Origin of the sequence: Halomonas sp. ML-15, assembly GCF_014779595.1 — a bacterium.
Lineage (GTDB): Bacteria > Pseudomonadota > Gammaproteobacteria > Pseudomonadales > Halomonadaceae > Franzmannia.
The window spans coordinates 1-48,464 of sequence record NZ_JACXZT010000005.1; the positions used below are offsets into that span (position 1 = coordinate 1).

General features: G+C 63.0%; 40 protein-coding genes. 26 read left to right on the top strand and 14 right to left on the bottom strand.

The window, feature by feature from the left end:
* Positions 1-201: 201 nt before the first annotated feature.
* Positions 202-1,599 (bottom strand): choline-sulfatase, encoded by a 1,398-nt coding sequence (betC, locus tag IEI94_RS05340; RefSeq protein WP_318153364.1) that lies wholly within the window; start codon positions 1,597-1,599, stop codon positions 202-204.
* A gap of 239 nt (positions 1,600-1,838) precedes the next feature.
* On the opposite strand from betC, the gene IEI94_RS05345 reads away from it, so the two are divergent.
* Positions 1,839-2,738 (top strand): LysR family transcriptional regulator, encoded by a 900-nt coding sequence (locus tag IEI94_RS05345; RefSeq protein WP_191166297.1) that lies wholly within the window; start codon positions 1,839-1,841, stop codon positions 2,736-2,738.
* Positions 2,739-2,776: 38 nt separating this feature from the next.
* Here the strand turns inward: IEI94_RS05345 and IEI94_RS05350 are convergent, their stop codons facing one another.
* The 4 genes from IEI94_RS05350 to glcD are packed head-to-tail and all read right to left on the bottom strand — an operon-like array spanning position 2,777 to position 7,043.
* Positions 2,777-3,178 (bottom strand): GlcG/HbpS family heme-binding protein, encoded by a 402-nt coding sequence (locus IEI94_RS05350; protein WP_191166298.1) that lies wholly within the window; start codon positions 3,176-3,178, stop codon positions 2,777-2,779.
* 49 nt (positions 3,179-3,227) lie between these two features.
* Positions 3,228-4,460, bottom strand: a complete 1,233-nt coding sequence (glcF, locus tag IEI94_RS05355) for a glycolate oxidase subunit GlcF (protein WP_191166299.1) — start codon at positions 4,458-4,460, stop codon at positions 3,228-3,230.
* A complete protein-coding gene (glcE, locus tag IEI94_RS05360; RefSeq protein ID WP_191166300.1) occupies positions 4,461-5,534 on the bottom strand; it encodes a glycolate oxidase subunit GlcE in 1,074 nt (357 codons plus the stop codon).
* A gap of 9 nt (positions 5,535-5,543) precedes the next feature.
* The gene (gene glcD / locus IEI94_RS05365; RefSeq protein WP_191166301.1) at positions 5,544-7,043 is read right to left on the bottom strand and encodes a glycolate oxidase subunit GlcD; all 1,500 of its coding nucleotides are present in this window, start codon (positions 7,041-7,043) and stop codon (positions 5,544-5,546) included.
* Positions 7,044-7,220: 177 nt separating this feature from the next.
* On the opposite strand from glcD, the gene glcC reads away from it, so the two are divergent.
* Positions 7,221-8,000, top strand: coding sequence for a transcriptional regulator GlcC (glcC, locus tag IEI94_RS05370; RefSeq protein WP_191166302.1), 780 nt, complete (start codon positions 7,221-7,223; stop codon positions 7,998-8,000).
* A gap of 4 nt (positions 8,001-8,004) precedes the next feature.
* Here the strand turns inward: glcC and IEI94_RS05375 are convergent, their stop codons facing one another.
* Positions 8,005-8,688: a GntR family transcriptional regulator gene (locus IEI94_RS05375; protein ID WP_191166303.1), complete on the bottom strand. Its 684-nt coding sequence runs from the start codon at positions 8,686-8,688 to the stop codon at positions 8,005-8,007.
* 503 nt (positions 8,689-9,191) lie between these two features.
* Here IEI94_RS05375 and IEI94_RS05380 point away from each other — a divergent pair.
* The 7 genes from IEI94_RS05380 (at position 9,192) to IEI94_RS05410 (ending at position 18,503) form a co-directional block, all read left to right on the top strand.
* Positions 9,192-10,172 carry a TRAP transporter substrate-binding protein gene (locus IEI94_RS05380; protein ID WP_191166304.1) on the top strand — a complete coding sequence of 327 codons (981 nt, stop codon included), beginning with the start codon at positions 9,192-9,194 and terminating at the stop codon, positions 10,170-10,172.
* An 88-nt stretch (positions 10,173-10,260) separates the two neighbouring features.
* The gene (locus tag IEI94_RS05385; protein ID WP_191166305.1) at positions 10,261-10,848 is read left to right on the top strand and encodes a TRAP transporter small permease; all 588 of its coding nucleotides are present in this window, start codon (positions 10,261-10,263) and stop codon (positions 10,846-10,848) included.
* Positions 10,845-12,128: a TRAP transporter large permease gene (locus tag IEI94_RS05390; RefSeq protein WP_191166306.1), complete on the top strand. Its 1,284-nt coding sequence runs from the start codon at positions 10,845-10,847 to the stop codon at positions 12,126-12,128. Before IEI94_RS05385 ends, IEI94_RS05390 begins: the two co-directional genes overlap by 4 nt.
* A 66-nt stretch (positions 12,129-12,194) precedes the next feature.
* Positions 12,195-12,980, top strand: a complete 786-nt coding sequence (locus tag IEI94_RS05395) for an enoyl-CoA hydratase/isomerase family protein (RefSeq protein ID WP_191166307.1) — start codon at positions 12,195-12,197, stop codon at positions 12,978-12,980.
* Positions 12,981-12,999: 19 nt separating this feature from the next.
* Complete coding sequence (locus IEI94_RS05400) at positions 13,000-14,190, top strand: CaiB/BaiF CoA transferase family protein (protein ID WP_191166308.1); 1,191 nt, start codon at positions 13,000-13,002, stop codon at positions 14,188-14,190.
* A gap of 65 nt (positions 14,191-14,255) precedes the next feature.
* The gene (locus tag IEI94_RS05405; protein WP_191166309.1) at positions 14,256-15,464 is read left to right on the top strand and encodes a pyridoxal-phosphate-dependent aminotransferase family protein; all 1,209 of its coding nucleotides are present in this window, start codon (positions 14,256-14,258) and stop codon (positions 15,462-15,464) included.
* Positions 15,465-15,491: 27 nt separating this feature from the next.
* Positions 15,492-18,503 carry an FAD-binding and (Fe-S)-binding domain-containing protein gene (locus tag IEI94_RS05410; protein WP_191166310.1) on the top strand — a complete coding sequence of 1,004 codons (3,012 nt, stop codon included), beginning with the start codon at positions 15,492-15,494 and terminating at the stop codon, positions 18,501-18,503.
* A gap of 4 nt (positions 18,504-18,507) precedes the next feature.
* Here the strand turns inward: IEI94_RS05410 and IEI94_RS05415 are convergent, their stop codons facing one another.
* Together IEI94_RS05415 and IEI94_RS05420 are read right to left on the bottom strand one after the other, a co-directional pair.
* Positions 18,508-19,806: an L-fuconate dehydratase gene (locus tag IEI94_RS05415; RefSeq protein WP_191166311.1), complete on the bottom strand. Its 1,299-nt coding sequence runs from the start codon at positions 19,804-19,806 to the stop codon at positions 18,508-18,510.
* A 117-nt stretch (positions 19,807-19,923) separates the two neighbouring features.
* Complete coding sequence (locus IEI94_RS05420) at positions 19,924-21,621, bottom strand: L-lactate permease (protein ID WP_191166312.1); 1,698 nt, start codon at positions 21,619-21,621, stop codon at positions 19,924-19,926.
* Between the two features lie 411 nt (positions 21,622-22,032).
* Here IEI94_RS05420 and IEI94_RS05425 point away from each other — a divergent pair, with 411 nt between their 5' ends.
* The 17 genes from IEI94_RS05425 to uxuA all read left to right on the top strand — a co-directional run bounded on the left by IEI94_RS05425 (position 22,033) and on the right by uxuA (position 40,124).
* Complete coding sequence (locus IEI94_RS05425) at positions 22,033-22,740, top strand: glutathione S-transferase N-terminal domain-containing protein (RefSeq protein ID WP_191166313.1); 708 nt, start codon at positions 22,033-22,035, stop codon at positions 22,738-22,740.
* A gap of 206 nt (positions 22,741-22,946) precedes the next feature.
* On the top strand, positions 22,947-23,684 hold the full coding sequence (locus IEI94_RS05430; protein WP_191166314.1) for a GntR family transcriptional regulator: 738 nt from the start codon (positions 22,947-22,949) through the stop codon (positions 23,682-23,684).
* A gap of 81 nt (positions 23,685-23,765) precedes the next feature.
* Positions 23,766-24,725: a C4-dicarboxylate TRAP transporter substrate-binding protein gene (locus tag IEI94_RS05435; RefSeq protein ID WP_191166315.1), complete on the top strand. Its 960-nt coding sequence runs from the start codon at positions 23,766-23,768 to the stop codon at positions 24,723-24,725.
* A 118-nt stretch (positions 24,726-24,843) separates the two neighbouring features.
* A complete protein-coding gene (locus IEI94_RS05440) occupies positions 24,844-25,335 on the top strand; it encodes a TRAP transporter small permease (RefSeq protein ID WP_191166316.1) in 492 nt (163 codons plus the stop codon).
* On the top strand, positions 25,332-26,621 hold the full coding sequence (locus tag IEI94_RS05445; RefSeq protein WP_191166317.1) for a TRAP transporter large permease: 1,290 nt from the start codon (positions 25,332-25,334) through the stop codon (positions 26,619-26,621). The genes IEI94_RS05440 and IEI94_RS05445 overlap by 4 nt, the downstream gene beginning before the upstream one ends.
* A 33-nt stretch (positions 26,622-26,654) precedes the next feature.
* Positions 26,655-28,076 carry a glucuronate isomerase gene (gene uxaC, locus IEI94_RS05450; protein ID WP_191166318.1) on the top strand — a complete coding sequence of 474 codons (1,422 nt, stop codon included), beginning with the start codon at positions 26,655-26,657 and terminating at the stop codon, positions 28,074-28,076.
* Positions 28,077-28,103: 27 nt separating this feature from the next.
* Positions 28,104-29,315, top strand: coding sequence for a D-mannonate dehydratase ManD (gene manD, locus IEI94_RS05455; RefSeq protein ID WP_191166319.1), 1,212 nt, complete (start codon positions 28,104-28,106; stop codon positions 29,313-29,315).
* Between the two features lie 10 nt (positions 29,316-29,325).
* Entirely contained in the window at positions 29,326-30,348 is a 1,023-nt protein-coding gene (locus tag IEI94_RS05460; RefSeq protein ID WP_191166320.1) for a Zn-dependent oxidoreductase, read from the top strand.
* Positions 30,349-30,419: 71 nt separating this feature from the next.
* Positions 30,420-31,388, top strand: coding sequence for a TRAP transporter substrate-binding protein (locus IEI94_RS05465; protein ID WP_191166321.1), 969 nt, complete (start codon positions 30,420-30,422; stop codon positions 31,386-31,388).
* Between the two features lie 46 nt (positions 31,389-31,434).
* Positions 31,435-32,022, top strand: coding sequence for a TRAP transporter small permease (locus tag IEI94_RS05470; RefSeq protein ID WP_191166322.1), 588 nt, complete (start codon positions 31,435-31,437; stop codon positions 32,020-32,022).
* A complete protein-coding gene (locus tag IEI94_RS05475; RefSeq protein ID WP_191166323.1) occupies positions 32,023-33,303 on the top strand; it encodes a TRAP transporter large permease in 1,281 nt (426 codons plus the stop codon).
* Positions 33,304-33,322: 19 nt separating this feature from the next.
* Positions 33,323-34,792 (top strand): mannitol dehydrogenase family protein, encoded by a 1,470-nt coding sequence (locus IEI94_RS05480; RefSeq protein WP_412030899.1) that lies wholly within the window; start codon positions 33,323-33,325, stop codon positions 34,790-34,792.
* Positions 34,793-34,872: 80 nt separating this feature from the next.
* A complete protein-coding gene (locus tag IEI94_RS05485; RefSeq protein WP_191166325.1) occupies positions 34,873-35,874 on the top strand; it encodes a C4-dicarboxylate TRAP transporter substrate-binding protein in 1,002 nt (333 codons plus the stop codon).
* 26 nt (positions 35,875-35,900) lie between these two features.
* Positions 35,901-36,413 (top strand): TRAP transporter small permease, encoded by a 513-nt coding sequence (locus IEI94_RS05490; protein WP_191166326.1) that lies wholly within the window; start codon positions 35,901-35,903, stop codon positions 36,411-36,413.
* A 36-nt stretch (positions 36,414-36,449) separates the two neighbouring features.
* Positions 36,450-37,730: a TRAP transporter large permease gene (locus IEI94_RS05495; protein WP_191166327.1), complete on the top strand. Its 1,281-nt coding sequence runs from the start codon at positions 36,450-36,452 to the stop codon at positions 37,728-37,730.
* 81 nt (positions 37,731-37,811) lie between these two features.
* Positions 37,812-38,828: a 3-dehydro-L-gulonate 2-dehydrogenase gene (yiaK, locus tag IEI94_RS05500; protein ID WP_191166328.1), complete on the top strand. Its 1,017-nt coding sequence runs from the start codon at positions 37,812-37,814 to the stop codon at positions 38,826-38,828.
* A gap of 117 nt (positions 38,829-38,945) precedes the next feature.
* The gene (gene uxuA, locus IEI94_RS05505; RefSeq protein WP_191166329.1) at positions 38,946-40,124 is read left to right on the top strand and encodes a mannonate dehydratase; all 1,179 of its coding nucleotides are present in this window, start codon (positions 38,946-38,948) and stop codon (positions 40,122-40,124) included.
* 288 nt (positions 40,125-40,412) lie between these two features.
* Here the strand turns inward: uxuA and IEI94_RS05510 are convergent, their stop codons facing one another.
* The 6 genes from IEI94_RS05510 to IEI94_RS05535 are packed head-to-tail and all read right to left on the bottom strand — an operon-like array spanning position 40,413 to position 48,366.
* Positions 40,413-41,387, bottom strand: coding sequence for a tetratricopeptide repeat protein (locus tag IEI94_RS05510; protein WP_191166330.1), 975 nt, complete (start codon positions 41,385-41,387; stop codon positions 40,413-40,415).
* A gap of 2 nt (positions 41,388-41,389) precedes the next feature.
* Entirely contained in the window at positions 41,390-42,364 is a 975-nt protein-coding gene (locus tag IEI94_RS05515) for a tetratricopeptide repeat protein (RefSeq protein ID WP_191166334.1), read from the bottom strand.
* A 2-nt stretch (positions 42,365-42,366) separates the two neighbouring features.
* Positions 42,367-43,341 (bottom strand): tetratricopeptide repeat protein, encoded by a 975-nt coding sequence (locus IEI94_RS05520; protein WP_191166331.1) that lies wholly within the window; start codon positions 43,339-43,341, stop codon positions 42,367-42,369.
* A 2-nt stretch (positions 43,342-43,343) separates the two neighbouring features.
* Positions 43,344-44,339, bottom strand: coding sequence for a tetratricopeptide repeat protein (locus IEI94_RS05525; protein ID WP_224749952.1), 996 nt, complete (start codon positions 44,337-44,339; stop codon positions 43,344-43,346).
* Positions 44,336-47,539 carry a hypothetical protein gene (locus tag IEI94_RS05530; protein ID WP_191166332.1) on the bottom strand — a complete coding sequence of 1,068 codons (3,204 nt, stop codon included), beginning with the start codon at positions 47,537-47,539 and terminating at the stop codon, positions 44,336-44,338. Before IEI94_RS05530 ends, IEI94_RS05525 begins: the two co-directional genes overlap by 4 nt.
* Complete coding sequence (locus tag IEI94_RS05535; protein WP_191166333.1) at positions 47,536-48,366, bottom strand: DUF4123 domain-containing protein; 831 nt, start codon at positions 48,364-48,366, stop codon at positions 47,536-47,538. The genes IEI94_RS05530 and IEI94_RS05535 overlap by 4 nt, the downstream gene beginning before the upstream one ends.
* Positions 48,367-48,464: the final 98 nt, after the last annotated feature.

The following is a 48,464-nucleotide window of genomic DNA, read 5'->3' on the forward strand; positions in this document are numbered from 1 at the left end:
ATCAGCGACCAGCTATGGTCGGATAGCTCGTAGCGTCCTGCCATACCTCACCTATGCTGCTGCGGCATAGGAAAAATTAGCAGAATCTACTTTTCGTACAAAGCCTAGGTTTATGGATGGTGAGGGGTTTTGCTCGTGAGTGACAGGGGGTGGCCGTTAAGAGTTATTAGCCCGCCGCGATAAGGGCGGGCTTGGGCAGCATCAGTGGCTGACCACCGGGAAGCGCGCGCGGCGCTCCAGGTCGTCGAGGTCGATGGTATTGCGCATATACTGCTGGCTGGCGTCGATATAAGGCTGGTGATCCCAGGGCGTGACCCTGCCCTGTTTGAGTGCCCGTGACACCAGCTTGCGCCGCCGCTGGCTGGCGATCACCTCATCATGCAGTCGCGCGTAGTCCCAGCGGCTAGCGATCTCGTTGCGAAACTCCCGGCAGCGATCGAGGTGATCAGGCGCCTCGGCCAGATTGGTCAACTCCAGCGGGTCGGCCTCGAGATCGAACAGCTGATCGGGGTCGGGAGCGCTGTGCACGAACTTGTAGCGGCCACGGCGGATCATCAGCAGCGGCGCGATGGCGCCTTCGCCGAGGTACTCGCCGATCGCTTCGTCATGGCCGCCCTGGCCGGTGAGGTGCGGCAGCAGGCTGCGGCCATCCAGGGGTACCGCATAGTCCGGGGCCTCACCGCCATTGGCCAGCTCGGCGAAGGTTGGCAGCAGGTCCATGGTCGAGACCGAATGGCTGACCCGGCCCGGCGCAAAGCGGCTGGGCGCATGAACGAGCATCGGCACCCGCGCCGAATCCTCGAACCAGCTCATCTTGTACCACAGGCCGCGCTCGCCGAGCATGTCGCCGTGGTCGCCGGAGAACACGATGATGGTGTCATCAGCGAGTCCGGTCTCCTCCAGCGCCTTGAGCACCGCGCCGATCTGATCGTCGACGTAGCTCAGCGCGCCGTAATAGGCGTGACGGGCATTGCGGATCTGGGCATTGCTGACGCCGTCCTCTTCAAGCTGATAGACGTGGCGCAAACGCTGCGAGTGCGGATCCATCAGCTCCCGTGAGTAGGGCACGCGGGGCATGTCGATGGCGTCATGCTCGTAGCGGTCCCAATACTCCTGGGCGATGGTGTAGGGGTCGTGGGGGTGGGTCAGCGAGACCGTCAGGCAGAATGGGCGCGTCTCGCCGTTGCGGGCATAGTCATAGAGGAAGCGCTGAGCACGAAAGGCGACTTCATCATCGAAATCGATCTGGTTGGAGCGCACGCAGGGCCCGGCCTGGGTGACCGAGGACATGTTGTGATAGTAGCTGGGGCGCGCGTGGAAGTTCTCCCAGTCGACGAACCAGCCAAAATCGGCAGGATAGATATCGGTGGTCAGGCGCTCCTCGAAGCCGTGCAGCTGGTCGGGGCCGCAGAAGTGCATCTTGCCGCTGAGTGCGGTGAAGTAGCCGGCATCGCGCAAGTAGTGCGCATAGGTGGGGATATCCGCGGCGAACTCGGCGGCATTATCGTAGCCGCCGATGCGGGACGGCAGCTGGCCGGCCATCAGCGTGAAACGCGACGGCGCGCACAGCGGGCTGTTGCAGTAGGCGGAGTCGAACACCACCCCCTCCGGCAGCGAGTCGCGACAGATGCGGTGTCTTGACCAGCGGATGGCCGTAGAACGGCAGCTTGCTGGCGGTCATCTGGTCAGCCATCAGGAACAGAATGTGCGGCTGCTTGGCCGGCATGGAGAATACCTCGCGGCGTCGGTGGCGGGTGGTGGGGCATGCCGCTAGTCTCATGGCTTATGCGAGATGCTGTAAACTCGCTAAAAATTAATCCTGCTCATTAGGTGGGCTAATGTCGTTGATTGGTAGGAGGGTATCGCCTCATGGTCTGCGAGTGTTCGAGGCGGCGGCGCGGCATCTGAGTTTCACGGCGGCCGCCGGTGAACTACATTCGACTCAGTCGGCGGTGAGCCAGCAGGTGCGATCGCTCGAGGAACAGCTGGGCATACCGCTGTTCGAGCGCATCTATCGAGGGGTGAGGCTTACCGAGGCTGGCCAGGCGCTGTTCGTCAGCGTGCAGGAGGGGTTTGCCACCATCGAGCGGACCCTCGACCGTCTGCAGCGCCAGCATCGCCATCCACAGGTCAATATCCTCACCGACTTCTCGTTTGCCGCCTACTGGCTATTGCCGCGGCTGCCTAAGTTTCGTCGGCGTCACCCGGATATCGATGTGCGCATCATGACCCACCAGGGCGGCCGCGACTGGCACGACCAGGAGGTCGACGTGGCGCTGCTGTTCTGCGATGCGCGCACGCTAAGCGGTGTGCCGCGACTGTTCGGCGAGGCAGTGCTGCCGGTTTGTAGCCCGGCCTTTCTCGACCAGTACGGCCCGATCGACTCGCTGGCCAAGCTCGTCGAGCTGCCGCTGATGGCGTTGTTGAGTGAGCCGGGCCAGCACTGGCTCGACTGGTCGACGTATTTCCGGGAGCTGGCAGGGGTGGCCTATGTGCAGTCGGCGGAGCTGACCTTCAACAACTATACGCTGCTGATCCAGGCCGTGATCGCCGGTCAGGGGATTGGTCTGGGGTGGCGCGGGCTGATCGATGACCAGTTGGCAAGCGGGGTATTGGTGGGGCTCGAAGGCATGTCGCTGACCACCGGCGGTGGCTATGGCCTGATCGACGGCCGTGCAGGCGCCGCTGGCAGCGCCAAACAGATCGTGCGCGACTGGCTACTCGAGGAAGCACGTTGAGGGAGGGCACCCGCCGCGGTGGCGGGCGCCGCTGACACTCAGCCGATGGCGGCAACACCGGCCTTGGCGACCTGGACATCCTGGTCGGGTTTGACCCCGGAGATGCCGACAGTGCCAACCATCTGGCCGTCGACCAGCACCGGCACGCCACCGCCGAGCAGGGCTTTCATGGGGGCCGACAGGAAGGCGGTGCGGCCGTTATTGATCATGTCTTCGAACAGCTGAGTTTCGCGCGCCCCATAGGCCGAGGTGCGGGCCTTCTCGATGGCGGCTTCGATGCTGAACAGCGGAGCACCGTCGAGGCGACGCAGGCCGAGCGGATGGCCGCCGTCGTCGGCCACGGCGATGGTCACCGCCCAACCGTTGGCGTCGGCTTCCTTTTGGGCGGCATCGAGAATGGCGTTGACGTCTGTCAGGGTGAGTACGGATTTGGTTTTCATATTGGGCTCCTTGGTGAGCGGTTGATGCGGATATTGGTATTGCCGGTGATTATCTTAAGGCCTCATCGACGATCTCGATCCAGTGGCGAACCGGGGTGCGTCCGGCACCGGCGAGGTGGGTCTGGCAGCCGATGTTGGCGGTGACGATGGTTTCTGGCTGGCCGGCCTCCAGGGCGTCGAGCTTGTTGTCGCGCAGCTCGGTGGCAAGCTCAGGCTGGGTGATCGAGTAGGTGCCCGCCGAGCCGCAGCAGAGGTGTGCGTCGGCCACCGGGGTCAGCGCGAAGCCGAGCCGGCCGAGAACGCTTTCTACCGCGCCGCCGAGCTTCTGGGCGTGCTGCAGGGTGCAGGGGCAGTGAAAGGCCAGCTTGCGCGTCTCGCTGGTCGCCAGGTCGTCGAGCTGTTCGTCGCGCAGCACCTCGACCAGGTCCTTGGCCAGGGCGCTGACCCGCGCCGCTTTATCGGCATAGGCGGGATCGTCGGCGAGCATCTCGCCGTACTCCTTGACGAAGGCGCCGCAGCCGCTGGCGGTCTGGACGATGGCTTCGCAGCCGGCATCGATATGCGGCCACCAGGCATCGATATTGGCGCGCATGCGCGCGCGGCCGTCGTCCTGGGCGTTGAGGTGGAAGTCGATGGCGCCGCAGCAGCCGGCCTCGCTGACCGGCGTCAGGCCGATGCCGAGGCGGTCCAGTACCCGCGCGGTGGCGGCGTTGGTGTTGGGCGACAGCCCCGGCTGCACGCAGCCTTCGAGGATCAGCATCTGGCGGCTATGCGGGCGGTGGTCCGGGCGCCGGCCGGCATCCACCGGCGCCGGTGGCATCTTGCTCCGCAGCGCGCCGGGCACCAGCGGCTTGAAGGTCTGGCCCAGCTTGAGCAGTGCCTGGAAGCGCTTGGGCTCGACCAGCGCCTTGCGCAGCCCGTAGCGTAGCGCGCGGTCCGACGCCTTGCGCGGCACACGACGTTCGATCTCGGCGCGGCCGATATCCAGCAGCTTGTGATACTCGACGCCTGACGGGCAGGTGGTCCCACAGTTGCGGCAGGTCAGGCAGCGGTCGAGGTGCAGGCGGGTCTCGGCGGTCACCTGATCGTCATCGTCACGGCTCTCGAGCAGTTCCTTGATCAGGTAGATGCGCCCGCGTGGCCCGTCGCGCTCGTCGCCGAGCAGCTGATAGGTAGGGCAGGTGGCATTGCAGAAGCCGCAGTGCACGCAGCTGCGCAGCACCCGGTCGGCTTCCTTGATATGCGGTTTTTCGAGGTCTTCAGGGGTAAAGTGCGTCTGCATTCAGACCTCCGCGTAGAGTCGGCCGGGATTGAAGATGCCGTTGGGATCGAGCTCGGCCTTGAGCTGGCGGTGGTACTTGGCCACCACCGGCGCCAGCGGCGTGAACGGCTCGGCAATCCCCGGGGTGTAGCAGGTGGCGTGGCCGCCGGCCCGGGCGCAGGCCTCGCGTATGGTGCCGGCATCGGCGTCACTCTTCAGCCAGCGCTGGGCGCCGGCCCAGTCGTAGAGCACTTCGCCGTCCAGCGACAGTGGCGGAACCTTGTTGGGCAGCGACAGCCGCCAAAGTGGGCGCTGGTCGGCGCAGAAGAAGGCCAGGCGCTGTTCGCGCAGTTCCTCCCAGTAGCCGGCATCGAGGGAGTCGCCGCCTAGGCGCTCGCGGGTTGCCGCCACTGAGCTCTGGCCGCCTTCGAGACGCAGATAGAGGGCGCCGTCATGATAGCTGGCCGCAGATAGGGGCATCGGCTGGCGGCCCCACTCGGCGAGCTTGGTCAGCGCCGCGTCGAGCGGCAGCTCGAGGCGCAGGCTGTGGCTGGTGGCGGGCTTGGGCAGCACCTTCAAGGAGACCTCGGTGAGAAGCCCGAGGGTTCCCTGGGCGCCGACCATCAGCCGCGACAGATCGTAGCCGGCGACGTTCTTCATTACCTCGCCGCCGAAGCGCAGCTGCTTGCCTTCATGGGTGATCACACGGGTGCCGAGCACCAGGTCGCGCACGCTGCCGGCCCAGGGGCGGCGTGGTCCTGACAGCCCGCAGGCGATCATGCCGCCGACCGTGGCGCTGGCGCCGAAGTGGGGTGGCTCGCAGGGCAGGCGCTGGCCCTCGGCGTCGAGGGCCGCTTCCAGATCGGCCAGCGGGGTGCCGGCGCGCACCGAGACGATCAGTTCGACGGGATCGTAGTGGCTGATGCCGCGGTGCTCGCGGGTCGCCAGCTCGCTACCATCTACGGCACGGCCGTAGAACGCCTTGGTGTTACCGCCGACGATGCGCAGCGGCGTCTTGTCGCGGTCGGCCTGGCGCACCTGGTCGCACAGCGCCTCGCTGATGTCGTGGTTTGTCAGGGGGACGGTATCCGCCATGGTGGCTCCTCAGAAACGCGGCAGCTCAGGGTGCGGCAATTCGTTGTTATGCACGTGCATGGCGCCGAACTCGGCACAGCGCGCAAGCGTGGGTATGTTCTTGCCCGGGTTGAGCAGACGGGTCGGGTCGAAGGCCGCCTTGAGCGCATGGAAGACGGTGATCTCGTCGGGCTGGAACTGGGCGCACATCTGGTTGATCTTCTCGCGCCCGACGCCGTGCTCGCCGGTGATCGAGCCGCCGGCTGCGACGCACAGCTCGAGGATCTTGCCGCCGACGTCTTCGGCCAGCTCGAGTTCGCCGGGCTGGTTGGCATCGAACAGGATCAGCGGGTGCATATTGCCGTCGCCGGCGTGGAAGACGTTGGCCACGCGCAGGCCTGACTCCTCCGATAGCGCGGCGATGCCCTTGAGCACACGCGGCAGCTCGCGGCGGGGGATGGTGCCGTCCATGCAGTAGTAGTCCGGCGACATGCGGCCCACCGCGGGGAAGGCGTTCTTGCGCCCGGCCCAGAACTTGACACGCTCCGCGTCGTCGCGGGCGAGGCTGATTTCGGTGGCGCCGGCCTGACGCAGGACTTCCTTGACCGTCTCGCAGTCATCGTCGACGTCGGCTTCCACGCCGTCGAGCTCGCACAGCAGAATGGCTTCGGCCTCCACCGGGTAGCCGGCCTTGACGAAGTCCTCGGCGGCCTGGATGGCGAGCTTATCCATCATCTCCAGCCCGCCCGGTATGATGCCAGCGGCGATAATGTCGCCCACTGCCTGGCCGGCTTTCTCGACGTCGTCGAAGCTGGCCATCAGTACCTTGGCACTCTCCGGCTTGGGCAGCAGCTTGACGGTCACCTCGGTGACCACGCCGAGCATGCCCTCGGAACCGGTGAACAGCGCCAGCAGGTCGAAGCCCGGGGCGTCGAAGGCCTCGCTGCCCAGCGTCATGCGCTCGCCCTCGATGGTCATCACCTCGATCTTGAGCACGTTGTGAACGGTGAGCCCGTACTTCAGACAGTGCACACCGCCGGCGTTCTCGGCGACGTTGCCGCCGATCGAGCAGGCGATCTGCGACGAGGGGTCCGGCGCGTAGTAGAGGCCGTAGGGTGCGGCGGCCTCGGAGATCGCCAGATTGCGCACGCCGGGCTGGAGTCGGGCAATCCGGGCGTCGGGGTCGATCTCGAGGATCTGCTTGAAGCGCGACATTACCAGCAGCACCCCTTGTTCAAGCGGTAGAGCGCCGCCGGAGAGCCCGGTGCCGGCGCCGCGGGTGACCACCGGCACGCCCATGGCGTGGCAGGTCTTGAGCAGCGATTCGACCTGGTCGAGGCTATGGGGCAGAGCGACGAGCATCGGCAGCACGCGATAGGCGGAGAGGCCGTCACACTCGAAGGGGCGCAGATCCTCTTCGCGGTGCAGCAGTGTCATGCCAGGTACCGCCTCGGCGAGGCGTGCCAGCACCTGGCCCTTGTCGTTGTGCGGCAGCTCGCCATCCAGCGCCGCGTCGTAAAGAATATTCATGGTGACTCCCCAGCTTGCGCGTCAGGCGTCCAATCTGTGCCTTTAGCGCACTGCTTGTCCAGCCTGTGGTGTAGTGGTCTGACCAGACATTGGTCTATGTTGTGGAAATGTTTTCCAATCTACATCCTGGCAGCCTATCAGGCCAGTTCGCCCATCATTCGATGCGAGGAGCCCGTAATGTCTTTGACGCCTGACCACCGCCTGGCCGGCATGCGTACCCCCGACGGGGTCGCGGCGACCCTTGAGCAGCTGATTCTTGACGGCGTGTTTCGCCCTGGCCAACTGCTGCCCTCCGAGAGGCGATTGTGCGACAAGCTGGGGGTGTCGCGCTCTTCACTGCGGGAGGGGCTGCGGGTGCTGCGCAGCAAGGGCGTCATCGACACGCGCCACGGACGAGGCTCGAGCGTGGCCGAGCTGGTGCCGCCGCGAGACGACAGCCCGCTGATGCACCTGTTCAAGAGCCAGCCGCGTACGCTGTTCGATCTACTCGAAGTGCGCGCGCTGCTGGAGGGGGAGTCGGCATTTCTTGCCGCTAGCCGTGGTACACCCGCCGACTGGGTATTGATCACCCGCCGCTATCAGGAAATGGCCGACTATGTGGCAGGTACCACGGTCATCGACGTCGAGCGTCTGGCGCGCCTCGACCATGCCTTCCACCTGGCAATTTGCCAGGCCTCGCACAATCCGGTGTTGGTGCACACCCTGCAGAGCCTTACCGATTTGTTGCTGAGCTCGGTGTTTGCCTCGGTCAAGAACCTCTATCACCGAGCCGAGCCCCGCGAGATGATCAACCGCCAGCATGCACGGCTGCATGAGGCGGTGGTGCAGGGCAAGCCGGCACTGGCCAAGCGGGTGGCGCTTGAGCACCTGACCAGCATCGGTGAGCGGTTGCGCGAGATCGAGGTCGAGACGCAGCGCCTGGAGCGCTCGGCGATGCGCCTCGAGGGGTGGGAGTAGCGGCTCAGCCGTTGGCGGCGTTGATCAGCTCGTCGTCTTCGATGACGCCGGCCAGGGTTACCACTTCAAGCTTGTGGCACAGATGGTCGCGCAGAATCTGCCCCAGGCGCTTTCCATCACGGGCTTTCAGCGCCACGATCATCATCTCGTGATCGTTGACCGCCTGACGCCAGAAGGCTTCGGTCATCTTCTTGGAGTAGCGTACCCGCTTCACCCGGTAGCTGAGATTGTTGTACATCTCCTCCAGCACCTCGTTGTTGGCTGCCGCCAGGATGCTTTCGTGTATCTGCCGGTTGACCTCGAAATAGGGCTGCATCTCGCGCTTGCGATAGTGCTCGAGCATCTGCTCATGCAGCTGGCAGATGGCGATAATGCCTTCATCGCTGATCTGCTGACAGGCCAATTCGCCGGACAACCCCTCCAGCGCCCCCATCAGATCATAGGTGTCCTTGACCATCTTCACGGTCAGCTGCATGACCCGTGCGCCGCGGTTGGGCAGCAGCTCGACCAATCCTTCCGATGCCAGCACCTTGAGCGCTTCACGTAGTGGCGTACGCGAAACGCCGAAGGTCTCGCACAGCTGCTTCTCTGAAATGCGCTCGCCGGGTGTCAACTCACCGTGCTCGATCAACTCACGGGTGCGATCGGCGACTTCTCGATAAAGGTTGCGATGTTGAATCTTGCTCATGCTTGAGCTCCTTGTTCGCGGCCAGCCCGCTGGACGTCCTTGCCAGGATGTCGATACCGCGCTCACCGGTTTTTTATGGTGGCGCCGTTGACGGCATAGTGCAAAAGGTATTATGAATTCAAAATTCCGACAAGGGCACAGGCCGGGCCTGGAGCGCCGCGCCGGAACGCGCTAACCACCATGATAATGACTAGCACGAGGTGCTGCACCATTGCCGGGAGGGTTTGTCAGTGCCGCGTTCACCTCGTCCGGGTTTGGGCGTGGCAGATGCTCGTAGGCGCCTATACGGCTGCATGCGGGCACCTAGGTCCAATGGAGGCTTGACACCCCCAGCAAGCGCCAACTAGCTTGAATGTCGAGCTTTGAATAAAGAATTCAATTTTCAGAGCCGACGGGGTTTTCGGATAAACAACCGCCATAGCAACACCTGCATAACCACAAAAAGCGCACAACGCATCAACCCAGGCATCGTGCCAACAACAGAACAAATGAGGTAACACGCCATGCTACTCCCACGTATTGCTGTCGCCACGCTCGCCATCGCGGTGGCGTCGGTATCGCTGCAGGCCCAGGCCCGCGAGATCACTTTGGGTCATGTCGGCGGTCCGGACTCGCTGTTCACCGATTCTGCCAACTACTTCGCTGAGCTGGTCAACGAGCGGCTTCCCGAGCCTTACGAAGTCGTGCCATTCGGCTCGAGCCAGCTGGGTACCGACTCAGAGCTGCTGCAACGCATGCGCCTGGGTACCGTCGACCTGGCACTGCCGTCGACCATCATGTCGTCGGTGGCCGACGAGTTTGGCCTGTTCGAGTTGCCCTACCTGATCCAGGATCGCGAGCACATGCAGCGGGTCGAGGAGGAAGTCTTCTGGCCGCACCTGGCCCCACTCGCTGAACAGAATGGCTATCGCATCCTGGCGGTCTGGGAGAACGGTTTCCGCCATATCACCAACAATCGCCGCGCCATCAACACCCCCGAAGACCTGCGCGGCGTAAAGCTGCGCGTGCCCCAGGGCGTGTGGCGGGTACGCATGTTCGAGGAGTACGGCGCCGAGCCCTCCCCGATGTCGCTCTCCGAGGTGTTCATGGCGCTGCAGACCGGCGTCATGGACGGCCAGGAGAACCCGCTGGCCCAGATCGCCGGTCAGCGCTTCCAGGAAGTCCAGGACTACCTCTCACTCACCGGGCACGTCTATACCCCGGCGTATCTGACCGCAGGACGGCGTTTCGACAACCTGCCAGAAGAGATTCAGGAGATCATCATCGAGGCGGCCCAGGAGACCCAAGCCTATGTCTATGAGCACGCCGCCCAGCTCGACCAGGACCTGATCGCGGTCATTGAAGAAGCGGGTACAGAAGTGAACGAGGTCGATACCTCGGTGTTTATCGAGGCTTCCGCGCCGATCTATGAAGCATTCGCCGCCGAGGTACCAGGCTCCCAGGAATTGATCGATCAAGTGCTGGCGCTCGGTAACGACTCCTGACCCTAGGCTGTCTCGTGCGTTAGACCTCTCCCCCGCACCGCTAGAGGGTGCGGGGGCTCCTGTCCCCTACCTCAATGAGTCGAGAATCATGGGTACTGTGAACCAACTCTCTCGCATCATGGAGCGTTTACTCGAGATCATCACGGTAGTGCTGATGGTGTCGCTGACGCTGGTGGTGCTCTATGCGGTGGTGACCCGCTACGCCTGGCGAACGCCCTCCTGGTATGACGAGGTCGCCGCCATCATGCTGGTGTGGCTGACCTACTACGCCGGGGCCCTGGCGGCGCTCAAGCGCGGCCATATCGGCGTCGACGGCGTTCTGGCTGCCATGCCTGTGCATATCCGCATGCCCATCGCCTATGTCTCCGAGGCGCTGTTCATCGGCTTCTTCCTGATCCTTGGCTGGGCCGGCCTGGTGGTCCTGGATGTCATGCAGGGCATGGCGCTGATCACCCTGCGCTGGGTCCCGCTCACCTTCACCCAGTCGGTGATTCCCATCGGCGCCGGGCTCTTTATCATCGCCCAGCTGCTGAGTATGCCCGCTCATCTGGCCAAGGTGCGCTCCGGCCTGACCCAGGAGGAGGAGGAGATCCGCCACGCCATTGCCGAGGCCGAGCGTGACAACGCGCGAGCCGGCTTCACCGCGGAATCACTGACCAAGAGGGATCAGCCATGACTCTGCCGTTTATGATAATTGGCTTGATGGGGCTGATTCTGATGGGGCTGCCCATCGCCGTGGCGCTGGCAATAGTGGCGACGGTGGCCATCGTGGCCTATCAGGGCCTCGAGATGCTGCCCAATATCGGGCTGACCATGTTCGAGGGAGCCAGTAGCTTCCCGCTGTTGGCGATTCCGATGTTCGTGCTGGCCGGCGCCATCATGAATACTGGCGGTATCTCCAAGCGCCTGATCGCCTTCGCGTCAGCGCTGTTCGGCTTTATCCGCGGCGGGCTGGCGATGATCAATGTCGGCGTCTCGCTGTTCTTTGCCGAGATTTCCGGGTCGGCGGTGGCCGATGTGGCAGCCACCGGCTCGGTGCTGATCCCGGCGATGAAGAAACGCGGCTATCCGAGTTCGTTTGCTGCCGCGGTGACCTCGTCGTCAGCATCGCTGGCGATCATTATCCCGCCGTCGATCCCGATGATCCTCTACGGGGTGATGTCCGGGGCCTCCATCGTCCAGCTGTTCGTGGCCGGTATCGTACCGGGCCTGCTAGGGGCCGGCGGTCTGGCGGGGCTGTGCTACTACTATGCGCGCAAGTACGACTGGCCGGTGGAAGAGGTGTTCCAGTGGAAGCGGGTCAAGCAGACCGCCAAGGATGCCAGCTGGGCGCTGACCCTGCCGATCATCATCCTCGGCTCGATCTTCGGTGGTTTCGTGACGGCCACCGAGGGCGCGGGGCTGGCGGTGGCGGCGGCGATCTTCATCAGCGCCGTGATCTATCGTGAGCTGGATATGCGCACCCTCTACAAGGCGATCATCGACGGCGGCCAGCAGACCGCGGTGGTGATGCTGCTGGTGGCAGCGTCGGCGCTGATCGGGGTGTTCCTGACCGAGATGCGCATGCCGCAGCAGCTGGCTCAGGCAGTGCTCGGGCTGACGGATAACAAGTACGCCATCCTGATGATGCTGAACGTCTTCTTCCTGCTGATTGGGCTCTTCCTGCACTCGGCGGCGGCAATCATCCTGGTGGTTCCCATCGTCATGCCGCTGGTCGGCGCGGCCGGGATCGATCCGGTGCACTTCGGCCTGGTGGTATGTCTCAACCTGGCCATCGGCCAGCAGACCCCGCCGGTGGCGAGCGTGCTGATCACCGCCTGCTCCATCGCCAAGTGTGATGTCTGGTCGGTGACCCGCGCCAACCTGGGCTTTATCGCCGTCCTGCTGACGGTGCTGTTGATGGTCACCTATATCCCGGCGATCCCCATGGCACTGGTCGAGTTCTTCTATCGCTAAGCCCGTATCGCTACGTCAAGGCTCTCCTCCCGGCCGCGGTGCGCCGGGAGGAGCATGGAGAGGCATATGAACGAAGAGAGTCTGCTGTTTGAGGTGCGTGATGGGGTGGCCTGGCTGGGCTTCAATCGCCCACAAAGCCGCAACGCCATGACCTGGGAGATGTACGATGCCCTGGAGGCCTGCTGCGATCAACTGGCCAAGGATGAGCATATACACGCCGTGGTACTGCACGGTGTGGGTGGGGAGGCCTTCGTGGCCGGCACCGATATCACCCAGTTCAGCCACTTCTCCAAGCCCGAGGACGCCATCGGCTACGAGCGGCGCATCGATCGCGTGGTCGGCAAGCTGGAGACCCTGAACAAGCCGACCATCGCACTTATCGAAGGCGCCTGCGTGGGCGGCGGTGCGGCATTGGCCATGGTCTGTGACTTCCGCTACTGCACGCCGAGTCTCAAGTTCGGGGTGCCCATCGCCAAGACCCTGGGCAACTGCCTGTCGATCACCAACGTGTCGCGGCTGATCGACATGGTCGGTATCGCCCGGACCAAGGAGGCGTTGATGCTCGGCAAGCTGTTCAGCGCCGATGAGGCCCGCCAGGCAGGCCTGGTCAATGCGGTGGTCGCGCCCGACGCGATCTACGCCGAAGTCGCCGAGGTGGCCGCCCAGTTCACCCGCCGCTCACCGCTTACCGTGCAGGCCAGCAAAGCGCTGATCGGGCGCGTACAGGAGCAGCGCCGCGCCGCCCGAGATGCCGGCGATGACTGGGTCATCACCTGCTATATGAGCGGCGACTTCAAGGCGGCGGTCAACAAGTTCGTCAACAAGACGCCGTTCGAGTGGACGGGCCACTAATAACAAGCGAGGTGGCGCCATGCTTCCCCTGGACAACCTGAAAATATTGGATATCTCCCAGATCATGGCTGGCCCCTACTGCACCATGGTGCTGGCCGATATGGGCGCCGAGGTGATCAAGGTCGAAAAGACCAACGGCGGCGACGACAGCCGCCAGATGGGGCCCTACGTCAACGACGAATCGACCTGTTTCTCGCAGATCAACCGCAACAAGAAGAGTATCTCCTTGAACCTCAAGGATGAGCGTGCCCGGCAGATCTTCTATCGCCTGGCCGAGGACGCCGATGTGATCGTCGAGAACTACCGCACCGGGGTCACCAAATCGCTCAAGATCGACTACGACACCATCAAGGCCATCAACCCGGGCATCGTCTACTGCTCGATCTCCGGCTACGGCCAGACAGGCCCCTATAGCCACCGCGGCGGCTTCGACCTGGTCGCGCAGGGCATGAGTGGCCTGATGTCGATGACCGGTGAGCCCGGGCGCCGGCCGCTGAAGACCGGCATCGCGGTCTATGACATCGGTGCCGGGATCACCGCGGTCTACTCGATCCTCGCCGCGCATATCCACAAGATGACTACCGGAGAAGGGCAGCACATCGATATTGCCATTACCGAGTGCGGTCTGCCGTGGTTCGCCTGGGAAGCGGCGGCCTATTTCGCCGAGGGCAGGGTGCCGGAGCCTACCGGCTGGCGCCACCGAGTGTCGGCACCCTATCAGGCGATCAAGGCGCGCGACGGCTATCTGATGCTGGGCTGTGCCAATCAGCGTACCTGGGAGCGCCTGTGCGGCGATGTTCTGGGGCGCGACGACCTGATGGCCGATCCACGCTTTCTTACCAATCATGACCGCGGCCAGCACGTCGAGGAGCTCGAGGCGCTGCTCGAGGAGATCATGGTCGATCAGGACACCGACTACTGGCTGGTGCTATGTGACAAGGCCGGGGTGCCGGCGGGACCGATCAACGACTTCGGCCAGGCGATGCAGGACGAGCACTATCTGGCGCGTGGCATGGTCGAGGAGATGGAGCACCCGGTAATCGGCAAGATGAAGACCATCGGCTTTCCCAGCAAGTTTTCGCTTACGCCGTCGCAGATCCGTTCACCGGCGCCGCTGTTTGGACAGCATACCGACGAGGTGCTGACCACGACGCTGGGACTCTCCCGGCAAGAGATCGACACGCTGCGCGCCGAGGGGTGCGTCAAATAGCGTTTTTTTGATGCCATTAATTGAATTCATTATCAAAAGTGCAACCTGTTTGTGGAGACACCACCATGCTCAAGCTCGACTTCCATCCCTCCGGCCGCCACTTCCTGCAGATTCCTGGCCCGTCGCCGGTGCCGGACCGCATTCTGCGCGCCATGAGCCTGCCCACCATCGACCATCGCGGTCCCGAATTCGGTGCCCTGGGCCTTGAGCTGCTGGCCAAGATCCAGGCAATTTTCAAGACCCAGCATCCGGTCATCATCTATCCGGCCTCAGGCACCGGCGCCTGGGAGGCGGCCTTGGCCAATACCATGTCGCCGGGAGATCGGGTTTTGATGTTCGAGACCGGCCACTTCGCGACCCTGTGGCAGAAAATGGCGCTGCGCCTGAACCTCGAGCCGGAGTTCATCGGCTTGCCGGGCTACGAGGGTTGGCGGCACGGTGTCCAGGCCGAGATGATCGAGGCGCGCTTGAAGGAGGATACCAGCCACGACATCAAGGCGGTGTGTGTAGTGCACAACGAGACCTCCACTGGGGTCACCAGCAACATCGCCGCGGTACGCCGCGCTATCGATGCTGCCGGTCATCCGGCGCTGCTGATCGTGGATACCATCTCTGGCCTGGCCAGCGCTGACTTCCGCCACGACGAGTGGGGGGTGGACGTTACCGTCTCCGGTTCCCAGAAAGGCCTGATGCTGCCGCCGGGCATCAGCTTCAATGCGCTCTCCCCCAAGGCCATCGAGGTCAGCAAGACGGCACAGCTACCCAAGAGCTTCTGGGCCTGGGACGAGATTCTCGAGGCCAACCAGAACGGCTACTGGCCCTACACCCCGAGCACCAACCTTCTCTACGGCCTCAACGAGGCGCTGGACATGCTGCTCGACGAGGGCCTGGAAAACGTCCTGGCCCGCCACCAGCGCTGGGCGGCAGGCGTGCGTACCGCCGTCGAGGCCTGGGGGCTGGAGGTCCAGTGCCTGGATCCCGAGGTCTATTCGCCGGTGCTGACCGGGGTGGTGGTGCCGGAAGAGATCGACGCCGATGAGGTGCGCAAGATCATCTATGAGCGTTTCGATCTCTCGCTGGGCACGGGGCTCGGCAAGGCCAAGGGCAAGATGTTCCGCATCGGCCACCTGGGCGACTGCAACGACCTGACGCTGATCGCCACCCTGGGCGGCTGCGAGGCGGGTATGAAACTGGCCGGTATCTCGCTCAAGGGTAGCGGGGTGGCCGCGGCACTCGACTACTTCGCCGCCAACCCGCTGAACCGCGCTGCTTGATCCAGGCGAACGACTGAGGAGGGTGGCATGACGTCCCTGAGCGACAAGACTCAATCCCGCGATGCCAAGGTCAAGCCGGTGACCGAGCTGGCGGCCCGGCTCTCCCGCGAGCTGCAAGGCGAGGTGCTGTTCGACCAGGCCTCGCGGGGGCGCTACTCGACAGATGCGTCGATCTATCAGGTGACCCCGGTGGGGGTAGTGATCCCCCGCCACCAGGCGGACCTGGGGCTGGCGCTGGATATCGCCCGCGACGCCAAGGTGCCGGTGCTGGCCCGCGGGGCGGGTACCAGCCAGTGCGGCCAGACGGTGGGCGAGGCGCTGGTGATCGATACCACGCGCTATCTGAAAGAGGTGATCGAGTTCGATGCCGAGGCGCGCACGGTGGTGGTCGAGCCCGGCATCGTGCTCGACCACTTGAACGCCTGGCTGAAGCCTCATGGGCTCTGGTATCCGGTAGACGTCTCGACCAGCGCTCAGTGCACCATCGGCGGCATGACCGGCAACAACTCCTGCGGCTCGCGCTCGATCCGCTACGGCAACATGGTGCACAACGTGCTGGGCGTCGAGGCGCGCTTGGCTGATGGCAGCGAGGTGGCGTTGGGCTTCGTCGACCGCCTCGCCGACGGCTCGCCGGAGCAGCGCCTCGCCGAGCGGGTCAAGGCGATTGCCGAGCGGGTCGGGCCGGAGATTCGTGAGCACTTCCCCAAGGTGTTGCGCCGGGTCGGCGGCTACAACCTCGACCTCTTCGACTGCCAGAACCCCAAACCCTACGACCCCGACGGGCGGGTCAATCTGGCGCATCTGCTGGTCGGCTCGGAGGGCACTCTGGGGGTCAGTCGGCGGATTACCCTGCGCCTGTCGCCGCTGCCCCAGCACAAGGTGCTGGGGGTGGTGAACTTCCCCACCTTCTACCAGGCGATGGACTTCGCCCAGCATATCGTCAAGCTCGACCCCACCGCAGTGGAGCTGGTCGATCGCACCATGATCGATCTGTCGCTGGAGAACCCGGCCTTCCGTCCGGTGATCGAGAAAGCCCTGATCGGCCAGCCCGAGGCGATCCTGCTGGTGGAGTTCGCCGGCCTGGACGAAGCCGCCCAGCGTCAGGCGCTGGCCGGGCTCAACCAACTGATGGGCGATCTGGGGCTGCCGGACAGCGTGGTCGATATGCCCGAGGCCGCCGAGCAGAAGGCGCTGTGGAACGTGCGCAAAGCGGGGCTCAATATCATGATGAGCATGAAGGGCGACGGCAAGCCGGTCTCCTTTATCGAGGACTGCGCGGTGCCGCTGGAGTACCTCGCCGAGTACACCGACAAGCTCACCCAGGTGTTTCATCGCTACGGCACCGAGGGCACCTGGTACGCCCACGCCAGCGTCGGCGCCCTGCACGTGCGGCCGATCCTCGATATGCGCCGCGACGGCGCCGAAAAGATGCGCGAGATCGCCGAGCAGGCATCGGCCCTGGTGCGCGAGTACAAGGGGGCCTACTCCGGCGAGCACGGCGATGGCCTGTGCCGCGGCGAGTGGGTGGCCTGGCAGTTCGGGCCCACCGTCAACGACGCCTTTCGCGAGATCAAGCAGCTGTTCGACCCCGAGAACCTGTTCAATCCGGGCAAGATCGTCGATACGCCGAAGATGGACGATGCCCGCTACTTCCGCTTTGCCAAGGAGTACCAGGCGATACCGCTGACACCGGTATTCGACTGGTCGGCCTGGAACGTCAAGCGCGACCCGCTGAGCGGCGAGCAGACACCGCCGGGCACGGGGGGAGACGCCACCCACGGCCTGGCAATGGCGGTGGAGATGTGCAACAACAACGGCCACTGCCGCAAGTTCGACGCCGGCACCATGTGCCCCAGCTACCGCATTACCGAGGATGAGCAGCACCTGACTCGGGGGCGTGCCAATACCCTGCGGCTGGTGCTGTCGGGCCAGCTTGGTGAAGAAGGGCTGGCCAGCGACGAGGTCAAGGAGACGCTCGACCTGTGCGTGTCGTGCAAGGGCTGCAAGCGCGACTGTCCCACCGGCGTCGACATGGCCAAGTTCAAGATCGAGGCGCGTAGCGCCCGAGCGCGGGCCAAGGGGCTGAGCTGGCGCGACCGCATGGTCGGCGAGATGCCGCGCTACGCGCCCTGGGCGAGCCGCTTCGCCGGCCTGCTCAACGGCGTCGAGCGGGTGCCGTTCCTGGCTCGGCGCGTCAAGCAGGCGCTCAAGCTGGCGCCGCAGCGCGCGCTGCCGGTCTTCGACGGCAACTTCCTGGCCGCAGCTGAGGCGCCCAGCGGTATCGCCGCGGGGGCCCGCGAGGTGCTGCTGTTCGTCGACACCTTCAATAACTATATGGAAGGGGCCAACGCCAAGGCCGCCAAGCGGGTGCTGGAGGCGGCGGGCTATCGAGTGCATCTCAACGTCAAGCAGGGCCAGCGGCCGCTGTGCTGCGGGCGCACCTATCTATCGTCGGGCCAGTTCGACAAGGCCAAGGCGGAGGCGCGGCGCACCCTCGATCAGCTGATGCCGTTCGTCAGGCGCGGGGTGTCCATCGTCGGTCTCGAGCCGTCGTGCCTGCTGACCATGCGCGACGAGTTTCTGCAGTATGGTTTTGGCGATGAGGCCCAAGCGCTCTCCGAGGCGGCTTACCTATTCGAGGAGTTCCTGGTCGAGGCCAGGGCCGCCGACCAGTTGCCCCTGGCGCTCAAGGCGCTGCCCCACAAGCGCGCCATGCTTCACGGCCACTGCCACCAGAAGGCCTTCGACGCCCTGCGCCCGGTGGAGCAGGTGCTGGGCTGGATTCCCGAGCTCGAGGTCGAGACCATCACCTCCTCCTGCTGCGGCATGGCGGGCAGCTTCGGCTATGAGGCGGAGCACTACGATGCCTCGCTGAAGATGGCCGAATTGTCGCTGCTGCCGGCCATCCGGGAGGCGGACAGCGACGCCGTGGTGGTCGCCGACGGCACCAGCTGCCGCCATCAGATCAAGGATGGCAGCGGTCGCGAGGCGGTGCATGTGGCGCGCCTGCTGGAGCAGGCGCTAGTGGACGTCGGCTGAGGGGTCAGTGCGTCTGCCAGGCGGGGCCGTCCGGATAGACGTGATCCGCCAGTGACTCGGGCTTGAGGGTAATGCTGTAGCCCGGTGCGGTGGGCACCTGGTAGTGGCCGTTGCGGATCACGACCGGGTGCTCGAAGTGCTCGTGCAGGTGGTCGACGTACTCGAGGATGCGCCCCTCCAGCGAACCGGAGACGGCGATATAGTCGAACAGCGACACATGCTGAACGTATTCGCACAGTCCGACCCCGCCGGCGTGGGGGCATACCGGCACGCCAAACTTGGCGGCCATCAGCAGCACCACGATGACCTCGTTGAGGCCGCCGAGACGCGCTGCATCGAGCTGGCAGTAGTCGATGGCATCGGCCTGCAGCAGCTGCTTGAACATCACCCGATTGTGGCAGTGCTCGCCGGTGGCCACACCGATCGAGCCCAGCCGGTGGCGAATCTCGGCATGGCCGAGGATATCGTCGGGGCTGGTCGGCTCCTCGATCCATAGCGGGTCGAATTCGGCCAGCTGGCGCATATTGGCGATGGCTTCATCGACATCCCACATCTGGTTGGCGTCCATCATCAGCGCGCGCTCCCAGCCGATCTCCTCGCGCAGAATCTGCGCGCGGCGGCGATCCTCTTCGAGATTGCCGCCGACTTTCTGCTTGAAGTGGGTCCAGCCTTCGGCCAGCGCCTCCTGCGCCAGGCGTCGCACCTTATCGTCCGAATAGCCGAGCCAGCCCGCCGAGGTGGTGTAGCCGGGGTAGCCGTGCTCATGCATCTCGGCTTCGCGGGCCTCGCGCCCGGCAGTCTGGCGCTTGAGCAGGCCCAGCGCCTCCTGCGGCGTCATGACATCGCTGACGAAGCGGAAATCGAGGCAGCTGACCAGCTGTTCCGGCGACATATCCACCAGCAGCTTCCACACCGGCTTGCCTTCCGATTTCGCCCACAGGTCCCAGATGGCATTGACGATGGCGGCGGTGGCCAGGTGAATGACGCCCTTCTCGGGGCCGGTCCAGCGCAACTGGCTATCGCCGCTGGTGATCCGGCGCCAGAAGGTGCCCATGTCTGCGGTGATCGCCTCCAGCGTCTCTCCCTCGACCAGGTAGGCGAGGGACTCCACCGCCTTGACGCAGAGTTCGTTGCCGCGGCCAATGGTGAAGGTCAGGCCGTGGCCCTCGAGGCCGGTATCGGTATGCAGGATGACATAGGTGGCAGAGTAGTCGGGGGCGGCGTTCATGGCATCGGAGCCGTCCAGCGAGCGCGAGGTGGGAAAGCGAATATCCTGAACCGTCAGGTGGGTGATCGTCGTCATGAATCTCTCCTAAGGTGTCATACTGTAATACTAGTCTGCCAGTTGCCTAGGCCGCAAACGACAGCGCCCCACCAGAAGGTGGGGCGCAGGTCGTACTACTACCTCAACGAGGCGGGGTTAATTGCCCATCAGCGGATCCGTGACACCGATCACATAGAAGGCGATCAGGGCGATGATGCCGGTGAAGGTCAGGTAGTAGATCGTTGGCAAGATGGTCTTGCGGATCGTCGTACCCTCGCGGCCCAGCAGGCCAACGGTGGCGGACGCCGCGACCACGTTGTGGATGGCGATCATATTACCCGCCGCGGCACCTACCGCCTGCAGGGCGACCATCATGGCCGTGGAGACCCCGAGCTGCTCGGCGACGTTGAACTGGAACTCGGCGAGCATCAGGTTGGCGGCGGTGTTGGAGCCGGCGATGAAGGCGCCGAGACCACCTACGGCAGGTGCGAACAGCGGATAGACGCCGCCTACGCTGTCGGCCACGAACTGCGCCATGGCCACCGGCATCGAGACCAGATCCGAGCCGTTGACGCCGGAGTTGATCAGGATCCGCACCATCGGGATGGTGAAGATCAGCACAAAGCCAGCGCCAATGATGGTCTTGCTCGACTCACCGAAGGCTTTCTGCAGCTCAGATACCTTCATGCGGTGGATCAGTGCGGTGAGCAGCACCACAAACACCAGGATGCCGCCCGGCAGGTATAGCGGCGCTATCGCACCCGATACGCCGGCTTCACCCAGAATGTTGTTCCAGCTGAGCATCACCGAGTTAAGCGCTTCGCGGACGGGCTCCACGGTGCGCGAGATCACCAGCAGCACGGCCAGCAGTACGTAGGGCACCCAGCCCATAAAGGTCGACAGCGGCTTCTTGCCGACGATGTCGTCCATCTTGATTTCGAGATTGCCGATCCACTCGTCGAGCCACTGCTCGCGGGGTGGGAAGTCCCAGGTATCTTTGGGAATCAGGAAGCCGCGACGTGCCGCCGGAACAACGATGGCGAGACCCACCATGGCACCGATCATCGACGGGAACTCCGGACCCAGCAGTACACCGGCGAGCATGTAGGGCACCACGAAGGCGACACCGGCGAAGATCGCAAAGGGCGCGATCGACAGGCCCTCCTTCCACGAGCGGTTGGCGCCGAAGAAGCGCACCATGATCACCACCATGATCAGCGGCATCAGTACACCGACGATACCGTGGATGATCGCCACTTCCGCGGCAATCAAGCGGAAGTACTCGGTCCAGGTGGCACCGTCGGCGGCCAGACGCTCGGTAATGGCGCTCTGGTTTACACCACCGGTGACGCCGACCACGATCGGCGTGCCCACCGCGCCGAAGGAGACTGGAGTAGACTGGATCATCATGCCGACGACAACGGCGGCGAGGGCCGGGAAGCCGAGGGCCACCATCAGCGGCGCGGCCACGGCGGCGGGGGTGCCGAACCCGGAGGCGCCTTCGATGAAGCAGCCGAACAGCCACGCCACGATGATCGCCTGGACGCGGCGGTCAGGGCTGATACCGGAGAAGCCGTTGCGGATCGCCGCAATGCCCCCCGAGTACTTCATGGCGTTGAGCAGCAGGATGGCACCGAAGATGATCCACAGGATCGACACGGTGAGGATCAGCCCCTGCAGCGAGGAGGCCACGACCCGAGTGAAGGTCATGTCCCAGGCCACCAGGGCGATCAGGGCGGAGACCACGAAGACGATCGGCATGGCCACCTTGGCGGCCATGCGGAAGCCTATCAGCAGTACACCGGCCAACAGCAATGGCGTGAACGCCAATAGCGCGAGTACAGAGTCATTCATGAGGCAAGATTCCTCTTGTTTTTCTCAAGCATCGTGTGCGATGCCTGCAACGGGAGCGAGACGCTTGCGTGTTCTAAGGAGATCAGCCTTGGCTGATCTTCCGACGAACCGCCGCCATGGACGGGTAGGGGCAAGATAATCGCTTTAGGGATATCGATGCCACTCTTGGATAATTGGTATGACCACTGTGGTTTTGGCTCGCCATTCATTTTTAATATATTGAAATATAAGGATAAATTCTGATTTTTAGAGAGAGGGTTCGCACCTTTTCGGTATGCTGATGACTACCGCGTTCGACTAATGGACAATGGGTTGTATCAGTTGATGGGATGAGGCGCGGGTTGGTAATAGGCTGCAACTAATGCTCTGATTGAGCGAAATGATAAAGCAATCGTCGAGGAGAAAATCGAGATGTTACCTGTGCTATACGACCTTAGTGGCAAGGATGATCGGCTGCGCTTTTCGCCCTATTGCTGGCGAGTAAAGTTGGCCCTGGCGCATAAAGGCATAGAGGTCGAGACGCGCCCTTGGCACTTCGTTGACAAGGAGGCGCTGGCGTTTTCCGGGCAGGGCCTGGTGCCGGTGCTGGTCGACGGCGATGAGGTGGTCTGCGACAGCTACGCGATCATGCGCTACCTCGACCGCGCCTATCCTGCTGCGCCACTGTTCGGCGATGAGCACGCCGAGGCCAGGGCGCGCTTCTTCAAGTTCTATGCCGAGCGTTCGCTGGCACCGGCGATCATGCGCACCATCATCATGGATCTGCTCAACGCGGTGCATCCCGGAGACCAGGCGTATTTCCGCGAAACCCGTGAAAAGCGCTTTGGGCGCAGCCTCGAGGACTTCCACTCGCCGAGCCGAGGCCTGACGCAGCTCGATACCGCCCTCGAGCCGCTACGCGGGCGGCTGGAAGAGAGCGATTTCCTCGACGGCGAGGCGCCGGCCGCGGCCGACTATCTGGTGTTTGCCACCTTTATGTGGGCGCGGGTGGTATCGGCGGCAGATCTGGTGTCGAACGCCGACCCTGTCTACGCATGGCTCGAGCGCATGCTCGATCTTCACGACGGCCTGTGTCGAGCGGCGCCGCGGATCGTGGATATTCCCGACGGCTATCGCTGATCGATCGTCGAGTCAGGCGCTCGCCTGACATTTTTCTCCCACCGATGGCCCGCTTAGCGGGCCATCGGCATTTATATGCAGGTAAGTCTCTAGGCCAGCCGGTTAGACCAATGTCTAGCCGGCTCAGGCTTTCGCGGCACTGAACTAACTACCATACTAGTCATATCAGATAGCCGGACGCAGGCGCCGGCAGACAAGAGAGGCCTATGAACACGACCCTCAAGACGCTTTGGCAAGAGACCAACGACACCGAGTCGGTGCGTCAGCGGCTCTATCAGGTGCTACGCCAATCGATCATTCACATGGTGCTGGCGCCGGGGCAGGCGCTGTCGGAAAAGGAGATCGCCGATACCTTCGCCGTCAGCCGTCAGCCAGTGCGTGAGGCATTTATACGCCTCTCCGAGGCGGGCCTGGTCGAGGTGCGCCCCCAGCGCGGTACCTATGTGGTGAAGATCTCACAGCGCGCGGTGCTGGAGGCACGCTTCGTGCGTGAAGCGATTGAGGTCGCGGTGGTGCGCAGTGCAGCGGCCAAGGGCTTGAAGGCAGCAGACCTGTCTGAGTTGCATGAGCTGCTGGAGCGTCAGCGCCGCTGCGTCGATCCCCACGATTTCGACCGTTTCTACCGTCTCGACGAGGTATTCCACCGGACCTTGGCGCTCTCCATCGGCCAGCAGGCGGCGTGGAAGGTGACCCAGGAGGTGAAGGCGCAGTTCGATCGGGTGCGCTATCTCAGCGTTCCCGACAGCACGCCGATACCGCGCCTGATCGATCAGCACGCGGCCATCGTGGACGCCATCGAGGCGCGCAACGTGGAAGGTGCAGAGCAGGCCATGCGCTTGCATCAGCGCGAGATACTGCAGTCGCTGCCGGATCTGGTGCGGCGCTTCCCGGAGATGTTCGAAGTCCAGCACACCGACTCGCTGATCATGGAGGCGAGCCAATGAGGGCCGAGCACGCTGCTGCCCCCACTGGATAGTGGGCATCCGGCTAGATGCAACAACGACAACGCACGTCAGGAGGGATGTATGAAGATAAAAGGACTTGCCTTGGCTATCGCCTTGGCGGCGGGGGCCAACCAGGCTCATGCCACTTACCAGTTGAATCTGTCGTCGGCGCTCAGTTCCCAGGACCCCATCGTCCAGGCCATGGAGAGCGCCAAGCAGGCGATCGAAGAGCGCTCCGACGGCGAGCTGACGATCCAGGTCTTTCCCAACAGCCAGCTCGGCTCCGACGAGGATGTGGTGGAGCAGATCCGCAGCGGCGCCAATATCGCCATCCTGATCGATGCCGGCCGACTCTCCGAGTACCAGCCGGAGCTGGGCATCCTCAGCGCGCCCTACCTGGTAGAGGACCACAGCGACTATGCGCAGATCACCTCATCCGACCTCTACCTCGATTGGGTCGAGGGCCTGGCCGACGGCAGCGGTCTGCGGCTGCTCAACTACAACTGGTTTCAGGGCTCACGCCAGATGCTGACCCAGAGCCCGGTCGAGTCGCCGGAGGATCTGCGTGGTGTACGCGTACGCACCATCAACTCGCCGGTGTGGGTCAAGACCATCGAGGCCATGGGTGCCACGCCCACGCCGCTGCCCTGGTCCGAGGTCTACTCGGCGCTGCAGCTTGGCTCGATCGATGGCGCCGAGGCCCAGTTGACCGCGGCCGAAGGCCAGAACCTGCATGAAGTCATCAGCCATATCGCCCTGACTGGCCATATCCATCTGATGACCGGCATCGCCACGTCCGAGCAGTGGTATCAGTCGCTGCCGGAAGAGCTGCAGGTAATTCTCGATGAAGAACTTCGCAAGGCGGGCGAGGAGGCAAGCCAGGCCACTGCCGATGCCCAGGATGCCGTGCGTGAGCGCATGGAAGCGGAAGGCGTGACCTTCAGCGAAGTGGATATCGAGGTGTTCCGCGAGCGCGTCGACGGGGTCTATGAGGAGCTCGGCTACGACGAGTATCGCGAGCGGCTGATTTCAGGCGAGTAGGGACGATTCTTGCTTGACCTGACAGGAGTGGGGCCGGCATGCGCCGGCCGCTGCCTCTCACCCTTTACTGCAGCAACATTTCACCGCAGACAACGGAATCGACGTTCGAGGACCTCCCATGTGGCGTTGGTACGATCGAATCGAGGAGTGGCTGGCGATTGCGCTGCTTGGCGGCACGTCGCTGACCATGCTGGCCAGCTCGACGGCCCGTGCGCTGGGACAGCCCTTCGCCGGCGGCGCCGAGCTGGCCCAGTTCCTGTTTATCTGGACCGCCGTGCTGGGCGCGGATATCACCTTGCGCCGCGGTGGACAGGTGCGTATCGACGCCCTGGCGGTACGCTTGCCGCTGCCGCTGCAGCGGCTGGTGACGAGCTTCTGCCTGCTCCTGATGATGCTCTTCCTGGCGCTGCTGGTGTGGCATGGCTTCCCGCTGGCGCTCTCCAACTGGCAGCGTCCCATGGGCGTCGCCGGGCTGAGCTACGGCTATATCACCCTGGCCCTGCCGGTCGGTGCCACGCTGATGATGGTGTCGCTGGTGCGTCGCATTATTGCGCAAGGCATCCTCGGCAGCCTGGTGGCCGATGACGAGATCGTGGAGGAGACGCTATGACCGCTGCCCTGCTGCTTGGGCTCGGCCTGCTGTTGATGGCGATTGGCATGCCCGTCGCCTTTGCGATCGGTATTGCGGGCTTCACCTACTTCTTTCTGCCCGACACCTTTTTGCCGGTCAATATCGGCCCACAGCGCATCGTCTCCGCCACCCAGTCCTTCCCGCTGCTGGCGGTGCCGCTGTTCATCTTCATCGGGCATCTGATGAATGCCAGCGGTATCACGCCGCGGCTGATGCGGCTCTCCACCCTGCTGGCGGGCTGGATGAGCGGCGGCCTGGCCCAGGCCAGTATCGTGCTCAGCACCCTCATGGGCGGCGTATCCGGTTCGGCGGTGGCCGATGCCGCCATGCAGTCCCGGGTGCTGGGGCAGGGCATGATCAAGGGGGGATACAGCCCCGGCTTCTCGGGGGCCGTGCTCTCCATCGGTGGCCTGATCACCGCCACCATCCCACCGAGCATCGGCCTGATCCTGTACGGCTACCTCGGCGAGGTGTCCATCGGCCGGCTCTTTATCGCCGGCCTGGTGCCCGGCTTCCTGCTGATGGTGGCGCTGATGGTGACCACCTACTTCGTTGCCAAACGGCGCGGCTATGCGCCGGTGCGGGAAAGTCGGCCCTCGGGGCGTGAGGTGCTGACGGCGGCGCGGGCGAGTATCTGGGCGCTACTGTTCCCGGTGTGGTTGCTGGTGGGGATCCGCTACGGGCTGTTCACGCCATCCGAGGCGGGCGCCTTCGCGGTCGCCTATGCCTTGGTGGTGGGCTGCGTCATCCATCGTGAGATGGGCGTCAAGGAGATCCTCGCGGCGATGCATGCCAGCGTGCGCGATATCGGCATGATCATGCTGATCATCATGTTCTCGGGAATCATCGGCTATGTGGTCTCCTTCGAGCGGGTGCCGCAGACCATCGCCGAGCTGACGCTGGGCGTCTTTGACAGTCAGATCGCGCTGCTGCTGACCCTGGCGGTGCTGCTGGTGTGCCTCGGCATGCTGCTCGAGGCCACCGTGGTGGTGATGCTGCTGACACCGATCCTGGTGCCGGTGATCAAGGCGGCGGGCATCGATCCGGTGCACTTCGGTTTGCTGATGATGACCCTGGTGACCTTCGGCGGCATGACACCCCCGGTCGGCATCTCCATGTATACCGTGTGCGGCATCCTGCGCTGCTCCTTTATCGACTATAGCCGCGAGCTGGTGCCCTTTGCCCTGGCAGTACTCGTGGTGGTGCTGGGCATCATCCTGTTCCCCGACATCGTGCTGTTCCTGCCCAACTGGCTGATGGGCTGAATATGCTCAAGCCCGACTACGACGGAGTCTGTCATGACCTTCAATGATCGGATCGCCTTCATGGGGCCGGACTTCCTGCTCGAGAACGAGCCGGCGCGTCGGCTCTATCACGAGCATGCCGCCGACATGCCGATCTGCGATTACCACTCGCACCTGAGTCCGGTAGAGATCGCCGACGACCGGCAGTTCGACAACCTCACCGAGCTGTGGCTCAAGGGCGACCATTACAAATGGCGTGCGATGCGCTGCGCCGGTATCGACGAGCGCCGCATCACCGGTGACGTGAGCGATCGCGAGCGCTTCCAGGCCTGGGCCGAAACGGTGCCCGACTGCCTGGGCAACCCGCTCTACCACTGGACCCACCTGGAGCTGCGCCACCCGCTGGGCATCGAGAATACCCTGCTCTCGCCCGCCACCGCCGACGAGATCTGGACCACGGCTCGCGAACGGCTGGCGACGCCCCAATTGAGCGCCCAGGGCATTCTCGCGCGCTTCAATGTGCGCACCGTCTGTACCACTGACGATCCGGTCGACGATCTCGCGCTGCATCGTCGCCATGCCGAGAGCGGGGCGGCGCCCGCCATGCTGCCGACCTTTCGCGCCGATAGCGTACTCAAGATCGAGCAGCCCGGATTTCTCGACTATCTGGACGAACTCGAGCAGGCCAGCGGGGTTTCGATTCGACGCTTCGACGACCTGCTTGCCGCGCTGGCCCAGCGCCTCGACCACTTCGCCGCCCACGGCTGCTGTCTATCCGACCATAGCCTGGAGAAACCGGTCTTCGTCACGCCGCCGAGTGTGGCCGAACTGGACCGGCTGCTCGACCGTCGACGCCAAGGCGAGACGCTCAGCGCCGAGCAGAACGGTGGCTTTACCACCGCGCTGCTGCTGTGGCTGGGACGCGAGTACGCCCGTCGCGGCTGGGTGATGCAGCTGCACCTGGGGGCGCTGCGCAGCCTGAGCCAGCGAGGGTTGGCCGAGATCGGCGCCAATAGCGGCTTCGATGCGATAGGCGACGTGACCTACGCCGAGCCGCTGGCGGCGTTACTCGATGCCCTCGACCGCGACCGGGCGCTGCCGCGTACGGTGGTCTACAACCTCAACCCGCGGGACAACGAGATGCTGGCGGGCCTGGTCGGTTCGTTCCCCAGCGACGGCATTCCCGGCAAGCTGCAGTTCGGCGCCGCCTGGTGGTTCAACGACCAGCGCGATGGTATCGAGCGTCAGCTCGTCACGCAGATGAACTTCGGCCTGCTGCGCCACTTCGTTGGCATGCTCACCGATTCCCGCAGCCTGCTGTCGTTCTCGCGCCACGACTATTTCCGCCGCATTTTCTGCCAGCTGCTCGGCGCGCAGATCCAGCGCGGCGAGCTGCCGAACGATATCGATCGCATCGGCGAGCTGGTGCGGGCGGTCTGTTACGACAATGTAGAGCGCTACCTCTTCGAGCGTTGAACCTTTTTCTATTGCAACGGAATCGCCATGAAGATCAGTGATGCCTATCTCATCGTCACCTCGCCGGGACGCAACTTCGTTACCCTCAAGATCGTCACCGAATCGGGCACCTACGGGATCGGCGATGCCACCCTCAACGGTCGCGAAATGGCGGTGGTCGCCTACCTCGAGGAGCACGTGATTCCCGCCCTGATCGGCCGCGACGCGAGCCGCATCGAGGATATCTGGCACTACCTCTATCGCGGCGCCTACTGGCGGCGCGGGCCGGTGACCATGACGGCGATTGCCGCCGTTGACCTGGCGCTGTGGGACATCAAGGCCAAGGCCGCCGACATGCCGCTCTACCAGCTGCTCGGCGGCAAGAGCCGCGAGCGGGTGATGACCTACGCCCACTGCACCGGGCGCGATATCGAGAGCTGCCTGGAGGAGGTCGAGCGGCACATTGCCCTGGGCTACCGCGCGGTGCGAGTCCAGGCCGGGGTGCCGGGCATCGCCACCATCTACGGGGTGGCCAAGCGCGAGGGCGAGCGCTACGAGCCCGCCGATTCCGAGCTGCCCGCCGAGCACGTATGGAGCTCGGAGAAGTACCTCAACCACGTGCCCAAGCTGTTTGCCGCGGTGCGCGAGCGCTTCGGCGACGATATCCACCTGCTCCACGATGTCCACCATCGGCTGACGCCCATCGAGGCGGCGCGCCTGGGCAAGGCGGTGGAGCCTTACCACCTGTTCTGGCTGGAGGACTGCGTGGCGGCCGAGAATCAGGAGAGCTTCCGCCTGATTCGTCAGCACACCACCACGCCGCTGGCGGTGGGCGAGGTGTTCAACTCGATCCACGACTACCGCGAGCTGCTCGAGAACCAGCTGATCGACTATATCCGCACGCCGCTCTCCCACGGTGGTGGCATTACCCATGTGCGGCGCATCGCCGATCTGGCCGGGCTCTACCATGTGCGCACCGGCTTCCATGGGCCGACGGACCTGTCGCCGGTGTGCCTGGGCGCGGCCGTGCATTTCGATACCTGGGTGCCCAACTTCGGCATTCAGGAGCACATGCCCCATACGCCGGAGACCGACGCCGTCTTCCCCCACGACTACCGTTTCGAGGATGGTCACTTCCTGGTCGGCGAGACGCCGGGACACGGCGTCGATATCGATGAGGCGCTGGCCAAGCAGTACCCCTACAAGCGTGCCAGCCTGCCGGTCAACCGGCTCGAGGACGGCACCCTATGGCACTGGTGAGGAGAACAACATGAAAGCATTCCAGGTCAACGCGCCGCTGGACTACCGGATCGCCGAGGTGGAGGTGCCGGTGGCCGCGCCTGGCGAGGCGCTGGTGCGCGTCGCCTATGCCGGTATCTGCGGGTCGGATATGCATATCATCCACGGCGACAACGCCTTCGTACGCTTTCCGCGCATCACAGGGCATGAGTTCGCCGGCGTGGTGGAGGCGGTGGGCGAGGGCGTCGAGGGGGTGGCGGTGGGTGACCGGGTCTGCGTCGATCCGGTGGTCAGCTGCGGGCGCTGCTATCCCTGCCGTATCGGCCGGCCCAATGTGTGCACCGCCATGCAGGTGATCGGCGTGCATCGCGACGGCGGCTTCGAGGAGCGCGTCAACGTCCCGGCGGCCAACCTCCACGCCTTGCCGGACCATCTGTCGCTGGATATCGCCGCGCTGGTGGAGCCCTACAGCATCGCCGCCAATGTGCTCGACCGCATGCAGCCACTGCCGGGGGACCGGCTGCTGATCTACGGTGCCGGGGTGATTGGCCTGACCGTGCTGCAGATGGCGCGGGCCAAGGGTATCGAGGAGGTGATCGTCAGCGACGTGATCGACGAGCGCCTGGTCACGGCTCGCGAACTGGGCGCATGGCACACCCTCAACGGCAGCCGCGACGACGTCGAGGCCGAGATCATGCGTCTCACCGACGGCGAAGGGGTGCCGCTGATCGCCGATGCCGCCTGTGTGCCGGCGCTGCTGCCGCAGATGCTGCGCCTGGCCTCGGCGGCGGGGCGTGTCGGCCTGCTCGGTTTCAATCCCACACCCAGCGACCTGGTGCAGCTGGAGGTGATCAAGAAGGAGCTGACCCTGGTCGGCTCGCGACTCAACAACCGCAAGTTTCCGGAGGTGCTCGAGCTGCTCGCATCCGGGGCGCTCGACGGTGCGGCGCTGGTTAGCCACCGCCTGCCGTTCGACGAGATGCCCGGGGCCATCGAGATGCTCGAGCATCATCCCGAAAGGGCCCGCAAGGTGCTGATCGACATCGGTGCCTGAGGACCAACGGCATTCGCCAATGCCAACAGCACACTCATAACGCAAAACAACCAGTGCAGGAGATCCACGCCATGTTCAAACGACTCATCACCGGCGCCGTCCTCGGCGTCACCCTGATCGGCAGCCAGGCCGCCCTGTCCGCCGACTTCACGCTGCGCTTCGGTCATCTGGCCAACGAGCAGAACATCTGGCACCAGGCCGCCGAGAAGTTCAAGGAGGCGGTCGAGGCCAACTCCGACGGCCGCATCGAGGTGCGCCTTTACCCCAACGAGCAGCTCGGTAGCGAGATGGATGTGATCAACAGCATCCAGCTGGGCACTGCGGAGATGACCATTACCGGGGAGAGCCTGCAGAACTGGGCGCCCAAGGCGGCGATGATGGCGGTGCCCTACGCCTTCCGCGATGCCGAACACCTGCATGCCGCGGTGAGCGGTGAGATCGGCGAGGAGATCGAGGCACAGATCACCGAGCAGGCCAACCTGGTGCCGCTGGCTTGGTTCGAACGCGGTCCCCGAGAGCTGACCGCCAATCGTCGCGTCGAACACCCCGATGATCTCGACGGCATGCGCCTGCGGGTGCCCAACGTGCCGCTGTTCGTCGATACCTGGGAAGCGCTGGGGGCGCGGCCGACGCCGATGGCCTTCAGCGAGGTGTTCACCGCCCTGCAGCAGAACACCATCCAGGCCCAGGAGAACCCGCTTAGCCTGATCGAGAGCGCCAGCTTCTATGAGGTGCAGGATTACGTGAACCTCACCGGTCATGTGCGTAGCTGGATCTATGTGGTTATCGGTCGGGACGCCTTGAATGGGATGCCGGAGGAGCTGCAACAGGTCGTCTGGGATGCCGCCGAGGTGATGCAGGACTATCAGGCGGACCTCTTCGTCGAGGACCAGGATCGCCTCGAAGAAGCCTTGCGCGACCGCGGCATGGAGTTCGTCGAGGTCGATATCGAGGCCTTTGCCGAGAAGGCGCGGCCGGCGGTGCTCGACGCGCTGGATGATGAGCAGCGTGCGCTGTTCGATGCCATCCAGGACCTGTAAGCCATTGGGGCGGGCACAGCGGTGCCCGCCCGTGAGGGGCACGCCAATGACCACACCCGAACACAAGGCTCTCGAGCGGGAGGCCCTCGAAAGCCTCGACACCCTCTCGGTGGTGCCCACCGTCCAAGGGCCGCTGGGGCGCCTGATCGGCTGGATCGATGCGCTCTTCACCGGCTTGGCGGTGGTGGCCCTGGTGGCCATCGCCGGCACCGTGCTGTTGCAGATTTCCGGTCGCCTGTTCCTACCGTTCCCGATGGCCTGGACCGAGGAGCTGTCGCGCTACCTGTTCGTTTACATGGTGGCGCTCTCGGCGGGGGTGGTGCTGCGCAAGAACCGCAACGTCAATGTCGAGCTTTTTCATCACTGCCTTGGGCCCCGTGCTCGCGCCGGCTATCAGGCGCTGGTGTGTCTGCTGATCGGCGGCTTCGCCTGGCTCGTGCTGCCCTACGCCTGGCAGTACGCCCAGAACGGCGCCTGGCAGACCTCGCCGACGCTCAGGGTCCCCATGCTCTATATCTTCTTCTCCACCGTGGTGCTGTTCGGGCTGCTACTGCTCTACAGCGCCATCGGTTTTCTCGAGGGCCTGGTCGCCATGCTGCGACGGCCTGCTGACCACGATGCAGAGGCGCGCTGAATGGAAGTCATCCTGCTGTTCGTCACCTTTCTGGTGCTGCTGGTGGTTGGCCTGCCGATCGCCTTCGCCCTGGGGATCGCCTCGCTGGTCTACCTGCTGCTGGAGGGGATCTCGCTGACCATCGTGCCGCAACGCATGTATGCCGGTATCGATACCTTCGTGCTGCTCTGCATTCCCGGCTTCGTTCTGGCCGGCAACCTGATGAATGTCGGCAATATCACCGAGCACATCATCCGCTTTTCCAACGCCCTGCTGGGCCATATCCGTGGTGGTCTGGGGCTGGCCAACGTGGGCGGCTCGATGATCTTTGGCGGTATCTCGGGCACCGCCGTGGCCGACTCGGCGAGCATCGGCGCGGTGATGATTCCCGGCATGGCCCGCTCGGGTTACGACAAGCCCTTCGCCGCTGCGGTCACGGCGGCGTCTTCCACGGTGGGGCCGATCATTCCGCCCAGCGTGCCGATGATCATTGCCGGCTCGCTCTCCGGCGTTTCGGTGGGGCGGATGTTCTTGGCCGGCGCCATTCCCGGCCTGCTGCTGGGCCTGGCGATGATGGTCACGGTTTATATCCTCGCCGTGCGGCGTGGCTATCCCAAGGGCGAGCGCGCCACCTTCATGGAGCTGCTGCGCGAAGGGCGCACCGCCTTCTGGGCGCTGCTGATGACGGTGATCATCCTCTACGGCATCATCGGTGGCTTCTTTACCCCCACCGAAGCGTCCATCGTCGCCAGCCTCTATGCCCTGGTAGTGGGCATGTACGTCTACAAGGGGCTCTCCTGGCGCAAGCTGCCAGGGATTCTCAGCGACACGGTGCTGACCTCTTCGGCGCTGCTGCTGCTGGTGGGGCTGGCCAACCTGTTCGGCTGGATACTCACCAGCGAGCAGGTGCCGCAGATGATCGCCGCCCTGATCCTGTCGATCAGCGAAAACCCGCTTATCGTGATCCTGATCCTCAATCTGATCCTGCTGTTCGTCGGCGCCTTCATGGAGACCATCGCCGCGCTGATCATCCTCTTCCCGGCGCTGCTCGGCGTGGCCACTGGAGTGGGCCTCGACCCGGTGCACTTCGCCGTCATGGCGGTACTCAACCTGATGATCGGCCTGACCACGCCACCGGTGGGGGTCTGCCTGTTCGTCGTCGCCGGTATCGGCAAGCTGCCGATGCTCACCGTGGCCCGCGCCATCGTACCGTTTCTGATCTGCAATCTCGCCGTGCTGCTGCTGGTCTCCTACGTGCCGGCGGTGTCGCTGTGGTTGCCGACCCTGATCATGGGCGAATGACTCGCCCCAAGGAGACATGATGTCCACCACTCACTACCCGGCGGCACCACGGCGCGGTGCCATCGCCATCGTTCACCTGGGCCTCGGCGCCTTTCATCGTGCCCATCAGGCGATCTACCTGGAGCGCTATCGCCAGCGCAGCGGCGATGATGCCTGGGGCGTCAGCAGTGCCAACCTGCGTGGCAATGTCGGCCTGGTGGATGGCCTGGCCGCGGCCGGCCACCGCTACCATGTCGCCGAATACACCGATAGCGAGAACGTCGCCCTGCGCGAGATCGGGGTGGTCGAGGAGACGCTATTCTCGGGGCGAGGCGCCGACGGCCACTGGGGGCGCGATCTTGAGGCATTGCTGGCGCGCATGGCCGCTCCCGAGACTCGCATCGTCACCCTCACCGTTACCGAGAAGGGCTACTTCCTCAATCCGGCCAGCGGCGAGTTGCTGTTGGATGATCCGATGATCGCCTTCGACATTGCCCATTCCGCCGCGCCGCGCAGCGCTCCGGGCATCTTGGTCGAGGCGCTGGCGCGGCGGCGGGCTCAGGGCAGCGCGCCCTTTACGGTGCTCTGCTGCGACAATATGCCGGACAACGGCCAGCGCACCCGCAATGCTGTGCTGCAGCTGGCCGAGCGCCGCGATACTGGTCTGGCCGAGTGGATCGCCGCCGAGGTGGCCTTCCCCAGCAGCATGGTGGATCGCATCGTCCCGGCGATGACCGACGCTGACTTCGCGCGCCTCGCCGAGCTAGGCGTCGAGGACCCCCAGGCGGTGATCTGTGAGGCGTTTAGCCAGTGGGTCATCGAGGATGATTTTCCACAGGGGCGCCCGGCCTGGGAGGCCGAGGGCGTGGAGATGGTCGCCGATGTCGCGCCCTTCGAGACCATGAAGCTGCGCCTGCTCAACGGCAGCCACTCACTGCTCGCCTACCTGGGCGCCCTGGCCGGTATCGAGACGGTGTTCGAGGCGGTCAGCCGCGAGGATCTCAGGGCGCTGCTGCGGCGCTATATGCTCGACGAGGCGGCGCCGACCCTGGCCATGCCCGAGGGCACCGACCTGGCAGCCTATGCCGACTCGCTGCTGGTGCGCTTCGCCAACGATAGCCTGCGCCACCGCCTGCAACAGATCGCCATGGACGGCAGCCAGAAGCTGCCGCAGCGCTGGCTGCAGGGGGCCCTGGCGCGCATCGAGGCGGGCGGACGTGTGCCCTGCACGGCGCTGGGGCTGGCCGCCTGGATCCGCTACACCGCCGGCCATGATCTCAACGGGCAAGCCTACCCGGTGGACGATCCGCTGGCGTCGCGCTTCGCTGAGCTCCATCAGCGCCACGCCAATGACCCGGGGAGGCTGGTCGCCGCCTTCCTGGCCATGGACGATGTGGTGCCGCCGGCCCTGGCGGGCAATAGCGACTTCGTGCTGGCGGTGTCGAACGCCTACCGCCGCTTGACCGAACAGCACCTCGCCGGGGCGCTCGCCGCCCTCGAGCGAAGCTGACGATGCCGTGGTGCAGATAAATAAGCAGCCGGACTGGCATATTAAAACTATTTGTTCGGCCGCATTAATGGAGAGTGCTCATGAAAAAAATGCCATTGCTTTTAGGTCTCTCAGGCGTGCTGTTGCTCGTTAGTGCATGCGGGCAAGACGCTACTGAAGAAGGCGCGACGTCCAATGAGGTGTATAAGCTAAGTGTTGGCATCGCAATGAATGACAGGGATCCCATGTACGAGGGGGTAGTGAGATTTAAAGAGGCAGTAGAGTCGCGTACAGAGGGTGGTGTTGAAGTCGAAGTATTTTCCAGCTCACAGCTAGGGAGTACCGCCGATCTACTGGAGCAAGCAAGAGTCGGTGCCAATGTGTCCACCTTGACGGATGCAGGCCCGCTTGGAGACATCGTAAGAGAAATTTCGATACTACAAGCCCCCTATATCGTCGATAACCTGGACGAGGGGCGAGAGCTGGTAGCATCAGATCTATTCAAGGGGTGGGAGGCTGAATTGGAGCCTGAGGGATTGAAAGTCTTGTCTTTCAACTGGTTTCAGGGAGAGCGACATTTGGCAACGACCCGCCCCGTTTTGACGCCAGACGATCTGAGCGGCATGGCGATTCGTACCAATGGCACCTCAATCGTCAATAAAGCGATCGAGGTGATGGGTGGTAATCCAACGGGTCTGGCATGGGCCGAATCCTACCCGGGCCTGCAGCAAGGGGTTATCGATGGGGTTGAAGCCCATTACTCTGCTATTCATGGTGCGCGCCTGCCAGAAGTCATCGATTCCATCGCGAAGACAGGCCATTTTCAGCTCCTGACTGCGTTGACTGTTGGCACTCAGTGGTTTGACCGACTGCCGCCAGAGTACCAGGAGATATTGGTTGAAGAGTCAGTTGATGCCGGGGAGTTTGCCTCGAGTCTGAATGTGGAAAAGTCTAGAGAGTACGAAGAAACAATGGCGGCCGAAGGTGTGAGTATCCATCAAGTGGACGTCGCATCGTTTAGGGAAAGGTCAGATCGCTTCTATGATGAATTCGAAGACTTTAAAGAGCTTCGAGAGGAGATTGACGAATACCTTGGTAAATAAATTGGTGGCGTTCCTGGAGGTTACTTATGAATAAAGCAATTAACTTTTTGGTTGGGGTAGAGGAGTTTATCTCCAGGGCGCTGCTGGTATGTGTCGTATTTTTGGTGTTCTTTGCTGCAGTTGGGCGCTGGTTTGGCCTGCCCGTTGCCTGGTCGGTGAATATTGCACAGCTACTTTTCGTATGGATTATCTTTCTAGGAGCCAATCAGGCTCTGAGAAATGATAAGCATATTGGAGTCGATATTTTGACAAGTCGCTTTCCTGATAAGTTGCAGAAGCTGATTGCGTTGGGCGTTTTTGTCTTGGTTTCGGCTTTTCTGGCTTTCATTATCGTGCGCGGAGTAAGTCTAAGCATCGACAATGCCTCGAGGACCATAAGCAATACGTCTATCAGCTATTCCTATATAACGATGGCTGTTCCCGTGGGCTGTCTGTTGATGCTTGCTACCACGCTGAGAAAGGTGCAGCTCCTGGTGGCGAATATTCGTCTCCAGCGTCATGGAGAGCCATTAGAGAGTAGTGATGATGTTGGCTATTGATAGCTTTAGTCCTGCCGGTCAAAAAGGATAATAGAGATGATGATAGTCGGTATTTTGTTTTTAGTTTTTCTTTTGTTAAATGTGCCTATCGCATTTGCTATAGGTATGGCAGGCCTTTCGTTTTTCTTGCTGGAGCCTAACCTCCCTACATCACTATCCGTTCAGCGTATGGTCAGCGGAACCCAGTCCTTCCCACTGTTGGCAGTGCCCTTCTTTGTATTGGCTGGTCATATCATGAATGCTGCTGGCATTACCTCCCGGTTGATTCGTTTTGCGAATGCATTGACAGGGCATTTAGTGGGTGGCTTGGCGCATGTCTCGATTGTGTTAAGTGGCTTGATGGGTGGGGTCTCTGGCTCGGCTAATGCTGATGCAGCAATGCAGAGCCGTATTCTGGCACCTCAGATGCTAAAGCGAGGGTATTCGGGAGGGTATGCTATCTCGGTGATTGCTGTAAGCTCGTTGATTACGGCAACGATCCCCCCGAGTATTGGCTTGATTCTTTATGGCTTTGTCGGCGAGGTGTCGATCGGTAAGTTGTTTATTGCCGGAATAGTGCCTGGGATCTTGTTGACTCTTGTTCTGATGATTACATCGTATTTGATTGCCAAGAAGAGGGGGTATGATGTTAAGGCAGAGGTCGAGAAACCTTCTTTGAGAATTGTGTTTGATACCTTCAAGGATAGTGTTTGGGCGCTGTTATTCCCTGTTATTCTAATAGTCGGTATCCGCTTCGGAATATTTACCGCCTCGGAAGGTGGCGCCTTTGCAGTTATTTATGCATTGTTGATCGGTGTCTTTGTTTACCGCGAGTTGAGTTGGGATAAGCTGGGCAAGGTATTGAGTGACACCGTTACGGATAATGCGGTTATCATGCTGATTATCTCGACGGCTGCGATATTGGGTTATATTATTACCTATGCGCGCGTTCCGCACAGTATGTCGGAGCTTATTGTTGGGGTTTCCGGAGATCCCACGGTGGTTCTTATGCTGGTTCTGCTGTTTGTTCTGATAGCAGGAATGTTTATGGAGGCGACGGTTAATACGCTCTTGTTAACCCCCATCTTCCTACCCATCGTTCAGCAGTTTGGGGTGGATCCCGTGCACTTTGGCATTATCATGATGCTTATTATTACGCTGGGCGGCATGACGCCACCTATTGGGGTCACGATGTATACGGTTTGCTCGCTAACGGGAATACCTATTGAGAAATACATAAGAGAATCTCTCCCGTTCCTGGTGACAGTAGTGGTATTGGTGCTGGTGCTGGCTCTATTTCCAGGCATTGTGATGTTCTTGCCTAATTTGCTGATGTGAAGCTCGTGTTTATCTGATGCCTTAAGCTGTTGTGAGAATGTTGGATATGCTGTTGCTAATTATTTTAAGGAGTTTAGTAATATGAATAGAGTTCCTTTTGAGGTGATGGTGAAGGAAATAGAGCGTGTCTTGGTGAACAAGGGGCTGAGAGATGATCGTGCTAAAGAGTGCGCGCGCCTCTTTTCAGAGGCAAGCCTTGATGGTGTCTATTCACACGGCCTGAACCGTGTTCCAAGATTCGTTGAATATATCGATGAGGGGTGGGTGGACATTCATGCCAGTCCAACGCTGGTCGCTGACTTGGGCGTGCTTGAACAGTACGACGGAAATCTCGGTCCGGGTAACCTCAATGCCCAATATTCGATGGATCGTGCGGTTTCACTGGCACGGGAAAATGGCCTGGGCGTGGTTGCAATAAAGAATACCAATCACTGGATGAGGGGGGGCAGCTATGGTTGGCAGGCGGCCAATGCAGGATGCATAGGGATTTGCTGGACCAATACGGAATCTTGCATGCCTCCATGGGGATCGAAAGATCGTAGAGTCGGCAATAATCCCATGGTGCTCGCTGTACCGCGTAAGGATGGACACATTGTACTCGATATGGCGATGTCTCAATTCTCTTATGGGAAGTTGGAGGTCACCCGGCTCAAGGGTGAGCTGCTGCCCGTTGATGGCGGTTTTGATAGTGACGGCAATCTCACCAGAGTCCCGGCAGAGATTGAGAAGTCAATGCGTATCTTACCGGCGGGCTACTGGAAGGGTTCGGGGCTGGCCGTGATGTTGGACTTGATCGCTGCCCTGTTATCTGGGGGACTCTCTACCAGTAAAGTGGATAAGCTTAAGCCGGCGCCACATGCGTCAGGATATGGCACATCACAAGTCTTTATGGCGTTTGATCCTGCTAAGCTGTCGGAGGAGTCTTTGTCGCAGAGTGCTGTCGATGATTTAGTTCGCTACTTACATGATGCCGAGCCTGCAGAGGGGCACGGTAACGTCAGCTATCCTGGAGAAAGAACGCTACAAACAAGGCGCGATAACCTCGAAAAGGGTGTGCCAGTTGATGATGCTATTTGGCAAAAAGTGCTTGAATTGTAATCCCTTCTTTAGCAGTGAAGTCACTGTACCCTGAAAGGGTACAGTGACATTTTGTGCTCACCTCGGGCGGTGTTAAGGGCCTGTGGTGGGCAGTCGCTCATAAGTGGAGACGCCTCTATGCAACATACCTGGCGCTGGTTCGGCCCCAAGGACCCCATCCGACTCGACGAGATCCGCCAGACCGGTGCCAGCGGTATCGTCACCGCCCTGCACCAGGTGCCCAACGACCAGGTGTGGTCGCTGGAGGCGATCCGCGAGCGCAAGGCGATGATCGAGGGCGCCGGCCTCTCCTGGTCGGTGGTGGAGAGCGTGCCGGTCCATGAGGCGATCAAGCAGGGGCTGCCGGAGCGCGACGAGCTGATCGCCAGCTATTGCCAGACCCTGCGCAATCTGGCCGCCTGTGGCATCGAAACCGTCTGCTACAACTTCATGCCGGTGCTCGACTGGACCCGCACCGACCTGAGCTATCGCCTGGCGGACGGCGCCCGGGCGCTGCGCTTCGATCAGACCGCCTTCGCCGCCTTCGACCTCTATCTGCTCGAGCGCCCCGGGGCCGAGGCGGAGTACAGCGATGCCGAACGGCGCCAGGCTCGGGACTATCTCGAGGGCCTCGATCAGGCCGGCCGCGACACCCTGGTCGATACCCTGATCGCCGGCCTGCCCGGTGCCGAGGAGGGCTATACCCTGGCCCAGTTCCGCGAGGTGCTGACGGGCTATGCCGATATCGACGCCGAGCGGCTGCGAGAGCATCTGAAGGTATTCCTGGAGGCGGTGATCCCGGTGGCCGAGGAGGTGGGTATCCGCATGGCGATCCATCCTGACGATCCGCCGCGCCCCATGCTGGGGCTGCCGCGGGTGGTCTCCAGCACCGCCGACGCCGAGTGGATCCTCGCTGCCGTACCTAGCCCGGCCAATGGCCTGACGCTGTGTACCGGCTCCTACGGGGTGCGCGACGACAATGATCTGGCCGAGATGGCGCGGCGCTTTGGGCCGCAGGTCCATTTCGTCCATCTGCGCTCGACCCGGCGCGAGACGCCGGATCCGCGCTCCTTCCATGAGGCGCCGCACCTCGACGGCGACGTAGACATGGTGGCGGTGATCCAGGCCCTGGTGGCCGAGGAGCGCCGCCGTGAACGGGAGGGTGGGGCACGCTTGCCGCTGCGCCCCGACCATGGCCATCACATCCTCGACGACCTGCAGCGCGACACCGCCCCGGGCTATCCGCTCTACGGCCGACTGCGCGGCCTGGCAGAGCTGCGCGGCGTGGAGCTCGCGGTGCGTCGTTTGATGGGATGAGGTCTGCTGGAGAATGCAAGAAGGCGTCGGCACGCCGGTACCACTCCAGCGCCTCCCGGGTCATGCCCATATGGCGCAGCCGGTGGATCTCGCCGAGATAGTACATGGCCTCCGCATCGCCTGCCTCGGCGGCGGGCTCCAGGTAGGGCGGAGCCTGGCTACGGAGATGAGCGTTGTAGAGGCGCAGACCCTCGTCCTTGGCGGCCTGGGTCTCGGCATCCAGTGCCCACCCACTGATCGGGCTGAGCAGCAGGAGGGTGAGTGCTACGATGCCGCTCCTTCTCACTGTCAATACCCGAACCGGGGCGGAAACTGGGATAGCGGTGGCTCCTTGGCCAACCATTCCTCGGCCAGAGCCTCGGCTTCTTCACGCTGTTCGGCGGTGAGCAATTCGCCGCGGGTCTTGAGCACCCATTCCGCCGAATCATTACTCGTTTCCTCAACCATAGCGAACAGAATCGCCCATCCCTTCACCACATCCTGCTCGACTTGGCATCTTTCTTCAGTGTTCGGCTCTAGATAGCACCATCCGATACTCAGGCGAGCATCAAGAACGCCTTCTTCAGAGGCCTCGATCATCCACTCCCAGGCTTCCTTATGGCGTTCCTGTTGGCTTAGCAGGGCGGCGAGGCGGTCCATGGCTGGCGGGTAACCCCCTTCAGCGGCTCGGCGATACCAGCCTTCGGCTTCCTCTCGTCGCTGCGTCTCATTGGAGTAATCGCCATAGCCGTCATGGATCAGGTGTCCCATCCGGTACAGGGACTCCACATGGCCGGCCTCGCTGGCACGCTCGAGCCAACTGACGGTCTCCTCCGGTTGGCCCAGAGCGTTGTAAACGTAGAACAATACGCCCATAGCGGCGGCGTCTCCCTCCTCCGCTTTAGGCAGGGTGACCTCCAGGGCCGCCTCTCGCCAGTCGTCGCCGCTCTTAGGGCAGACATCGCCCAGCTGACAGGCGCCGCCTTGATGCAGTCGCAGCATGGCGTAGGGTTCGCCTTCCTCGGCGGCGCGCTGGTACCACTCAAGGGCCTTGCGGGTCATGCCCATATGGGCGATGCGATGGGACTCGCCCAGGTAGTACATGGCGTCGATGTCGCCCGCCTCGGCGGCCACTTCCAGATGGGGCACGGCATCGAGCAAAAAGCCAAGGTCGTAGGCAATCATACCCTCGTCCTTGGCTGCCTGGGCCTCGTCATCCAGTGCCCAGCCGCTGATCGGGCTGAGCAGCAGGGCAGCGATTGCCAATATGCCGATACAGCGCATCGTCAATACCCGAACCGGGGCGGAAACTCAGAGAGAGGCGGCTCCTTGTCCAGCCACTCTTCGGAAAGGGCTTCGGCTTCTTGGTGCTGTTCAGCGGTTAGCAATTCGCCGCGGGTCTGAAGCAACCATTCCGCCGAAACATTGTTCGTTTCCTCGACCATGGCGAATAGAATTGCCCACCCTGTCACGACATCCTGCTCAACCAGACATTTTTGATCACGATCCGGTTCTAAGTAACACCACCCCATGCCCAGTCGAGCATCGAGTAGCCCTTTTTCTGAGGCCTGAATCATCCACTCCCAGGACTCCTCATGGCGCTCCTGCTGGCTTAGCGTAGCTGATAGCCGACTCATCGCCGGGGCATGACCCTGCTCGGCAGCCCGGCGTAGCCAGGCCTCAGCTTCCTGCAAGCGTGCAGTGTTATCAGGGTAGTCGCCGTAATCATTTTGTATTCTTGCCCCCAGTCGATACTCGGCTTCCGGGTTGCCAGTTTCGGCGGCCGTCTCCAGCCAGTGATACGACTGTTCGGTCTCCTCCAGCGTGGAGTAGATCAAGAATAGCGTGTACATCGCCTCGGTATCGCCCGCTTCGGCTAAAGGCAGGGTCGTCTCCAGGGCCGCCTCTCGCCAGTCGTCGCCGCTCTCGGGGCAGACATCGCCCAGTTGACAAGCGCCACCCTGATGCAGTCGCAGCATGGCGTAGGGCTCGCCTTTCTCGGCGGCGCGCTGGTACCACTCCAGGGCCTCGCGGGTCATGCCCATATGACGGAGCCGATGGATTTCGCCGAGATAGTACATGGCCTCTGCATCGCCAGCCTCGGCAGCAGGCTCCAAGTAAGGGGAAGCCTGGCTGCGGAGGTGGGCATTATAGAGACGCAGACCCTCTTCCTTGGCGGCCTGGGTCTCGGCGTCCAGTGCCCAGCCGCTGATCGGGCTGAGCAGCAGAACAACGAGTGCCAGTACGCCGATCCTGCCCATCGTCAAAAGCCAAACCTGGGCGGGAACTCAGACAACGGTGGTTCCTTGGCGAGCCACTCTTCTGCCTGGGCCTCCGCTTCCTTATGCTGTTCAGTGGAGAGTTGATCTTGGTAATCTTCCAAGAGCCACTTGGCCGTTCGATTGTCGGTTTCCTCCACCACAGCATGCAATATGGCCCAGGCTTTAACGCTATCTTGTTCGGTTTGGCATCTATCCTCTGTTTCTGGATCAAAGAGGCACCAGCCCACCGTTAACCGGCCGTTCATATGCCCGGCCTCCGACGCTCTGACAATCCACTCCCAGGCTTCTTCATACTGCTCCTTCTGAATCATCAGGGCCGAGAGGCGATTCATCGCCGGGGCATGACCCTGCTCGGCGGCCCGGCGAAGCCAGGTCTCTGCGGCCTGCAAGCGTGCAGTGTCATCAGGGTAGTCGCCGTAATCATTTTGTATTCTTGCCCCCAGTCGATCCTCGGCTTCCGGGTTGCCAGTTTCGGCGGCCGTCTCCAGCCAGTGATATGACTGTTCGGTCTCCTCCAGTGTGGAGTAGATCAAGAATAGTGTGTACATCGCCTCGGTATCGCCCGCCTCCGCTAAAGGCAGGGTCGCCTCCAAGGCCGCCTCCCGCCAGTCGTCGCCGCTCTCGGGGCAGACATCGCCCAGCTGACAGGCGCCGCCCTGATGCAATCGCAGCATGGCGTAGGGCTCGCCTTTCTCGGCGGCGCGCCGGTACCACTCCAGCGCCTCGCGGGTCATGCCCATATGGGCGATGCGATGGGACTCGCCCAGGTAGTACATGGCGTCGACGTCGCCCGTCTCGGCGGCCACTTTCAGATGGGGCACGGCATCAAGCAGGAAGCCGAGGTTGTAGGCAATCATGCCCTTATCCTTGGCTGCCTGGGCCTCGTCATCCAGTGCCCAGCCGTTGATTGGGCTGAGCAGCAGGGCGGCGATTGCCAATATGCCGATACAGCGCATCGTCAATACCCGAACCGGGGCGGAAACTCAGAGAGAGGCGGCTCCTTGTCCAGCCACTCTTCGGAAAGGGCTTCAGCTTCTTTGTACTGCTCAGCGGTTAGCAATTCACGGTTTCGCCCCATGACGTTTTGCGCCGTACGATTATCCGTTTCTTCCGAGACAGCATGGAGTATGGCCCACCCCTTCACCACATCCTGTCCCTTCACACAGATATCCCCACGCTCCTCGGGGTTCAGGTAGCACCAGCCAAGATTGATGCGGGAGCCTTGATGCCCCCCTTCCGAAGCCTTGACTCTCCAGTCCCAGGCTTCGTCATGACGCTCCTGCTGGCTTAGCAGGGCGGCGAGGCGGTTCATGGCCGGGGCATGGCCCTGCTCGGCGGCGCGGCGAAGCCAGGCCTCGGCAACTTCCTTTCGCTGCACCTCATCGGGGTAGTCACCCAGGCCATCGCCGATCAGGATACCCAACCAGTATTGCGACTCAGCGTCGCCGGCTTCGCCGGCACGCTCCAGCCAGTCATCCGCCACCTGGGGCTGCTCCAGAGCGCTGTAGATATCGAACAGCACGCCCATGGCGGCGGCGTCTCCCTCCTCAGCCAGGGGCAGGGTCGCCTCCAGAGCCGCCTCTCGCCAGTCGTCGCCGCCTTCGGGGCAGACATCGCCCAGTTGGCAGGCGCCGCCCTCGTCCAGGCGCAGCATGGCGTAGGGGTCACCCCGTTCGCCGGCACGCTGGTACCACTCCAAGGCCTCGCGGGTCATGCCCATATGACGGAGCCGATGGATTTCGCCGAGGTAGTACATGGCCTCTGCATCGCCAGCCTCGGCAGCGGGCTCCAAGTAAGGCGAAGCCTGGCTGCGGAGGTGGGCATTATAGAGACGCAGACCCTCGTCCTTGGCGGCCTGGGTCTCGGCATCCAGTGCCCAGCCGCTGATTGGCAAAAGCAGCAGGGTGGCGAGTGTCAGGGCTTTATATCCCTTGTTCATCGTGGCCTTGATCATTGTGGTTCCTCGTAGATAACGCGCATGCCCCCCTGCCCATCGGGCAGGTATTCGCATTGGGTATCGGCATGCCGGCCCAGGCTATTAGCAGCATCAAGATAAAGGTTTCTCGCATCAACGACTTCGGGGTTGTCAGTACCAGAGTCGCTTTTCATAAATCGATCCAATAGATAGCGGTTATGGCAGTAGCCAAGCCCGCGCACGTCATGGGTGCGCTTGCCATAACGATCCAGCCGTAGCAGGGCCTTCTCGAACAGGAGGCTGCCCGGGTTGGGGCCGGACGCCGGCCGCAGCGGACCGTAGGTGCAGATGAGCATGCCGTCGTGAATCCAACCCACGCAGTTGGCGATGGCCATCTGCTGCAGGTCGCGTGCCTCATGCTCGTTAAAGCGCCTACGCCTTGCCCCGCGGCCCCGACCGCCGGTAACCGTTTCTTCGACTTCAAATTCACGTGGTGTGCTGGTCAATAGCCAAAGCAGAGAGCCCAGGGCTTCGGGGGTTAGCTGCTGGACCCAGGCACGCAGCTGACGCTCCTCCTTGCCATCGCGCGATGTCAGGACATAGGCGATCTGCCCCGCACGATCCGTCTCCGACAGCTCATCCCGCAGTTGCCGTAGCCAGGCGCGCCCCTTGGCCATCACCAGGCCTGCATTGAGCAGGGTCATCATCAGTACATAGCCGAGGTTGCTGAGCTCCTCGAAGGCCTCTGCATCCAGCCAGTCGACCCGCTCGAAACCACTGGCCACCAGGTCGCGGTGCAGCATGGTCAGCCACAGGTCCAGGTGGCGATTGTCGAGTTCCATGGTCACGCCGCCGCCGACGCCCTTGCCGCAGAACACCGAGGCCTTGGCCCGCAGCACGAACTTGCCATCCCGCAGGCCGATATGGAAGTCGGTATTCCCGCCCCAGCCCAGGCCGTGCTCGCGATGCCACACGGCCATGCCCAGGCTGCGCCACTCTTGTAGCTCGTCCAGCTGGTTGCGTCGGGTGAAGGCGTCCACCGCCTGGTGCATGGGGGCACGCATGGCGATGTCCTCGGGCGGTTCCCAGCGCAGCTCGCAGCGATGCTCGATGCCACCGCGGGTACCCAGGAAGGCGTTTAGCCGAGCGCCGATGCCCAGGCGGTTTACCGGTTCCTCGGCGCTGATGCTCGGCTCGCCGTCAAACGATAGGCGCAGCGTGCCGGACATGGCCAGGCTGGCGCCAGCGAAGCCCTTGGCCACGGTCTCTAGGCGCAGGGCGTAGCGGCCCAGGTCCAGCTCGCCGCCGTCCTTAAGGGGTAGCCTGGCATGCAGCGCCTCCTCCTCTTCGGGGAGGTCCAGTACGTTCAGGGTGAGTTCGCCACGCACCAGATGGTAGTCCCCCTTGAGCTCCCATTCACGACGCAATGGCCCGCTGTCGCTGGAGGCCTCGACGCTGCCTTGCCGGCTCTCCCACTCGCCATCCGGTGGGCTCGTGTCGGCCAAGCGTAGCGGTTCGGGGAAATCGAGAGTGATCGCAGAGGAGAGCTTTCCCTCGGTGAGCCCGATCAGGCGCAGGGCCTGAGCCTGGGCGCTGGCGTCGAACAGCCGCAGGGTATCCCTGGCTGGGCCGGTGAACAGCAGGCGCTGCAGGGTCTCTCCCCAGCGGGTTCTGGCGTCGTCGCTGGCCAGGCTGGCAATCTCATGGCCCGCCTCATCGAGCGCGGCATAGAACTTCTCGGGTTCGAACAGCCCCAGCTTTTCGCCGTGCCATTCACCGCGCCAGTCGATGGGCTCGCAGCCCTTGAGGTCGAGCCAGTGCGAAAGCGCCGTTTCCGGAGCGTCCCACAGGGTAGCCGGGAGGGCGCCGTCGGCGTCGAGCAGCGGTGCGATGCGGCGCCGCTCTGGATCACTCATATAGTCCATCAGCAGGTGCAGGCTGATATGGCTCAACTCGCGCTCGCCACCGGCGGCAGTGAACTCACGCAGTGGCCAGTCGTTGCGGACGAGAAGGTCGAGGCGGCGCTTTTCATAGCCGAAGGCGTTGCGCTCATCGGCCAGGTCGGCTTGCCAGAGCAGCACGCGGCGTGGACGCAGGGTTTCCACGGCTTGCTTGGCGCGCTCGTGCAGGGCATCGAGCTGTTCGTTGAGCTCCTGATAACGTTCACGCTCATCGGCAAACAGGAACAGCGGGAGGGCGGCGTGGCCTGCGGTGCCGGTCTGCCACTCTTCCAGTTTGCTCTCCACCGCCGCGAGCAGCTCGGCCTGTTCGCGCAGCAGGTCGTTGTAGTGATCGAAGTCCTCGACGCCCTTCCACAAGGTGGCGTCCGGGGTGGACGGCTTGGCCAGGGCGTATTCCGGTGTGGCGATGCCCAGTGCCGCCAGGTGGAGAATGCTTTCCAGGTAGGCGGCATAGAGGGTTTCGCTGTGCAGCTCCGCCATCTGGATCATGTCGTCGAGATGGCACCGGGCGCTAGCGGCATTGGGTGTTTGCTCTTCGCAGTGGTCTAGGAACGTCTTGTACTCGGCGATCACCTCCTGCAGGGTGTAGCGCTGCTCGGGGTCGTCATCAGCGTCATCATTCACGGCCGGCAGCAGCTCGTGCTTGCGTATAGCCTCCTGGCGGGTGCGACGGTAGTTTTCCAAGGCCTGCTGGATCTCACTCTCCCAGGGGCCGTAGAACGCATCCCCTTCGCGGACATAGCCCGCGTCACGCGCGGCCCGCCGTCCGGCATGGCGCAAGGTGCTCAGCTCATCCTCGAGGCGCCGTATCTCGTTGGCCTGCTGCTGGCGTTGGTAGCGCCACTGGCGTTGTTGATCGTCGGCTTCGCGTCCATCTGGCGTCGGTGCTGTCTCGATGGTGGTATCCAGGCCGTTGTGCCAGACCCTGGCCTTGGCCAGTTCCTCCTCCAGCGCGTCGTAGCGGTCACGCTCCTCCTCCGGGAGAAAACTGCCGGGGGTGGCCGGCAGGAAGCACTCCATGATCCCGGTTTTCTCGGACAGCGTGGCGTTGCGCTGACCAGGGTCTTCGATACTGGCCCACTGATGAAGCTCATGAGCGGCTTCGTGGAGGAGATTGGCGGCGTCTTGCGTCAATAGCCAGAAACGTCCGGTGCCGACGAGGTAGAGGATATCCACCCACTCCGCTGCCTGACACGCGTGCTGGCCCTGTCCGCAGATAGAGCCGCCGGTGCTGGAAGAGGTGAACGGAGGCCATTCGATAGAATTTTCCTGAGTCATGCGGACGCCTCCAGTGCGTCGACTTTCTGCCAGGCCGGCCTGGCCGCTTGAAGAAGCTGCATGGTGCTCGCCTGAGCCCACCAGTCCGCGTCGTCCTCGCATACTTTCGGTAGAAGACGTTGTAAATGGTGAGCCTGGTGGATGCCCGCGGCCTCTAGCTGCCCAAGCCGCTCCAGCCATTCGGCGGGCAATGCCTGCAACGGCGTATCGGTCGCCTGGCTGAGCCACCAGCCACGCGGGCTCTCCTTGAGGGCGATTTCCAGTGTTTGGGTCAGCGGCGGTATCTCGACGTTGTCGGCGTCATCGACGGGCTGCCAAACCTGCCAGTGCGACAGCGGCGTCGGCGTGACGACCCGTCCGAGGGGCCCGATCAGTTGGGCGTAGGCGGTGTCGCTGCTGGCGGCGAGCAGGGCGGTCCAGGCGGTTGGGGCCTGCAGGTTCACCAATGACTGGCCGCCGTGGGGGTCGTCGAGCACGAACAGGCGGCGTAGATGATCGGCCAGGTCATTGAGCGAGGTCGCTTGTGCCGGCTGAAAGATCCAGCCCAAGTGCTGCTCCCGGCATAGCGTCTCACCGCTATGCCAGGCGACGCTGCCGACATCGAGCTCGATCAGCCAAGGACTGGCATCGATCAGCGGCGCTAACGGCGTGGTGGCGAAGAGCGTGAGGAAGTCACGCCAACCAGGCTGCCCGATGAGATCAGCGCAGCGCCCGGAGGCACGACGCTGGTCGAGCACCATATAGGCGGGACGATGGCCACCGAAGCTGGTGGCCGGGCTATCGACAGGATGACCGCGTTCGGCGATATGCTTCAGCCAGCCAGACATGGACAGTCCTCGCGGCTACATTGGGTGTCATTGATCTTGCCGCACAGCGGCATCAGCGCGGCCTCGCTCAGTTGGTAGTCCTTTAGCTTGGGCAGTGA

Excerpts from the sequence above, each read along its gene's own strand:
- IEI94_RS05495 (WP_191166327.1), top strand. The coding sequence starts at position 36,450 with ATGATGATAGTCGGTATTTTGTTTTTAGTTTTTCTTTTGTTAAATGTG.
- IEI94_RS05480 (WP_412030899.1), top strand. The coding sequence starts at position 33,323 with ATGTCCACCACTCACTACCCGGCGGCACCACGGCGCGGTGCCATCGCC.
- IEI94_RS05405 (WP_191166309.1), top strand. The coding sequence starts at position 14,256 with ATGCTCAAGCTCGACTTCCATCCCTCCGGCCGCCACTTCCTGCAGATT.
- IEI94_RS05525 (WP_224749952.1), bottom strand. The coding sequence starts at position 44,339 with ATGATCAAGGCCACGATGAACAAGGGATATAAAGCCCTGACACTCGCC.
- IEI94_RS05530 (WP_191166332.1), bottom strand. The coding sequence starts at position 47,539 with ATGACTCAGGAAAATTCTATCGAATGGCCTCCGTTCACCTCTTCCAGC.
- IEI94_RS05510 (WP_191166330.1), bottom strand. The coding sequence starts at position 41,387 with ATGCGCTGTATCGGCATATTGGCAATCGCTGCCCTGCTGCTCAGCCCG.
- yiaK (WP_191166328.1), top strand. The coding sequence starts at position 37,812 with ATGAATAGAGTTCCTTTTGAGGTGATGGTGAAGGAAATAGAGCGTGTC.
- IEI94_RS05440 (WP_191166316.1), top strand. The coding sequence starts at position 24,844 with ATGTGGCGTTGGTACGATCGAATCGAGGAGTGGCTGGCGATTGCGCTG.
- IEI94_RS05350 (WP_191166298.1), bottom strand. The coding sequence starts at position 3,178 with ATGAAAACCAAATCCGTACTCACCCTGACAGACGTCAACGCCATTCTC.
- uxaC (WP_191166318.1), top strand. The coding sequence starts at position 26,655 with ATGACCTTCAATGATCGGATCGCCTTCATGGGGCCGGACTTCCTGCTC.
- IEI94_RS05395 (WP_191166307.1), top strand. The coding sequence starts at position 12,195 with ATGAACGAAGAGAGTCTGCTGTTTGAGGTGCGTGATGGGGTGGCCTGG.
- IEI94_RS05485 (WP_191166325.1), top strand. The coding sequence starts at position 34,873 with ATGAAAAAAATGCCATTGCTTTTAGGTCTCTCAGGCGTGCTGTTGCTC.
- manD (WP_191166319.1), top strand. The coding sequence starts at position 28,104 with ATGAAGATCAGTGATGCCTATCTCATCGTCACCTCGCCGGGACGCAAC.
- IEI94_RS05390 (WP_191166306.1), top strand. The coding sequence starts at position 10,845 with ATGACTCTGCCGTTTATGATAATTGGCTTGATGGGGCTGATTCTGATG.
- IEI94_RS05470 (WP_191166322.1), top strand. The coding sequence starts at position 31,435 with ATGACCACACCCGAACACAAGGCTCTCGAGCGGGAGGCCCTCGAAAGC.
- IEI94_RS05445 (WP_191166317.1), top strand. The coding sequence starts at position 25,332 with ATGACCGCTGCCCTGCTGCTTGGGCTCGGCCTGCTGTTGATGGCGATT.
- glcD (WP_191166301.1), bottom strand. The coding sequence starts at position 7,043 with ATGAATATTCTTTACGACGCGGCGCTGGATGGCGAGCTGCCGCACAAC.
- IEI94_RS05435 (WP_191166315.1), top strand. The coding sequence starts at position 23,766 with ATGAAGATAAAAGGACTTGCCTTGGCTATCGCCTTGGCGGCGGGGGCC.
- IEI94_RS05425 (WP_191166313.1), top strand. The coding sequence starts at position 22,033 with ATGTTACCTGTGCTATACGACCTTAGTGGCAAGGATGATCGGCTGCGC.
- IEI94_RS05415 (WP_191166311.1), bottom strand. The coding sequence starts at position 19,806 with ATGACGACGATCACCCACCTGACGGTTCAGGATATTCGCTTTCCCACC.
- IEI94_RS05515 (WP_191166334.1), bottom strand. The coding sequence starts at position 42,364 with ATGGGCAGGATCGGCGTACTGGCACTCGTTGTTCTGCTGCTCAGCCCG.
- IEI94_RS05420 (WP_191166312.1), bottom strand. The coding sequence starts at position 21,621 with ATGAATGACTCTGTACTCGCGCTATTGGCGTTCACGCCATTGCTGTTG.
- uxuA (WP_191166329.1), top strand. The coding sequence starts at position 38,946 with ATGCAACATACCTGGCGCTGGTTCGGCCCCAAGGACCCCATCCGACTC.
- IEI94_RS05375 (WP_191166303.1), bottom strand. The coding sequence starts at position 8,688 with ATGAGCAAGATTCAACATCGCAACCTTTATCGAGAAGTCGCCGATCGC.
- IEI94_RS05410 (WP_191166310.1), top strand. The coding sequence starts at position 15,492 with ATGACGTCCCTGAGCGACAAGACTCAATCCCGCGATGCCAAGGTCAAG.
- IEI94_RS05380 (WP_191166304.1), top strand. The coding sequence starts at position 9,192 with ATGCTACTCCCACGTATTGCTGTCGCCACGCTCGCCATCGCGGTGGCG.
- IEI94_RS05475 (WP_191166323.1), top strand. The coding sequence starts at position 32,023 with ATGGAAGTCATCCTGCTGTTCGTCACCTTTCTGGTGCTGCTGGTGGTT.
- IEI94_RS05465 (WP_191166321.1), top strand. The coding sequence starts at position 30,420 with ATGTTCAAACGACTCATCACCGGCGCCGTCCTCGGCGTCACCCTGATC.
- IEI94_RS05400 (WP_191166308.1), top strand. The coding sequence starts at position 13,000 with ATGCTTCCCCTGGACAACCTGAAAATATTGGATATCTCCCAGATCATG.
- IEI94_RS05345 (WP_191166297.1), top strand. The coding sequence starts at position 1,839 with ATGTCGTTGATTGGTAGGAGGGTATCGCCTCATGGTCTGCGAGTGTTC.
- IEI94_RS05535 (WP_191166333.1), bottom strand. The coding sequence starts at position 48,366 with ATGTCTGGCTGGCTGAAGCATATCGCCGAACGCGGTCATCCTGTCGAT.
- glcE (WP_191166300.1), bottom strand. The coding sequence starts at position 5,534 with ATGGCGGATACCGTCCCCCTGACAAACCACGACATCAGCGAGGCGCTG.
- glcF (WP_191166299.1), bottom strand. The coding sequence starts at position 4,460 with ATGCAGACGCACTTTACCCCTGAAGACCTCGAAAAACCGCATATCAAG.
- glcC (WP_191166302.1), top strand. The coding sequence starts at position 7,221 with ATGTCTTTGACGCCTGACCACCGCCTGGCCGGCATGCGTACCCCCGAC.
- IEI94_RS05385 (WP_191166305.1), top strand. The coding sequence starts at position 10,261 with ATGGGTACTGTGAACCAACTCTCTCGCATCATGGAGCGTTTACTCGAG.
- IEI94_RS05520 (WP_191166331.1), bottom strand. The coding sequence starts at position 43,341 with ATGCGCTGTATCGGCATATTGGCAATCGCCGCCCTGCTGCTCAGCCCA.
- IEI94_RS05490 (WP_191166326.1), top strand. The coding sequence starts at position 35,901 with ATGAATAAAGCAATTAACTTTTTGGTTGGGGTAGAGGAGTTTATCTCC.
- IEI94_RS05460 (WP_191166320.1), top strand. The coding sequence starts at position 29,326 with ATGAAAGCATTCCAGGTCAACGCGCCGCTGGACTACCGGATCGCCGAG.
- IEI94_RS05430 (WP_191166314.1), top strand. The coding sequence starts at position 22,947 with ATGAACACGACCCTCAAGACGCTTTGGCAAGAGACCAACGACACCGAG.